This window comes from Chryseobacterium sp. UNC8MFCol (assembly GCF_000482305.1).
Lineage (GTDB): Bacteria > Bacteroidota > Bacteroidia > Flavobacteriales > Weeksellaceae > Chryseobacterium > Chryseobacterium indologenes.
This window is the reverse complement of record NZ_AXUZ01000018.1, coordinates 1-57,671: the sequence shown is the minus strand read 5'-3', so window position 1 is coordinate 57,671 and position 57,671 is coordinate 1. Positions and strand designations below refer to the sequence as shown.

General features: G+C 36.8%; 54 protein-coding genes (1 of these 54 running past the window's edge). 33 read left to right on the top strand and 21 right to left on the bottom strand.

Annotated elements, in window-relative coordinates:
• The 3 genes from M030_RS0112620 to M030_RS0112610 all read right to left on the bottom strand — a co-directional run.
• Positions 1-560, bottom strand: the 5' portion of a protein-coding gene (locus M030_RS0112620) for an ABC transporter permease (protein ID WP_027373834.1). It extends 268 nt beyond the left edge of the window; only the first 560 of its 828 coding nucleotides appear in the window; it begins with the start codon at positions 558-560; the stop codon falls past the left edge of the window.
• 1 nt (position 561) lies between these two features.
• The gene (locus M030_RS0112615) at positions 562-1,812 is read right to left on the bottom strand and encodes a glycine betaine/L-proline ABC transporter ATP-binding protein (RefSeq protein WP_027373833.1); all 1,251 of its coding nucleotides are present in this window, start codon (positions 1,810-1,812) and stop codon (positions 562-564) included.
• Positions 1,813-2,360: 548 nt separating this feature from the next.
• Positions 2,361-2,726, bottom strand: a complete 366-nt coding sequence (locus M030_RS0112610; RefSeq protein WP_027373832.1) for a DUF1304 domain-containing protein — start codon at positions 2,724-2,726, stop codon at positions 2,361-2,363.
• Positions 2,727-2,790: 64 nt separating this feature from the next.
• Between M030_RS0112610 and M030_RS0112605 the strand changes: the two genes are divergently transcribed.
• The 3 genes from M030_RS0112605 to M030_RS0112595 all read left to right on the top strand — a co-directional run bounded on the left by M030_RS0112605 (position 2,791) and on the right by M030_RS0112595 (position 4,309).
• A complete protein-coding gene (locus M030_RS0112605; RefSeq protein ID WP_027373831.1) occupies positions 2,791-3,363 on the top strand; it encodes a Crp/Fnr family transcriptional regulator in 573 nt (190 codons plus the stop codon).
• A 63-nt stretch (positions 3,364-3,426) separates the two neighbouring features.
• Complete coding sequence (locus tag M030_RS0112600) at positions 3,427-3,858, top strand: DoxX family protein (RefSeq protein WP_027373830.1); 432 nt, start codon at positions 3,427-3,429, stop codon at positions 3,856-3,858.
• A gap of 7 nt (positions 3,859-3,865) precedes the next feature.
• Positions 3,866-4,309: a carboxymuconolactone decarboxylase family protein gene (locus tag M030_RS0112595; RefSeq protein ID WP_027373829.1), complete on the top strand. Its 444-nt coding sequence runs from the start codon at positions 3,866-3,868 to the stop codon at positions 4,307-4,309.
• A 173-nt stretch (positions 4,310-4,482) separates the two neighbouring features.
• Here M030_RS0112595 and M030_RS0112590 read toward each other — a convergent pair whose 3' ends face one another.
• From M030_RS0112590 to M030_RS0112570, 5 genes are all read right to left on the bottom strand, one after another.
• Positions 4,483-4,971 (bottom strand): VOC family protein, encoded by a 489-nt coding sequence (locus M030_RS0112590; RefSeq protein WP_027373828.1) that lies wholly within the window; start codon positions 4,969-4,971, stop codon positions 4,483-4,485.
• Positions 4,972-5,069: 98 nt separating this feature from the next.
• The gene (locus tag M030_RS0112585) at positions 5,070-6,038 is read right to left on the bottom strand and encodes a cyclase family protein (protein ID WP_027373827.1); all 969 of its coding nucleotides are present in this window, start codon (positions 6,036-6,038) and stop codon (positions 5,070-5,072) included.
• Between the two features lie 266 nt (positions 6,039-6,304).
• A complete protein-coding gene (locus M030_RS0112580) occupies positions 6,305-7,288 on the bottom strand; it encodes an aldo/keto reductase (RefSeq protein ID WP_027373826.1) in 984 nt (327 codons plus the stop codon).
• Positions 7,289-7,459: 171 nt separating this feature from the next.
• A complete protein-coding gene (locus tag M030_RS0112575; protein WP_027373825.1) occupies positions 7,460-7,747 on the bottom strand; it encodes a putative quinol monooxygenase in 288 nt (95 codons plus the stop codon).
• Entirely contained in the window at positions 7,747-8,361 is a 615-nt protein-coding gene (locus M030_RS0112570) for an NAD(P)H-dependent oxidoreductase (protein WP_027373824.1), read from the bottom strand. The genes M030_RS0112575 and M030_RS0112570 overlap by 1 nt, the downstream gene beginning before the upstream one ends.
• A 286-nt stretch (positions 8,362-8,647) precedes the next feature.
• Here M030_RS0112570 and M030_RS0112565 point away from each other — a divergent pair, with 286 nt between their 5' ends.
• Together M030_RS0112565 and M030_RS0112560 are read left to right on the top strand one after the other, a co-directional pair.
• Entirely contained in the window at positions 8,648-9,394 is a 747-nt protein-coding gene (locus M030_RS0112565; protein WP_027373823.1) for a metallophosphoesterase family protein, read from the top strand.
• Between the two features lie 40 nt (positions 9,395-9,434).
• Complete coding sequence (locus M030_RS0112560) at positions 9,435-10,334, top strand: LysR family transcriptional regulator (RefSeq protein ID WP_027373822.1); 900 nt, start codon at positions 9,435-9,437, stop codon at positions 10,332-10,334.
• On the opposite strand, the gene M030_RS0112555 is transcribed toward M030_RS0112560, so the two are convergent.
• Complete coding sequence (locus tag M030_RS0112555) at positions 10,308-10,775, bottom strand: GNAT family N-acetyltransferase (RefSeq protein ID WP_027373821.1); 468 nt, start codon at positions 10,773-10,775, stop codon at positions 10,308-10,310. The genes M030_RS0112560 and M030_RS0112555 overlap by 27 nt on opposite strands.
• Positions 10,776-11,282: 507 nt before the next feature.
• On the opposite strand from M030_RS0112555, the gene M030_RS0112550 reads away from it, so the two are divergent.
• The 4 genes from M030_RS0112550 to M030_RS0112535 all read left to right on the top strand — a co-directional run bounded on the left by M030_RS0112550 (position 11,283) and on the right by M030_RS0112535 (position 14,344).
• Positions 11,283-12,158, top strand: a complete 876-nt coding sequence (locus M030_RS0112550; protein ID WP_027373820.1) for an aldo/keto reductase — start codon at positions 11,283-11,285, stop codon at positions 12,156-12,158.
• A 170-nt stretch (positions 12,159-12,328) separates the two neighbouring features.
• The gene (locus tag M030_RS0112545; RefSeq protein WP_027373819.1) at positions 12,329-13,390 is read left to right on the top strand and encodes an NAD(P)H-dependent flavin oxidoreductase; all 1,062 of its coding nucleotides are present in this window, start codon (positions 12,329-12,331) and stop codon (positions 13,388-13,390) included.
• 46 nt (positions 13,391-13,436) lie between these two features.
• The gene (locus tag M030_RS0112540; RefSeq protein ID WP_027373818.1) at positions 13,437-13,886 is read left to right on the top strand and encodes a lipocalin family protein; all 450 of its coding nucleotides are present in this window, start codon (positions 13,437-13,439) and stop codon (positions 13,884-13,886) included.
• 14 nt (positions 13,887-13,900) lie between these two features.
• Positions 13,901-14,344: a lipocalin family protein gene (locus M030_RS0112535; RefSeq protein ID WP_027373817.1), complete on the top strand. Its 444-nt coding sequence runs from the start codon at positions 13,901-13,903 to the stop codon at positions 14,342-14,344.
• A 48-nt stretch (positions 14,345-14,392) separates the two neighbouring features.
• On the opposite strand, the gene M030_RS0112530 is transcribed toward M030_RS0112535, so the two are convergent.
• The 8 genes from M030_RS0112530 to M030_RS0112495 all read right to left on the bottom strand — a co-directional run bounded on the left by M030_RS0112530 (position 14,393) and on the right by M030_RS0112495 (position 21,675).
• Positions 14,393-15,730, bottom strand: coding sequence for a UDP-N-acetylmuramate--L-alanine ligase (locus M030_RS0112530; RefSeq protein WP_027373816.1), 1,338 nt, complete (start codon positions 15,728-15,730; stop codon positions 14,393-14,395).
• A gap of 6 nt (positions 15,731-15,736) precedes the next feature.
• Positions 15,737-16,174 carry a hypothetical protein gene (locus tag M030_RS0112525; RefSeq protein ID WP_027373815.1) on the bottom strand — a complete coding sequence of 146 codons (438 nt, stop codon included), beginning with the start codon at positions 16,172-16,174 and terminating at the stop codon, positions 15,737-15,739.
• Positions 16,175-16,183: 9 nt separating this feature from the next.
• Complete coding sequence (locus tag M030_RS0112520) at positions 16,184-16,990, bottom strand: lysophospholipid acyltransferase family protein (protein ID WP_027373814.1); 807 nt, start codon at positions 16,988-16,990, stop codon at positions 16,184-16,186.
• Between the two features lie 27 nt (positions 16,991-17,017).
• Positions 17,018-17,647, bottom strand: a complete 630-nt coding sequence (locus tag M030_RS0112515; RefSeq protein WP_027373813.1) for an NUDIX hydrolase — start codon at positions 17,645-17,647, stop codon at positions 17,018-17,020.
• Between the two features lie 172 nt (positions 17,648-17,819).
• Positions 17,820-18,287: an OsmC family protein gene (locus tag M030_RS0112510; protein ID WP_027373812.1), complete on the bottom strand. Its 468-nt coding sequence runs from the start codon at positions 18,285-18,287 to the stop codon at positions 17,820-17,822.
• 221 nt (positions 18,288-18,508) lie between these two features.
• The gene (locus M030_RS0112505; RefSeq protein WP_027373811.1) at positions 18,509-20,068 is read right to left on the bottom strand and encodes a ribonuclease E/G; all 1,560 of its coding nucleotides are present in this window, start codon (positions 20,066-20,068) and stop codon (positions 18,509-18,511) included.
• A 369-nt stretch (positions 20,069-20,437) separates the two neighbouring features.
• A complete protein-coding gene (locus M030_RS0112500; RefSeq protein WP_002984212.1) occupies positions 20,438-20,728 on the bottom strand; it encodes an HU family DNA-binding protein in 291 nt (96 codons plus the stop codon).
• A 275-nt stretch (positions 20,729-21,003) separates the two neighbouring features.
• Positions 21,004-21,675, bottom strand: a complete 672-nt coding sequence (locus M030_RS0112495) for a response regulator transcription factor (protein ID WP_027373810.1) — start codon at positions 21,673-21,675, stop codon at positions 21,004-21,006.
• 204 nt (positions 21,676-21,879) lie between these two features.
• On the opposite strand from M030_RS0112495, the gene tssO reads away from it, so the two are divergent.
• The 20 genes from tssO (at position 21,880) to polA (ending at position 45,999) form a co-directional block, all read left to right on the top strand.
• Positions 21,880-22,389, top strand: coding sequence for a type VI secretion system TssO (gene tssO / locus M030_RS0112490; RefSeq protein WP_227533160.1), 510 nt, complete (start codon positions 21,880-21,882; stop codon positions 22,387-22,389).
• Positions 22,390-22,410: 21 nt separating this feature from the next.
• Positions 22,411-22,935, top strand: a complete 525-nt coding sequence (locus tag M030_RS0112485; RefSeq protein ID WP_027373808.1) for a type VI secretion system transmembrane protein TssO — start codon at positions 22,411-22,413, stop codon at positions 22,933-22,935.
• Positions 22,936-22,986: 51 nt separating this feature from the next.
• Positions 22,987-23,898: a PKD domain-containing protein gene (locus M030_RS0112480; protein WP_027373807.1), complete on the top strand. Its 912-nt coding sequence runs from the start codon at positions 22,987-22,989 to the stop codon at positions 23,896-23,898.
• Between the two features lie 47 nt (positions 23,899-23,945).
• Positions 23,946-26,351 (top strand): type VI secretion system protein TssR domain-containing protein, encoded by a 2,406-nt coding sequence (gene tssR, locus M030_RS0112475; RefSeq protein ID WP_027373806.1) that lies wholly within the window; start codon positions 23,946-23,948, stop codon positions 26,349-26,351.
• A 457-nt stretch (positions 26,352-26,808) separates the two neighbouring features.
• Positions 26,809-27,216: a type VI secretion system tube protein TssD gene (gene tssD, locus M030_RS0112470; RefSeq protein WP_027373805.1), complete on the top strand. Its 408-nt coding sequence runs from the start codon at positions 26,809-26,811 to the stop codon at positions 27,214-27,216.
• Between the two features lie 205 nt (positions 27,217-27,421).
• On the top strand, positions 27,422-28,093 hold the full coding sequence (locus tag M030_RS0112465) for a hypothetical protein (protein ID WP_027373804.1): 672 nt from the start codon (positions 27,422-27,424) through the stop codon (positions 28,091-28,093).
• Between the two features lie 270 nt (positions 28,094-28,363).
• Positions 28,364-30,859, top strand: a complete 2,496-nt coding sequence (locus tag M030_RS0112460; RefSeq protein WP_027373803.1) for an ATP-dependent Clp protease ATP-binding subunit — start codon at positions 28,364-28,366, stop codon at positions 30,857-30,859.
• Between the two features lie 67 nt (positions 30,860-30,926).
• Entirely contained in the window at positions 30,927-31,793 is an 867-nt protein-coding gene (locus M030_RS0112455) for a lytic transglycosylase domain-containing protein (RefSeq protein WP_027373802.1), read from the top strand.
• 475 nt (positions 31,794-32,268) lie between these two features.
• Complete coding sequence (tssD, locus tag M030_RS0112450) at positions 32,269-32,682, top strand: type VI secretion system tube protein TssD (protein WP_027373801.1); 414 nt, start codon at positions 32,269-32,271, stop codon at positions 32,680-32,682.
• Between the two features lie 205 nt (positions 32,683-32,887).
• Positions 32,888-35,080: a phage baseplate assembly protein V gene (locus M030_RS0112445; RefSeq protein ID WP_027373800.1), complete on the top strand. Its 2,193-nt coding sequence runs from the start codon at positions 32,888-32,890 to the stop codon at positions 35,078-35,080.
• Positions 35,081-35,116: 36 nt separating this feature from the next.
• Positions 35,117-35,971 carry a hypothetical protein gene (locus M030_RS0112440; RefSeq protein WP_027373799.1) on the top strand — a complete coding sequence of 285 codons (855 nt, stop codon included), beginning with the start codon at positions 35,117-35,119 and terminating at the stop codon, positions 35,969-35,971.
• Between the two features lie 13 nt (positions 35,972-35,984).
• Complete coding sequence (locus M030_RS0112435; protein WP_027373798.1) at positions 35,985-37,259, top strand: PAAR-like protein; 1,275 nt, start codon at positions 35,985-35,987, stop codon at positions 37,257-37,259.
• A gap of 31 nt (positions 37,260-37,290) precedes the next feature.
• Positions 37,291-38,178, top strand: coding sequence for an ankyrin repeat domain-containing protein (locus M030_RS0112430; RefSeq protein WP_227533159.1), 888 nt, complete (start codon positions 37,291-37,293; stop codon positions 38,176-38,178).
• Positions 38,179-38,249: 71 nt separating this feature from the next.
• Positions 38,250-38,552, top strand: a complete 303-nt coding sequence (locus tag M030_RS0112425; RefSeq protein WP_027373796.1) for an ankyrin repeat domain-containing protein — start codon at positions 38,250-38,252, stop codon at positions 38,550-38,552.
• 40 nt (positions 38,553-38,592) lie between these two features.
• Positions 38,593-39,033 (top strand): hypothetical protein, encoded by a 441-nt coding sequence (locus M030_RS0112420; RefSeq protein WP_027373795.1) that lies wholly within the window; start codon positions 38,593-38,595, stop codon positions 39,031-39,033.
• A gap of 45 nt (positions 39,034-39,078) precedes the next feature.
• On the top strand, positions 39,079-40,164 hold the full coding sequence (locus tag M030_RS0112415; protein ID WP_027373794.1) for a LysM peptidoglycan-binding domain-containing protein: 1,086 nt from the start codon (positions 39,079-39,081) through the stop codon (positions 40,162-40,164).
• On the top strand, positions 40,151-40,831 hold the full coding sequence (locus tag M030_RS0112410; RefSeq protein WP_027373793.1) for a hypothetical protein: 681 nt from the start codon (positions 40,151-40,153) through the stop codon (positions 40,829-40,831). Before M030_RS0112415 ends, M030_RS0112410 begins: the two co-directional genes overlap by 14 nt.
• Before the next feature lie 13 nt (positions 40,832-40,844).
• Positions 40,845-42,182, top strand: a complete 1,338-nt coding sequence (locus M030_RS0112405; RefSeq protein ID WP_027373792.1) for a hypothetical protein — start codon at positions 40,845-40,847, stop codon at positions 42,180-42,182.
• Positions 42,183-42,584: 402 nt separating this feature from the next.
• Positions 42,585-42,998, top strand: a complete 414-nt coding sequence (tssD, locus tag M030_RS0112400; RefSeq protein WP_027373791.1) for a type VI secretion system tube protein TssD — start codon at positions 42,585-42,587, stop codon at positions 42,996-42,998.
• A 166-nt stretch (positions 42,999-43,164) separates the two neighbouring features.
• On the top strand, positions 43,165-45,999 hold the full coding sequence (polA, locus tag M030_RS0112395) for a DNA polymerase I (protein WP_027373790.1): 2,835 nt from the start codon (positions 43,165-43,167) through the stop codon (positions 45,997-45,999).
• 101 nt (positions 46,000-46,100) lie between these two features.
• On the opposite strand, the gene M030_RS0112390 is transcribed toward polA, so the two are convergent.
• Together M030_RS0112390 and M030_RS0112380 are read right to left on the bottom strand one after the other, a co-directional pair.
• Positions 46,101-46,826 carry a hypothetical protein gene (locus M030_RS0112390; RefSeq protein WP_027373789.1) on the bottom strand — a complete coding sequence of 242 codons (726 nt, stop codon included), beginning with the start codon at positions 46,824-46,826 and terminating at the stop codon, positions 46,101-46,103.
• Between the two features lie 578 nt (positions 46,827-47,404).
• A complete protein-coding gene (locus M030_RS0112380; RefSeq protein WP_027373788.1) occupies positions 47,405-47,803 on the bottom strand; it encodes an immunity 22 family protein in 399 nt (132 codons plus the stop codon).
• 183 nt (positions 47,804-47,986) lie between these two features.
• Between M030_RS0112380 and M030_RS0112375 the strand changes: the two genes are divergently transcribed.
• Positions 47,987-48,634 carry an MgtC/SapB family protein gene (locus M030_RS0112375; RefSeq protein WP_027373787.1) on the top strand — a complete coding sequence of 216 codons (648 nt, stop codon included), beginning with the start codon at positions 47,987-47,989 and terminating at the stop codon, positions 48,632-48,634.
• Positions 48,635-48,663: 29 nt separating this feature from the next.
• Here the strand turns inward: M030_RS0112375 and M030_RS0112370 are convergent, their stop codons facing one another.
• On the bottom strand, positions 48,664-49,152 hold the full coding sequence (locus M030_RS0112370) for a copper resistance protein NlpE (RefSeq protein WP_027373786.1): 489 nt from the start codon (positions 49,150-49,152) through the stop codon (positions 48,664-48,666).
• A gap of 283 nt (positions 49,153-49,435) precedes the next feature.
• On the opposite strand from M030_RS0112370, the gene M030_RS0112360 reads away from it, so the two are divergent.
• From M030_RS0112360 to M030_RS0112350, 3 genes are all read left to right on the top strand, one after another.
• The gene (locus tag M030_RS0112360; protein ID WP_027373785.1) at positions 49,436-51,574 is read left to right on the top strand and encodes a S46 family peptidase; all 2,139 of its coding nucleotides are present in this window, start codon (positions 49,436-49,438) and stop codon (positions 51,572-51,574) included.
• A gap of 70 nt (positions 51,575-51,644) precedes the next feature.
• The gene (locus M030_RS24940; protein ID WP_027373784.1) at positions 51,645-52,643 is read left to right on the top strand and encodes a polysaccharide deacetylase family protein; all 999 of its coding nucleotides are present in this window, start codon (positions 51,645-51,647) and stop codon (positions 52,641-52,643) included.
• A complete protein-coding gene (locus M030_RS0112350) occupies positions 52,640-53,716 on the top strand; it encodes a GNAT family N-acetyltransferase (protein WP_027373783.1) in 1,077 nt (358 codons plus the stop codon). Before M030_RS24940 ends, M030_RS0112350 begins: the two co-directional genes overlap by 4 nt.
• A 50-nt stretch (positions 53,717-53,766) precedes the next feature.
• Here the strand turns inward: M030_RS0112350 and M030_RS0112345 are convergent, their stop codons facing one another.
• On the bottom strand, positions 53,767-56,634 hold the full coding sequence (locus tag M030_RS0112345; RefSeq protein WP_027373782.1) for a M16 family metallopeptidase: 2,868 nt from the start codon (positions 56,632-56,634) through the stop codon (positions 53,767-53,769).
• Between the last annotated feature and the right edge of the window lie 1,037 nt (positions 56,635-57,671).

The following is a 57,671-nucleotide window of genomic DNA, read 5'->3' as shown; positions in this document are numbered from 1 at the left end:
AAAGCTCTGGCAGCTTCCACGATATCTTTAGGAACAGATTCAATTCCTAATGTTGTTAATCGTACAGCCGGTGGCATGGCAAAAATAATCGTCGCAAAAGCACCCGGAACTTTCCCGATACTGAAGAACAGCACGGCAGGAATCAGGTAGACAAATGCGGGCATTGTCTGCATCAAATCAAGTAAAGGACGGATGATTTTTGCTGCTATTGTATTTTTTGCTGCCAAAATTCCAAGAGGGATGGAAATGACCAGAGCGGTAAGGGTTGATACAAAAATAAGAGCCAGGGTTTCCATGGTTTCTTTCCATAATCCCATTAAAAAGATTAAACTTAATCCTGCTAAAGTGACAACGGCAACTGCTTTTCCGGCTTTCCATAAGGCCAGTAAAGTAACAAATAGGATAATGACATAGAAAGGTGTGTTGATCAGCACCCATTCAATCCCCATGATAGAGGCATTTCCTACATGTTTTATAATATCAAATAAAGGTTTTCCGTTTTCTGTGAGCCAATTGATTGCAGTTTCTACATATTGACCTATATCTATAGTTTTATTCATCTTATTGATTGTTTGCGATTTCTTTTAATTCAATGATCTCTTCTTCGTTAAACTTGGTTGCTTCTATGACCAGAGATAACTGAGTCACAAGACCTAAAAATTTGTTGTTTTCATCTATTACAGCAATGGCGGATTTACTTCCGGAAATCAACGGGAGCATTTCTTCTACGGTAACTTCAGGATATACTGACGGAACATTACTGTTGATAATTGATTCCACGGTCGGTTCTTTCTTTTTGGCAATGCGGACGACATCATTAAGGGTTACAAAGCCCAGGAATTTATTTTGAAAATCGACGACTGGTAAATTTTCCAGTCCGGTTGTTCTCATTTTTCTTAAAGCTCCTTCAGGACCGTCTTTTCTGAAACGTACCACTGTTGCTTTGTCGAACATCAACGATCTTGCAGTGATGATGGTCTTACGGTCTACTTTTTCCACAAAGGCCTTTACATAGTCACTGGCAGGATTGGTCAGAATATCTTCAGCTGTTCCTATCTGTTCTATGACTCCGTCTTTCATAATCACGATACGATCCCCAATTTTAATGGCTTCGTCAAGGTCATGGGTAATGAAAACAATGGTTTTTTGCAGGGTATTTTGCAGTTCAAGCATTTGGTCCTGCATTTCAGATTTTATCAAAGGGTCCAGTGCCGAGAAAGCTTCATCCATAAGCAGAACTTCAGGATCGTTGGCCAAAGCTCTTGCTAATCCTACTCTTTGCTGCATTCCTCCTGAAAGTTGGGAAGGATACTGATTTTCAAAACCGTTTAATCCTACAATATCCAGTGCTTTTTGTGCTTTTTCATCGCGTGAGGCCTTGCTTTCTCCTCTGATTTCAAGTCCGAAGCCGGCATTATCTAAAATAGTGTGATGGGGCAATAATCCGAACTTCTGGAATACCATACTCATTTCCGTTCTTCTTACTTGCAGCAGTTCTTTATTATTTTTACCGGTGATATCATCGTCATTGATGTATACTTTTCCGGATGTAGGCTCATTAAGCCTGTTGAGACAGCGCAGCAGGGTAGATTTTCCGCTTCCTGACAATCCCATGATGACAAAGAATTCACCTTCATAGATTTCAAAACTTGCTTTGTTGATCCCAACGGTACAGCCTGTTTTTTCAAGAATTTCTTTTTTGGAAAAACCTTTGTCTAAAAGTTCCTGTGCTTTTTCTTTGTTTTTACCAAAAATAATCGTCAGATCTTCAACTTTAAGTTTTACTTTTCTACCGTTTTCATTTTTTTCCATATTCAGAATTTTTTTTTAATTAATAATTGATTTACAGTGTTGTATATCAGTTAATTATTAAACGTTTAACTTTTGTCGTTGTTCTCAGAATGATGATGGTGTAAAATAATCTGTTGAGCTTATCATGATGAAAGCTTATTACCAAAAAATAAATGCATAAAGTCCTGCCGGGCATAATGTTATTTTAAATATTTCAATAGATTATACTCTAGAAAAAGAGTGTCTCATGAAAAAGAAATTTAATCTCTTCCATGGATTTTACAGTTAAATTACTGATGAAGTAATTAAAGATATGTGTACTGAACAACTAGGATTCCTACATTGCATCAAAATGCAGGCCAGCATAAAAAGCTTGTGTATCAATTTTTTATGACGGTGCAAATTTACGAATTTTATATTAAATGGACTTTTCAGGGTCTAAGCAACTGGTTGTAAGTACGATCATGGCATAAGATAATCATTGGGAATTTTCCCTGCTCATCAAAGATAAGAGAGGATTTGCAGGACAAATATTTTCAGTAAACCTTTTACAATGTATAGCAGTAAAATTATTGCAATAAAACAGCAATAATTGCCAAAATAGCAGGGAGAGCCTGGACAAAAAATATTTTTTTAGTAGCAGACACCGCTCCATAGATTCCGGCAACGGCAACACATCCCAAAAAGAACAAGGCTACATTTGTTTGCCATTGAGGATCTTTAATCAGAAACGACCAGATCAATCCGGCGGCTAAAAAACCGTTATACAACCCCTGATTGGCAGCCAATCCTTTGGTAGGTCTGAACATTTCGGCAGGTAAAGCCGCCTTGAATACTTCTTTGCCCTTGGTTTCCCAGGCAAACATTTCCATCCAGAGAATGTAAAGGTGTTCGATTGCAACGACGGCGATCAGAATTTTAGCAACGACTTCCATGATTTTATATTTTGTCATTGTAAAACTAAAAAAATAAAGTTAAGTTTGGGTATCAATTCTACAGATGGATAATTTCAAGGCACATTTAAACAAGTTCATTGCGGTAACTGACGAAGAGTACAATTCAATTTTTTCATTCTTCGAAGTCGTAAAGGTGAATAAAAAACAAAACCTGATGCAGGAAGGTGAGGTTTGCAGGAATATGTATTTTGTGGTGGAAGGTTGCCTGAGAAAATATTTTATTAATGAAAAAGGAGTAGAACATACGACACAGTTTGCCATTGAAAACTGGTGGGTTACCGATACCTTCGCTTATGAGAGACAGTTGCAGACGGATTTTAATATTCAGTCTGTGGAAAAGTCTACCATTCTTGTTATTGATTTTAAAAGTCAGGAATCATTATTAAAGAAGCATCCTGTCATGGAAAAATATTTCAGAATCATATACCAAAGGGCTTATGCAGCTTCTGAAAGAAAACTCCGTTATCTGACGGAATATTCGAGAGAGGAACTGTATGTTCATTTCAGCACGCTGTATCCATGGTTTATTCAAAGAATTCCTCAATATCTTATCGCTTCTTTTCTGGGTTTCACACCGGAATATTTAAGTGAAATTAAAGCAAAATTACGTTCTTAAACCAGTTTAAGTTTTTTACGGATCAGAAGTCGGAGATTTGTCATGTGATTAAAAGCCAATACAATGACAGATACCAAAAATCAATTTCCACAGCTATTTTTAAGACTTGCTCTCGGACTCACCATGCTTTCAGCAGTGGCCGATCGCTTCGGATGGTGGAGTAAAGAAAATTCTGCCTGGGGAAATATGAGCAGCTTTGAAGACTATACAAGACAACTGACTTTTTTTCTTCCTGCATCTTTAAGCACTTTCTCAGCATACGCCGCTACATTTCTCGAAATACTACTTCCAGTGATGTTGATTCTTGGATTTAAAACCAAAATTGCCGCGTACGGAACCAGTATTTTATTATTGATTTTTGCCTTGTCAATGTCTGTTGCATTGGGCGTAAAAGCTCCGCTTAACTACTCTGTATGGGTAGGCAGTGCTGCATCACTCTTGCTGACAGTTCAGCAACACTATTCTTTAAGTATAGATCAATTAACCAAAAAATAATATAATAATGAGTGCAAGACTAAATATTGCAGCAGTGGAATCCGCAGCTTATAAAGCAATGATGGGATTGGAAGGGTATTTACAGACAACTTCTTTAACCCATATTCAAAAAGAATTAATTAAAATCAGGGCCTCGCAGATTAATAAATGTGCATTCTGCCTCGATATGCATACTAAGGATGCCATCAAGTACGGTGAAAACCCCCAAAGAATTTTTATTCTGAACGGATGGACTGAAGCCAAAGAGTTTTTTACAGAAGAAGAACAGGTACTTCTGGCAATGACTGAAGAAATTACTCTGATCAGTCATGCAGGTTTAACGGAAGAAACATACCAAAAGGCTGCAGCTGTTTTTTCTGAAAAACAGATTGCCGAAATTATCATGGCCATCGTAACCATCAATGCATGGAACAGAATTGCCGTGAGTACCCATATGCCGATAGCAAAGTAAGAAAACATACGATAGATCATGCCGCTTGATAAAAAAAAGAGTTTTTCAATAGTGAAAAACTCTTTTTTGGGCTGGTAAAACAGAAATTCCGTTGGATTAATTCTACAATAGATCTTAAGGGTCAATATTAAGTTTGTTTACGGAAATCAAACGTTTTGCCGGCTGTCATTATTTTACGGGTTTTTTCTTTTGAATGGACCTTCCGGAGCGATAATTTCAAGATTGGTTCCGTCCGGATCTCTGAAATAAGCAACTGCAGTTCCATATCCTGATTTTAGCCCGTCTGCTTCTTCAAATACGATAGGTTCTCCATCAGGTTCTACACCTATCTCCTTCAATCTTTGCATTGCTTCATCAATGCTGTCTACTTCGAAGCAAAGGTGCATCGCACTGATCTGATTGTTGGAATAAGATGCCTGTTCAGATTCCGGGATTACATATTCAAGAATATCAAGGTTAAGATTATCAAGGTGCAGATTGGCATATTTGATTTTGGTATCAGTGAGACCTTGTGTTTTTGCCATTCTTTCACCACCAATTTCGTCTACGTTGGAAACTTTGGTTCCGGTCAATGCTTCATAAAAAGCAATTGATTTCTCTAAATTTTTTACCGTGATTCCTACGTGGTTGGCACGTGTAAAACCTTTTGTTTTGTTTTCCATTGTTTTAAATTTTGTATTTGATATATAAAAAATCGTATGGTCAATTCTCAGAGTTGGAATATTAAATTACACATAATTGCTGAGAACTGAGAAAGAAATTAATAAATAGCAACAGGATTAACATTCACCTGAGTGGAACCTACATACAGCGGTTGCCCCAATACAAAAAGGAATTCCCATATCTTTTGTTTAACCAGCGGGCGGCTGTCGATCAATTCTAAATTGTAAATTCCTTTTTTAGCCAACATATATTGGTTGATCGGAAATTCTTCTTTGCTTTTTGGATTGGGATATACCTCAGAAGCCCAGGTGTCCCCACCAAAAGCAACAATTCCTTGGTCAGCCAGCCATTTGGCAGCATCCATTCCGATTCCCGGTTCAGTTTCCAGGAATTGTTTATTGTCTTTACCTATCAATTCAAGCCATCCTGTATTGAAAAGGATAACATCTCCTTTTCTTAAAGTAAGCCCTTGTTTCTTTAAAACAGCTTTAATATCATCTACGGTAAATTCTGTTCCACCGGGTACAATTGCTTGTCCGTAATGGGCTACCATATCAAGAACTACACCTCTGGTCACAAAAGGAGGTACTTTTTCAACACCCAGTTTTTTTACGCCTTCTACCGTTACAAAGTCTGTCGCTTTATTTCCGTTATAATACACATTATCAATACCGATATGCCCGATCCCGTTAAGCTGAGTTCCTACACCGGTCCATCCATTCACCAACTCGTCATTGAAGGTAAATTTATTAGGACCAATACTTTTTCCGCCCTGTTCTCCGGGTTGAATATTGTACAGGTTAAAACTTCTGTGTCTGAAAGCGGGAAGATTTTTATCAATAGGAACGGCAAGAGCCAACGTTTTGCCCTGTTTTACCAATCCTAAAGCTTGTTTTACCACTTCAGGAGTTAATAAATTGGCTGCTCCGATTTCATCCCGGGCTCCGTAAGCTGACGGATACCATGATTTATCTTCAGGATTTACAAGCGTTTGAGCTTTTAATGTAATACTGTTGATGGTCAATAGGGTTATTAACCCGAATATTTTGATCAGGTTCTTTTTCATTTTTTATGATATATAGGGTAAATAAGAAGGGAAGCTGGAAGAGGGGAGAGGGAGGTGATTAAAGTCTGCCAACAACTCGAATTTTATTGATCAGATTGTTGTGATGCTTTAAAGTAACAGACTGTAGGTTAACAATACACGCTAGTGTTTTCTTCAACTTCATATTTTCATCGTACAGTCTGATAATCAGTGGATTCAACAGACTGAAAGTCATCTTTAACCTGACAGTATTTCTATCCTCTTTCTTCCGGCTTCCAGCTTTTATATTAAATCTCGCTCAAAGCGGAATTGATGAAGTTCAATTCTTCCTGAGAAAGTTTGATGTCCATTGTTTTGGCATTGTCGATGGCTTGTTCTGCATTTCTTGCTCCCGCCAGTACAACGGTGATGGCTGGCTGTAATGTAGTCCATCTTAATACCAATTGAGAAAGGCTTGCCCCTTTTTCCTGAGCGATCGGTTCTATTTTTTCCAGGAAAGTTTTTACTTTATGTAAATCAAACTGAGAGAAATATCCGTTTCTGTGGTCGTTGTCTTTTAGTTTGTTGTCTTTAAAATATTTACCCGTTAGAAGACCTCTTTCCATGGGGCTATAGACAATGATTCCTGAATTGTTTTCTAAAGAATAAGGAACAAGGTCGTTTTCAATAGCTCGGTTCAGCATGCTGTAAGAAACCTGGTTGCTCGCTAATTTCAAAGTTCTGCTGGCCTCTTCCATTTGTGCCACATTATAATTACTTACTCCGGCTGCACGTACTTTTCCTTGCTGAATCAGTAATTCCATAGCTTCCATTGTTTCACTGATGGCAGTTGTGCTGTCCGGCCAGTGAAGTTGTAAAAGATCGATATAATCTGTTCCCAGTCTCTTTAAGCTTTCTTCAACTTCTTTGATGATGTTTTCTTTAGACGCAAATTTGTAAACAGGAATGACTTTTCCTTCATCTTCAGCGTCGAAGAAAAACTCTCCTTTTTCGTTATTGCTGCCGTCCCAAACCAAACCGAATTTAGTCAGTAACTGGATTTTTGAACGGTCTTTACCTTTAATCGCTTCACCAATCATTTCTTCACTTAACCCGAAACCATAGAAAGGTGCCGTATCGATTGAAGTTACCCCATGATCTAATGATGCGTGGATAGAATTGATAGAATCTTTCTTTTCATTACCTCCCCACATATTTCCGCCGATCGCAAAAGCGCCGTGTGTGATGGTTGATAATTCCAAATCTGTGTTTCCTAATTTTCTATATTCCATTTTTGCTTGTTTTTAAAATTTGTTATTGTATGTTGCTTTGTAAACCACGTCGTTAAGTCTTCTATTGTGACAGGTTTTCAAGATGTATGTGTACTTTTATCCGTCAAATCGGTTATTGAAATAACTTAAGTGTTCAAAAAACTTTTGTGGTTAAAAAACTATGATTTCCGTTTAAATAAGATGGGTGATGTAAATCTGAGGTGCTTCCTGAAGTTTTTCATCAACCAAAGCTCCGAAAGCTTTAATATAAGGCTGCTCATTATGTTGTGCCAATCCTTCTTCACTTTTCCAGATTTCATAGAACACAAAGTGATTTTTATCCTCAATTCCCTGGTGAAGGTTGTACATTTCACAAGCTTCCTCTTTTCTTGTCTCTTTTACCATATTCTGAAGAACTTCGAATACTTCTGAACGGTGTTCTTCTTTGGATTTAATAACTGCGGTTAGGTGAATTTTCATTATACTAATTCTGATTGTAATTCTTTTTCAAATACATTTCTCACATGGTCTCTGTAAAGCTTCATGTCACGCTCTACGTTGGCATTCTTTTCCACATCATGGAAGTGGAAACTATCCATTTTTTCTAACGATACGAAAGCGTTCATTCTGTGAAAACCAAATAGAGGTCCTTCGTCTACGCTTTTCTCGTTAAAGAATTCTCCCGGAAGCGTAAAAGCTGTTGCCGGAGCATTCCAGCTTGTCGTCAACATATATTTTCTACCGCCAAGCATTCCTCCTGTACCGTAGTTGATTTCAGGGTTTGCGGCATTTCTTCCGTCGCTCATATAAATACCTTTGGCGTGGCCTGCCGTGAAAACTTCATCAATATATTTTTTCAATCCGTTCGGAAGCTGGAACCACCAGATGGGCGTGTGGTAAATGATATAATCTGCCCAAACGAATTTTTGTACTTCTTCATGTTTGTCGTAATTTTCACTTACATTTGTAACCTTTACTTCGACATTATCAAATTCTTTAAGAACGGTTAACGTATTTTCTGCGATGGTCTGATTATATTTTCCTCCGGAATGTCCGAAGTTTTGTCCTCCGTTGATGATTAGTACTTTTTTCATTTTATTGATGATTGTTTAAATTTTACTCTGCAAAGTTACCATAGAGTATTGTATTATAAAAATAATATAAATTATAGTAAACTATTATAATATTTATATATTGAAATTGTAAGGAGAAAAATTGCTGATTATGAGTTTGATACTTCCTGTTTTAAGAGCAGTATTTCTAAAATTTGCATTACGTTTACATTGATCCATAAGATTTCTTTATCCTGCAAAATGTCATGCTATCCCTACACAAAAATTCATACCTGTCTCGTACATTTGATTAACAAATTGAGAGATAATGATACAGATAGCCATTTTTAGTGATGTGCATGGGAATCTTCCAGCTTTGGAAGTTGTGTTAAAAAATATGGAGCACAGAGGAATTCATCAGAAATTTTGTTTGGGAGACCTCGTTGATTTTGCACCATGGGGGAATGAAGTCATAGAGAAAATAAGAGATTTGAATATTCCGTGCCTGATGGGAAATCACGATGAAAGAATCGCATTTGATATTCCCGTACTGCCTTTATCCAAACATTCAGAAGAAGAGACCCGGGCCAGATTTATTGCTATTGACCATTCTAAAAAATACATCGCTGAAGAGAATAAAAAATTCCTTGCTGAGCTTCCTTTTCATCTGAGATTAAATTATAAAACAGGAAAAAAACATTGGAATATCCAGTTGGTTCACTCCAGCCTGGAAAGCAATGATACCTATTTATATGAATCAGAAAATGATGAAATGTTTAAGACAATGCTGGAAGAATCAAAGTCTGATGTAATGGTGATGGGGCACACGCATTTATCTTTTATAAAACAATTTAATACCAATACATGGGCAATCAACTGTGGTTCCGTAGGCCGTTCTAAGGAAAAAAACCGCCTGGCTTCCTATGTGATACTGACCTTAGACGAAGAAAAAATCACTCCGGAGATCGTACAATTACCCTATCCGGTGGAGGAAACTGCCCGTCAGATTCGGGAAAGCGGTATTCCGGATTACTATGCTGCCTTTTTAAAGAATGAAAATGTATTAATATTATAATTATTTTGTAAATTTGCATCAGAATATTAATAATTAAGTCATGGTTAATTTAGAATGGTATCGTACTTTTAAAGCGATCTATAAAACCGGGACATTGACTGGTGCAGCTGATGCCCTATTCATTTCACAGCCCGGAGTAAGCCTGCATTTAAGTTCACTTGAGGCCTATGTTGGGTATAAGCTGTTCGACCGAACCGGAAGAAAAATGATTCCGACGGAAAGAGGGAAAGTATTGTTTAATGCAGTAGCAGAACCGCTTACCAAACTGGAAGATGTAGAGAAAAATTTCCAGAAATCTACGGAAAAACTAACCCCCACGATCAGCGTGGGCATGTGTTTTGAAACTTTTCAGACGACTCTTGAGCAATATGTTTCATCATTGCCTTTCAACCTGATCATCAGTTTCGGGGAATATCCTGAAATGCTCGATCAGTTGGATAAAGGAATTCTCGATCTCATCATCACACCGAAAAAGGGATCTTCTCCCAATATAGAACATGAAGCATTCTCTTCTGAACAAATTATTCTGGTTGGTGGAAAAGACGTTGATACTGAAGCATTCAACAAAATGCTGAAAACAAAAGACGCCGAACAGATCGAGGAGTGGCTGAAGAATGAAAAATGGTATGGGACAACAGGAGATATGGAGCACCTTTTTCAATTCTGGACGCTTAATTTCGGGCATAAACCAAACTTCCGTCCCAATTATATTGTTCCGAACCTTAATTCCATCATTCGTTGTCTGAAAGGGGGAACGGGGCTTGCCGTTGTGCCGGATTTCCTGTGTAAAAATGAGATTGAAAGCGGAGAACTAAAGCTGATCTGGGATGGAAAGAAAAAGCTTGAAAATACCCTGTATTTCGGGTGTAGAAAAAAGACCAATTATCAGGCGGAAATAGACCACATCAAAGACCTATTCCGTAAGGTGATGGGCAAGTAACACCATATCACGCATCTGTAAACCGTTTTCGTAAATTGGAGCAGGATAATTTTCAATGAAAAAATCTTTACGGACTCCATTTTTTGTAAAACCGTTTTTCTCATAGAATCTGATCTGTTGGAAACCTGTATCTGAGGTTCCGACAGTCAGTATTTTATACTTGTTTTCCTTCGCAATTTCTTTTGCTCTGTCGATCAAAATGCTGCCAATGCCTTTGCTTCTGTAGGACTCAATAACAGCAATATTTTTAATTTCGAGCTCAATAGTACTGTTTTTGCATACAGCCATAACGGCAATATTTTCTGTTCCGTCATGTAGCAGATAAATATCACATTTGGAGATGTACTGATCAATAGCCTCTTTGGTTTCATCAGCCAATAGCAGCAATTCATAAGGAATATCCGACTCTTGGGCAATTTGATTAAAAGTATAGTGTTCCATCTACAAAATTATATGAATAATCGGATCACCGGAAGTATTGATAATTTGTTGTGACCCGATTGTAAGTTTTCACAAAAATAATGAAAATACACAAAAGGGTTTTAAATATATATATCTTTTTAAAGTGTATGAAAATGTAAAATTTTCTGTAATTCCAAACTGCTCATATTTTGCTGCAAATGTACGAACGAAATCTATGTGCCTATGCGGTTGGAAAAAATTAAACCCCATAGGTACATAGGTTTTTGAGATGCATAAGAGGATTTATTCGTGAATTTGTGGGATTACATAATTCAGTATTCAATTTTATCGCAGATAAAATCCTTCAGTCTTACATACAAACACATGAAACAGAAAAGTTGTCGCCTTTGCGATTTTCAACATCATAGCAAACACTCATTGCATAACATTTTTTAACAAAAAACAGTAAAATTGGTAAGCCATACTTCCGTTTTTTTATTGCAAATTTGTTTAATCACTTTATAGTAATCATCAAAATAAAGATTTATGCAAAAGAAAACCTATTCAGGGCAACCTGTAGTCACCTTACATAATGGAGTAGATATTCCTGCTTTGGGATTTGGAGTATGGCAGATGGAAAATTTGAAAGAATGTGAAGAGGCAGTTGTCAAAGCTATCCAAACCGGATATAGAATGATAGACACTGCTGCTATTTATCAGAATGAAACTGCTGTAGGAGCTGCGGTAAAAAACAGCGGAGTAAACAGAGATGACTTGTTTATCACATCAAAAGTATGGGTTCAGGATCATGGATATGAAAAAGCTAAAAAAGCATTTCAGAGAACATTGGACAGATTGCAGATGGATTATCTTGACATGTATCTTATTCACTGGCCTTATGGCGATTTTCTGGGAACCTGGAAGGCCTTAGAGGAATTGTACCAGGAAGGGAAAATTAAAGCAATCGGCGTGTGCAACTTTACTGTTGAGAAGCTGGAAGAATTAAAGGCAAACTCAACCATTCTGCCGGTTATCAATCAAATTGAGCTGCATCCCGTTTTTCAACAGAAAGAACTGCAGAAATATAACAAGGAAAACAATATTATAACGCAGCCGTGGAGCCCGCTTGGAAACGGAAATGCAGATTTATTAAACCATCCTGACCTGAAAGCAATCGCTGAAAAATATGGAAAAACAGTGGCGCAGGTGATTTTAAGATGGCATTTACAGGAAGGTTTCGTTGTGATTCCGAAATCGGTAACTCCTTCCAGAATAGAAGAAAACTTCAATGTATTTGATTTTGAACTGACAGAAGATGAGATGAATACCGTTCGCAGCCTGGATACGGGAAAAAGATTATTCTTTGATCCGAAAGATCCGGAATGGGAGCAAAAGATGTTGAATTCTGTAGCGGATATTTAATTAAAAAATGAGAAATATTCCCACAGATGGCACAGGTGACACAGATTGTAATCCGTGGAATTTGTGAGATCTGTGGGATTTTATTTGTCATCAATGTTGAGGAATATCATATTCCGTTGAAAGTGAGGTGTTTTTTATTTTTTGTACCTTTTTAATTAAAATAATTTCATATGTTTTGGCCGGATACAATCAGTAAAAAATTTGGGATAGCATATCCTATCATTCAGGCTCCCATGTTTGGCGTAAGTACAACACAGATGGTGGCCGCTGCCTCCCGGGCCGGTGCTTTGGGATCACTGGCATTGGCAGACCTCTCCGCGGATGAATCTGTCAAATTAATCAGAGAAACAAAGAAGCTTACTGATAAACCTTTTGCTGTCAATATTTTTGCTCATGATATTCCTGTCATTACAGAAGATTTGAAACAGAGGTTTATTGCTACAAAGATCTTTCTGGAAAAGCTGGGAAGAGAAAATAATATTGAGGTCAGCCTTCCCGAACTTGAAGATATCAAGGTGAACGGCTATCATGAACAAATTGATGTTCTTATTGAGGAAGGATGCAACATACTAAGCTTTACATTTGGAAATCTTGATGATAAAAGTATTCAGAAACTTAAAGAAAACGGAGTGATACTCATGGGAACCTGTACATCTGTAAAAGAGGCCCTTATTCTTGAAAATTCAGGAATTGATGTGATCTGTGTTCAAGGTACGGAGGCAGGCGGTCACAGAGGAACTTTTGATCCGGATCATGTTTTGCAGATTGGTGGTTTATCTTTGCTTGCACAGGTTTACGATCATGTAAAATTGCCTTTGGTTTATGCGGGAGGAATTTATAATGCAAAGATATTGCACGCCGTAAAGAATTTGGGAGCGAAGGGATTTCAGGTTGGTAACCTTTTATTGGCTTCCAGGGAAAGTGCTTTGGAACCTTTTGAAAAAGCAAGACTTAAAAAGGTGAGAGAGGAAGAGGTTGTTTTGACAAAAAGTTTCTCGGGACGGTATGCCAGAGGAGTAAAGAATACATTTATAGAAACAGTTGAAAATTCAGAATATATCTTACCATACCCTTATCAGAATAAATTGACCAATGGATTGCGTAAAGCTGCTAAATTACAACAGAATGCAGATTTTGTAGGATTATGGACAGGGCAGTCTATCCATGATTATAGTGAGCTTTCTACGGAGGAAATCCTGAGAAATCTCATTGTACAGACAGAGGCTGACTAAATTTAAATGCCTTATCTTTGGCGTTCAAATGTAATTTAAAATAACCATGAAAAAATTATTTCTATCGTTTGCTGTATTCTCAGCAATAGTATCGTGCAGTAGTGACAATGATAATGATGAGCAGAAAGCCTCAATTATCGGAAAATGGAAAGTTTCCAAAGCTGAAATTATCGCTCCCGGCACTAATAAGACAACGATTATTTTACCTGAAGGCTGCGAAGTGGAAAACACGCTGGAATTTGATGGGGTTAATCAGATTGCGATGACCTATGAACAGAAAAATGATGCCTGTGTTCCTAAGGCGAATAGCTTAAAATATAACTATGACAAGCCTTCTCATGTTTTGTATTATAATTTTGAGAACGGTGGTCAGTATAGTTATAAGGTGACCACTTTAACGCAGACAGACCTGATTATAGAAGATGATAAATATGTAGTGGATAGCAGCACTGGGGAAGCCAAAACATACAAAAGATATTACAAAAAAGTAAAATAGATCTCTGTATCGTCATGAAAAAAATATTTCTTTCATCTGCCATACTTTCAATACTGGCTTGTAGCAGTAGTAATGATGAGGTTCAGCCTGTTCAGGCATCCATGATTGGAAAATGGAAGCTGAATAAAGTTGAGGTGCATAATTCCAAAAGTAACCAAACAGTAACCCACGTTACTACCGGATGTGATAAGGAAAGCATCCATGAATTCAAAGAAAAGGAAATGACCTCCACTACCTTTGCTCCGGAAAACGGATCTTGTGTAAAAACAGATGTCGTAACCAGAAAATATACCTATGATCCTGTGACGAGGAAATTTTGGTACGAAGAGGAAAAAGACTATTTCTATATAGTCTCTCAGTTATCTCAGGCAGATATGATTTTTGAAGATACCATCCAGGATTTTGATGGAGACGGTGTCAATGATAGGGCAAAGTACTTTTTTACAAAAAGCAATTAAAATAAAAAACTCCTTTTGAACAAAAGGAGTTTTTTATGATCTTATCTTTTATTGGCTAAGGTCCAGTCCGCCAAAATTTCCTGAGCTCATCATCAGATAGACTCCATTTGTTTTATCCAACGTGTTCCAATAAGCATGAAGATCTTCAGCATTAGTGAAAACTTTCAGATTTTCATTTTTGAACTTTTCTTTAATAAATTCAGGAGAGATAGGTTCCATCCTTTTGATTTTTAAAGCATCTTCTGAATAGAAAACCACGGCTTCATCCAATCCGTCCATAGCGTGGTCATACTGCTCTAAAAAGGCAGGATTTAAGCTTGAATACGTATGGAGTTCCAGGAAACCGTATTTTTTATCGTTCCTGAACTGCTCAACAAATGCTTTCACTGCGGCTTTTACCTTACTCGGAGCGTGGGCAAAATCTTTGTACAGCGTTCCTTTATCCTCTCTTTCTACTTTTTCAAGACGTTTGGAAGCCCCTTTGAAACTCATAATCGCTTCGTAGAAATCTTCATCCATGATGCCTAATTGCTGGCAGATATGCCTTGCTCCTTCAAGATTCAGAAGGTTATGGGCGCCGAATACAGAAAGAGGAACATCTCCCATTTCAGTTTTTAAATATACCTTTCCATTGCTGATCTCATATTCAGGAGTTTTGTAAGGGATCTTTCTGAAATAATTCTCTGCATTTTCCACCACTTTTACCACTTCAGGATCTTCTTCATTATAAACTAAAACGCCGCCAGGAGTAATGCTTGCAACAAATTTTCTGAACTGTTCAATATAATCATCAAATGTTTTAAAAACATTGATATGATCCCATGCAATACCGCTCATCAAAGCGATATTCGGTTGATATAATAAAAACTTCGAACGTAAATCAATGGGGGAAGAAAGGTATTCATCGCCCTCCAGTACCATAAAATCATTATCCTGGGTCAGTTTTACCATACAGTCAAACCCTTCCAATTGCGCACCTACCATGAAGTCAACATCCTTCTGGTGGAAGTTTAGCACATGCAGTATCATTGAGGTGATGGTAGTTTTACCATGAGAACCTGCAATAACGACCCTGGTTTTGTTTTTGGACTGCTCGTATAAAAATTCAGGATAAGAATATATTTTTAATCCCAATTCTTTCGCTCTCGCCAGTTCAGGATTGTCCTGGTGAGCATGCATTCCCAGAATAACAGCATCAATATCGGGTGTGATTTTTTCCGGAAACCAGCCCATTTCCTGAGGTAATATTCCTTTTTTCTCCAACCTTGATTTTGAAGGCTCAAAAATGGCATCATCTGAACCGGTTACCAGATATCCTTTATCTTTTAATGCAATAGCAAGATTATGCATGGCGCTTCCGCCAATGGCAATGAAGTGGGTTTTCAATTGTATTTACTGTTTTTTAACATTAGTATTAATGATCTGCTGGAAAGCTTCGAGAATATTGTTCCAATTTGTCTGATAGTTTGGAATAATCAGACTGGCATCGGTTTTACTGCCTTCATTAGGGCCTTTCTTGATGTTGATTGACGTGGAAACATTATCATAAATTTTCTTACGATCTTCCTGTATTCTCCTGAAATTGTTCTGGGAAAGCACCTGATCCAGTTTCTTTAAATCTTCATTTGAAATCTTAAAATCCTCCTTATATTTCTTTCCCTGACCTTCAAAAGAGTAGTGTACATTATTTCCTTTTATCAGCAGGTTTTCATATACAGGAGCATAGCCTCCGCTTTTTGAATAGCTGATATCAAAATCCGAATATACCTTTTGGCTGTTGCACGAAACTAACACTATGACAGCGAATAAGATTCCTATTATTCTGTTCATAATTTTACTTTAATTATTTGAGTCCTTTTGTTCTAATTTTTTAGCTTTAAGTTCTTCATCATAACTGTGTAATACATTGAAATCTTCAGTCTGCTCAATGGCAGTCATGATTTTCAATAAAATTTCCGGTGCTTTTTCGTTATCGTAATCAATATCAAGAGGAGCTTTAAATTCCATGGTAGGTTTCACACCGGTAACCTTCACACGAAGTCCTTTTTTATCAAAAGCTCTTCGAAACCCGTTGATCTTGATAGGGATCACAATCGGGCGTTGGTTTTTTACCAGTTTGGCAGTTCCTCTTCGTCCCTGGGCAAAAGCAGATGTAGTACCCTGCGGAAAGGTTGCTACCCATCCGTTGTCCAGGGCTTTCATGATATTGTCTACTTCGCTCATGTCTACCATCCTGTTGACATTTTTACCCTCAGCTCTCCACGTCCTTTTTACCGTTACAGCTCCTGCAATTTTAAAAATTTTTGGCAAGATCCCTTTATTCATGGTCTCTTCAGCTGCAACATAGTAAAAATCGATCTTAGGATTCAGCAGATAGATCGGATTTTTAATAGTGTTTAAATATCCGTTGTTTACGGCACAAAAAGCATGATACATTGCTGCTACATCCGCAAAGTAGGTCTGATGGTTCGATACAAAAAGCACGTTGGAATCCGGAAGATCTACAAGGTGTTCTGTACCGGTTATTTTCAATTTATTAAATCCATTGAATCGTCTGTAGGACACCAGTCCTAAAATAAATATAATTAACCTTTTTAAAAAATAAGGTGTTCCGAATGCATCGGTGAAAATATTTTTCTTCGCCATCTCTCAATTAAACACGGTAGTGCAAAGTTACATTTTTTTCAGCAACTGGCTGAATTCACTTAATATCATTGCTGTGGCTCCCCAGATAATGTATCCGTTGAAATTAATGACAGGTACTTCCTTACCGCCGGCACTTGGAAGAGCCATAATTTCGGGGGTGTCTGACAGACTTAAAAAAGAGGTAATAGGAAATTCAATAACTTCCACGGCTTCGCTTTGCTGGAGCACAAACGCAGGATTCTTTGTTGTATACGAAATATAAGGGTACACGTAGAAATTGCTGGGCGGAATATAGATAGGGGACATTTCCCTGATGATTCTTACGTAATGTTTATCTATTCCGATTTCCTCTGAAGTTTCACGAACGGCTGTCTCTGCAAAATCTCTGTCCATTTCTTCGCGTTTTCCACCCGGTAACGAAATCTGTCCACTATGCCTGTCATGCTCATTGATCGTTCTTTGAATCAATGGGAAATACCATTCATTGTCTTTCAGGTATAAAACAATATTCACAGCTGCAAACTTGGGATTTTTTGTCAGCACTTCATCATAAGTGAAAACAGGACGATAAGGAGGTGAGAATACTCCGTGGGCGGGTTCTCCCGGAAGCTCTACACTTTTTATTTTTCTCAATAAATCTTTTCCAAAATTTTCCATAGCTCAAATTTAACAATATATATCGAAGAAATAAGGAGCTTAACATTTATTAACCTATCGGGGAATTGCGAATTACAGGATTAAAAGGAAAAAAAATGAAGACTTACCTATTTAAAAATAGATAAGATTCCGCAGATGTACAGAATTTGATCCGCGCAATGTATATCAAGATTTATTTAACCCATACAGTGGGAATATGTTTAACCTCGAAATTAACCGAATTGGCAATAAAGCAATATTCATTGGCTTTATGGTGTAACTGCTTTGCTTTTTCAATCATTGATTCTTCTGTTATAGTAACGGCGGGATGCAGGGTCACCTCTGTAAAATGACCGCTACCGTTAGTTGTTTCAGCCATTATTCCGGTTGCTTCATCAGTATAATCCGTTACAATAATTCCTGCTTCCGAACAAAAATGAAGATACCAAAGCATATGACAGGAAGATAGCGAGGAGAGGAACATTTCTTCAGGATTGTATTTTGTTTTATCTCCACGGAAAGAAGGGTCCGAAGATCCCTCAATGATCACTTTGTTTTCTACTGAAATGCTGTGGCTTCTTTCGTAATCTCTGTAGCCGCTGGTTCCCGTTCCTTTATTGCCGGTCCATTGAATTGTTGTTTTGTAATGGTGCGTTTTCATAGTTATAAAGATAAAAGATAAAAGATGAAAGATGAAAGATGAAAGATCTTGCGGTTAAATCTCAAAAATTGCTTGGCTGGATTAATAGGAGCGGGCTTTAGCCTGCTTTCGTTATACAATATATTCCATTGGCTTTAGCCAAAACCTGTATTTAAATTATATTTATTATTTAAATTCATAAAAAAAACCTCCAGCACAGGCTGAAGGTCTGAATTTTGTCCTTAATTAGAGAATTCTATCAATTCTTCTTTTTTGGAATTGTAGATTTTGTACTCTAAATATTTAAAAGAATCCCTTGGAACGATGGTTACCCATTTTTTGTATTTGATAAACCATTTCATCTGGATACTTTTGATGCCTTTGGTAAGGTAGGCTTCCACAAACGGGTGTACATGCAGGTAGATTTTTCCTTTTTCTTTCTGCAGTATGTTTCTCAGAGTTTCACCCATTTTTTCCACGATGACAATAGGAGCTACAATTTCTCCGTCTTTGTTCGGGTTTTCTTCTTTGGTTTCGATCTGTTTTTCCGGACGGTTTCTTTGTCTGGTGATCTGGATCAGTCCGAATTTACTTGGAGGAAGTATTTTGTGGCGTGCTTTGTCGCGCTTCATTTCCTCTTTCAGGTGTTCGTAGAGATCTCTTCGGTGTTCAGAGTTCGGCATGTCGATGAAATCGATTACGATAATTCCTCCCATATCGCGGAGGCGTAATTGTCTTGCGATCTCTGTGGCTGCCATTTTGTTCACTTTCAGTGCGTGTTCTTTATTGACAGCGGTTCCGGTGGTAATATTGTTTCCGGAGTTGACGTCGACGACGTGAAGTGCTTCTGTGTGCTCAATAACAAGATAAGCGCCTTTTGAACTTGGAATGTTGACGTGTTTTCCAAAGCTCTGCTTAAGCTGTTTTTCAACATTGTAGTATTCCAGGAGAGGAATATGAGAATCATAAAACTGGACAATATTTTTCTTTTCAGGAGCGATTACTTCAACGTAATTTTTCATTTCGTTTACCATTTGCTCGTCATCACACATGATATTCACGAAATCCTGGTTAAAATTGTCCCTTAAAATAGCTGAAGCTTTGTCTTCTTCGCTTAAAACTTTAGACGGAACTTTATTTCTCTGGATATTTTTAAAAGTGCTTTCCCATTTTTGAATCAGCTGATTCATGTCATTGTGAAGGTCGGCCACCTTTTTCCCTTCGGCAACGGTTCTGATAATAACTCCAAAACCTTCAGGTTTAATGCTGTCGATAAGGGTTCTCAGTCTTTCTTTTTCCTCAAAACTTTTGATTTTTTTGGAAATTGAAACTTTATTGTCGAATGGAATTAAAACCAGAAAACGTCCTGTTAAAGAAACCTGAGTCGAAATCCTTGGTCCTTTTGTAGAAATAGGTTCCTTGGTGATCTGCAAGAGAACAAGATCGTCCTTTGCAATTACTTTATCTACCGTTCCGTTTTTGTCTATTTCGGGTTGAATCTCGAAATTTTTTAAGCTTGAAGAGTTTTGTTTTTTAGAAATAGTATCCTTTAAAAACTTTCTGTAGGTAAGATATTGAGGGCCCAGATCCTGATAATGCAGAAAAGCATCCTTGTCATATCCGATATTTACGAATGCAGCATTCAGGTTTGGTGCCAGTTTTTTTACTTTTCCTATAAACAGATCTCCAACTATAAAATCGCTTTTGTCCTCTTGTTCATGAAGTTCACATAGTCTTCCGTCTTCCAGCAGCGCAATCTTTGTAAGATCATCTTCATGCGAAACTATTAGTTCTTTCTTCATTTTGTTATAAGATAAAATTGTTAAGATTATATAGGAATTTGACGTTCTTTCTCGATTAATTCATCTATTAAATATAAGGATTTAGAATGAAAATCATTATATTTTTATTAAAATAATATTTGAAACCGTCCCTTTTCCGCGGAATCTTATAGTTGCAAACAAAAATATAGTCGGTGAACTTTAAAAAATAAAACCACCAACTATATTATTATATTGTAAATCTCGAGAAGAGGAGATTATTTTTTCTTATGTCTGTTTGCTCTTCTTCTTTTCTTTCTTTTGTGAGTTGCAACCTTGTGTCTTTTTCTTTTCTTTCCGCTTGGCATAATTTTAATTTTTTAGTAACTAGTTAATATTCAGTTAATGTTCTTATTTTACTGCAACTTTCGTTTTTACTTTCTCTACAAAAGATTTTGAAGGTTTGAAAGCAGGAATGTTATGAGCAGGAATCTCGATCGCAGTGTTCTTAGAAATATTTCTTCCTGTTTTAGCAGCTCTTGTTTTAATGATAAAAGATCCAAAACCTCTCAGATAAACGTTATCCCCATTATACATAGAAGTTCTGATCTCCTGCATAAAAGCTTCTACAACTTTCTGTGTTTCATTCTTTTCTGTTCCCAACTTATTTGAGATGGTGTTTACCAATTCTGCCTTTGTCATTTCCTTATTTTAATTTTAAATTTTAGGTGTGCAAATTTAGTTAAAAAAATTGAATACTAGCAAATTAGTGACAAAATATTTTTATTCGCAGCGTTGGACTTATCCCATACATGCCTTGTCAGCATGGCCTCAAGATAATTTAATAATTTATTAATACAGTACAAAAACTATCCTCGGTTCTCATAAAACGTGTCTTTTAAGAATACCTTTAGTAGTGAGGTGTACGAGGATTACAGATCATGTTTTACCATTTTAAAAACCTGTTATTGGTCTTTTTACATGCTGGAATTATAGTATCCGTTCTCTACACAAAAACGAATCAGGTGAAGCTTCGTTTTCAGTCCCAGTTTTTCTGTAAGCCTGTTGATATAAGTATCAATTGTTCTTGCACTCAGATTGAGCTTTTCCGCTATTTCTTTATTACTGAAGCCTTCATAGCAGAATCTCATCAGCTGTATCTCGGCAGGTGAAAGCTCTTCCTGGCCTTTCTTCTGTCTGTCCATATATTCCTGTACAGCCAGAGGTTGTTGTTCCCATTCTTTAGAATACGCCTTGTAGTCGAATTCTTCCGAAGCAATACTTCCTTTGATAATATCCTTGATAATATTACTTTTTTTCTGGCAATAATATATATTAGGAATCTTTGAAAGAATTTCAGCCATGTCTTCCTGGTAAGTGCCGGAATAAGTGATAATGGGAGTTTCCGTATTGTTTTTTCTGATGTATTTGATGGCTTCAATTCCACTCAATACCGGCATGAAAAGTTCTATAATGAACACATCTTCCTGTCTTCTATAGATTCTGTTGACAAGCTCGTGCCCATTATTACAATCATTCAGAAGCATATAGAAAGGGTTTTCCATAAGTGTTTTGATCATTATTTTTTTAAAATAAAAATCGCTGTCAGCAATAGAAAAACGCACGGTATTAGATAATATTTTACTCATTTTTAATATCGATTTGGCTAATGATATTCAAAATTCAGAGGCCTAATTTATGAAAAACTTATCAAAGAGAAAATTAATATTAATTTAATTAGTGTTTTCACGAATGACAGCATAGGGAAAATACGGGTTGTGCATAAAATTTTTTTTTTATATTTTCACAGGCCAAACAAATCGCAAATTATGTCTTCGAATAGGGAAAAAAAATTGAACAAATCAGATGTCAGAACGGGCATCTGGAAGTTTATTCTGTCGTTTGTTGCTTTGTCGGTTGTCTCGTTTGCCTGTTTATATCTTTTCTTTAAAAGTTATGATATACAACGGGAAGGAATCAGCAGAGAAGCCGAAGCCTATAAGGAACTTATGGGCCGCAGTGATGTGCTCAGGGAGCATGTGGATAATATTTATGAACGTATGACTCAACTTGATGCCAATAAAGTGGAGAATGAGGTATTTCTGAGAACTAATATTATGGATAACGTAGGAGATGCTAAAAATATTATGGGAAAAGACAGTACCGGAAATTTTAAGCATTACGCCATGCTTATGAAACAGATCGGTCCTATGATTGCCTTAAAAACAAAAATCAGTGGAGTAGAGTACAAAAAGAAAACAGTTCTTAGGGATCTGGACGAGTGTATGGGAAAGATCAACAGAGCGAATAACCAGCTCAGAAAAGATCCGACCAGAAACTTTACCGGAGGCAGAAGAAGATAAAAGTAAATAAAAAACCAAGATATGCAAGGACAAATCACATTATCTAAAAAAGAAAGGCATTATCAGTTTTTATATTTAATACTGATGCTTTTAACTGCCATGATTTTTTTGGGAGTTATCTTTTTGAAAGGATTTGAATCCCCGTTTTCTGATGAAGATATAAGAGGTATTCAAAACCTTGAACAAAAAGCAGAATTTGAACAACATCAGAAAATTATTCTGCCCATCATGGATAGTACCTATACCATGATCACCAAACTTACCGATGAAACCCCACAGCCCTTTGTGGAAAATAATATTTTTAACAATATCAACGATCTGAACGGGTATTTCAAAAACAATGAAATTGCTGATATCAGAAAAGATGCTTATCCCCAGATTGCAAGATTCTATAAAATGTATTTTGATGACAAAAAGGTAATCTCAACAACTACTGAGGACATTAAAAAATTTGAAAAACAGGTTGAAGAATGCAGAATAGGCTTTAAAGATAAACAAAACAAGCTTTATGATCGTGAAAATGCATTGAAAGCACGGACACAGTAAATGAGGAATGAAAACAGGAACTATATATAAAACACATCACAATTATTAACTATGAATTATTTTCAAAAGAACAAAAAGAACATTATTATTGGTGTTATCGCTACCTTGCTCATTGCAGCGCTCGTTGCATTGTGGCTACAGAAAAAGGTGATTCACTCAGCTGATGATATTGTAGGAGTGGTTTATCCGTCTTCATTGTCGGTAGGAGATACCCTCTTGTTTGAGGATAAAACCCAGTTTGCCAAAACCAAAAGATGGAACTTTGGTGACGGTACAACTTCTGACAAAAACAGTGGTATCCACTTTTATAATAAACCGGGATACTACCAGGTAAGTCTGATCGTCGACAACAAGTACACGAAATCTTTCCCGGTCATGGTAAATGCCAGAAGTTTTCAGAAGAAAACAGATACGGCTAAAATCACTACAACCATCGAAGCTCCTGCTCAGGCAATGCAAAATGAAAACGTACAGTTTAGGGCAGTTTCTGAAGCCAAACAGTTCAACTGGAAATTTGGAGAGACAGGAAATACAGATGCCAAAGAAAAATTTGCCATTTATTCTTATAAAAAGCCCGGAGACTATGTCGTTACTTTATATACTGAAGAAACCCAGGATCCTATTTATCACCGTATCAAAATCCTTCCTGCCTATAATTCCTTAGAAGAAGAAGAGGTATCGGTAGAAGATTCTTATGCAAAAGTGGATAACGACTTTAAATACCATCTGCAGCAGATTGCCAACGGAAACAGTTTCAACATGCATTACAATTACTTACTGAAAACGTATCTGTGTAATAATGAAAACACAGTAGTAAAAGTAAATGAAAGTAAAGTAAACAACTTCTACATGTACTGTGCAGGTCTTCAGTTTGATAAAAATACTGTGATTCAGACCGTAAAAGTAAATCTTGATGATTTACAGAACTGTGTAACAAAGGTAGACATAAACCAAAGCAAATAATACCGTCCATCGATTTGGATGCGCCAATCATAAAAAGATAAAATAGGATGAAAAATAAATTTCCTCTAGCAGCATATTATATAGGATTATCAGTGTTATTGACGAGTTGCCAGGTCAAACTTCCGTCAAAAAAGACTCCTGAACCATCTCAATATGGCCAGGTTGATGCCTCGCCCGTGGTCAACGGTTTTCCTAAAAAATCCGTTCCATGGATCGTTATTTCAGACAGATCAAGAAATACCGCCTTTTTAGATAAAAATGACGAAAAGTCTTATAAAGAAGTGAAGTTCCTGGAACCTTTGATGGTTCTGAAACACAGAGACGGGATGGTAAAGGTTGCGGAATACGTACCCGATGCTTTAATGAAAAAGGTTTCTTCAAAATCTATTAAAACATATGGATGGATTCCTGAATCTGATCTTCTTCTGTGGAACAATTCATTAAAAAGCGAGAATACAGGGTATCCTGTGAGAGTTGCCGTAGTACCGAATAATAGTGAAGTAATCAGAAGCGCTGAACGATATTATAAAAACGACTCAATCATGGTGTTTAATTCACCGAGTCTTATCGAAGAAGCAAATGTTAAGATCCCTAACGGGCAGATGGTCTACGTTTATAAACAGGCTGAAAATAATAAAAGATTTTTAGTAGGTAAAAAGCCTTCTGTTGATATTGACAGTATCGGAAAAAGCCTTTATGGCTGGGTAAGTTCCAATGTGATTTCCGCATGGGGAGAACGTTCGGCGATCAAACTTAAAAATCCTACAGGAATCACAGAAAGTGAGCTGGGAATCCATGAAGGATATCCTGGCGGATCAGCATCTGATGCAGTCAATAAAACAGCTATTCTTCTTACGGATGTTAACAAAAGAACGCCTTTGGAGAACATTTATCCGGTTAATCTTCCGTTAGAACAGGCCCCGACTCCGGACAGAAAAACAAAATATTTTACCAATATCCTGGATTATAGTAAGAATTTTGTTTTCAATGTCTTAGGTGAAGAGATCTATTTTGACCGTTACAGAGAAATCACAGAGAAAGATAAGAATATTAATATAGTTTTTGCATTGGATATAAGTGCTCAGAATGCTCCTTATGCTCCTATTGTAAAATCATTGCTGCAGGACCTTCAGCTTAGGTTCGAGAAACCTTCTTACTTCAGTAATGTTAAATATGGGGTTGTTTTATACAAAAATAATCCTTGCGGAAATAATGTTTCCATTTCCAACCTAAGTGCAGATTACAGTAAAATAACATCATTTATTGATCAGAAATCCAATGAAATGAATTGTGCCAGCAATAACGGCTATCAGCCGGTAGGGGAGGCGCTTTCTGCAGCAGGAAATCTTCTTTCCAATGTTCCTGATGAAACCAATATTGTAGTGACGGTAGGAACCTCTGCAAGTCAGAGTGGTAATATGTACAGCGTGATCAGCTCTCTTACTCAGGCTCAGGCAAGGTTGATTATGTTCCAGACTAATGCAAGATCTTCAGATAATTATAACGATTTTGTATTGATGGCTGAAAATGTAGTGACCAATACCGCTAAAAATATTGCTGAACTTAAAAAGCAAAAGATCATTAACCAATATGATGTTCTTACTAAAAACAACTTTAGCTTAATAGAAGGTGATGAAGGATTCTTCTCTTTGGATTATCCTAAACAAAGTATGTCTCAGGGATTTGTGATCTTCCCTAAAAAAGGAGATGTAGCAACACCGGGATTCCTGAAAAAGTCTGTCGACAGCCTTATTGCTCAGGTTACTTTAGATAATCAGAATATTGATAAATCACTTAATAAATATTTCCATTCTTCTGTAGGGGCGGGAAGAACAGATGTAGATTTAAAATATAAATATCTGTTCCCGGGACTTACCAACCCTGTTTCTGCAGGAATTGCCGCTCAGCTGATCAATTATGGAAGCCCATTCCTTGTTAAAGGATATATTCCTAAAGAATTGAAAGATTTTCCACCGGCAACGGAAAAAGGAATTCTTATCTCCGAAACGGAATATGATAACCTAAAAGCATTCTATACAGAAGTATATAGAAATACCAATGCGGATAAACCTGATTTTAACCAGTCAAGAGCTATTAAAGAATATGTGAAACTGCTTAAAAAATACAACCCTACCATCAAGTTCCTGGATAAAGGAGAGCTTTATGAGCAGCCTATGGCTTATGCGGTAGGTATGAGTACAGGGTTTGACCTTTCAGAAGAAGAGCTGATGGCCAAGTATAAACTTAAAGGCTGGAGAAAATCTAAGATTGTTGCCAGCGAGACCGTAAGAAACTACTTCCGTCATTACAAAGACCTGTCAGACAGGATGCTTGCCAACAGAAATAATCCTGCCGTAAAAATACAGCAAAACGGACAGACATTCTACTGGCTTAATGAATATTTTACGCCAACAAGGCTTCCAACCGAACAACCGGAATATACAAAGCATTAAGTCTTTAGTTGTATAATATCAAAAAGCAGGGGTGATCACACTTCTGCTTTTTTATTGTCCCCAGCAAATATAAAAGCTGTTGAACAATACGTTGAAATCTCATTTTTGATTTTCCAACCTCATTATAAACCCTATCTTTCATTTTCAACTCTCCAACTTTCCATTCTCCATTTTCAATTTTCAGCTTTCAATTTTCCACTTTTCTCCTGTTTTTATTCCCGTTCATGTGGAAAATAACTCCTTCGACCGCTGTTTTTGAGTTAAGCCAAATGCTTTAATAGTGAGGCTTAAGAAATAGTAGTAATTCTAAAGTCGTAGAATTACGACAAGAAATCGTAGAATTACGACAATTTTTCAGATTTACGGCAGAAAGTTTTTTTTAGAAAAAAAGACGGTATATATTTGCTACACAATCACCACATCACAAAATATTACTAACGATTAAAATTTACACATTATGGCAGAAAGAAATTCAAGAGGAATCTTAAAATTCAATAATGGGGAAGGGCAGAAACTGTTAAAAATGAACTACAGTGTATCAAGATCTACAGACGTTTCAGGACGTGTAGCATCAGACCCTTCTAACGCATTAATCAAGGTGACAGTAGAAGCTACTGAAAAATCAGACATCCTTGAAAGCCTACTGAACGGAAAATATAAGCCTACTGTAGGTGAAATCACTTTCAACAAATCTCACGAAGAAGGTACATTGATTACTTTGAACTGGCAAAACGGATATGTTATCCAACACCAGGTGGAGTTTGATGCTGTAGACAGCAACAGTATGCTGATCAGCTTTGTAGTAAGTGCTGAAACAATTGACTACGGTACTTCTCAATACAACGGACTTTGGCCGTCAAGCTAAAATTGATACCCATTATCAACAATTCATACGAAGACTGTCCTTTATCAGACAGTCTTTTTTTGGCCTGCTGAAATACAGTCAATACTAATTTTAGTAACAGTAGACCAATAGATGCCAACGAAAAGAGAATCTTGAATTATTTATTTTTATACTATATTGCCAAAAAAACGAAAACCATTCAACCCGATTAAACAAAAAACTATTAATGACCAATATTACTACTCATTTAAAGTATTTCTCAAGGCTATCTGCCACATTCATTGTTAATGTACTTAAGATATATGGACTTGGAGTTCTTTCAACGGTCATCACTTTGGTGCTAGGAATTTATATCCTGTCAGAACACTTAGGCCCTTCATTGGGTCATACGGGCGTATTGGCATTTTTAATAACAACGGTTAAAGCTAAACCGGTATCAGCAAGTATATTCTATCTGCTGATGGTTGTTGCTCCTTTTCTTACCATTGTTTTTGCCTCCAAATATGCAATGTCTGTTGTGATCAGCAGATTGCTTCAGGACCATTCAAAAACCATCGTAGTTCCTTTTATAGATAAGGTGATAGGAACCTTTAAAGCCAGACAGCCGTCCGTTATCCGGAACAGTGCAGATTTTGCCATTGCAAAAATCAAGTTGCTGAATGAGTTTAAAAACAGTTCAGAAAACAAAATACTCACACGTATCTTAGGCTACGCCCTCAATAAAATAAAGTTTGACGAATTAAATCTTGGAGCAGATCATGAAGACTTTTCGGAAATCATTAAGAACCAGCTGATCGAAAAACTGAATGAGCTGGCAGAGCCTTCAGGCCTGATATTTTACCTGTATATTGGCTTACAGTGGCTTAGTCTCGCTTTGCTCTATTTTCTGAATATGTAGAATGCATTTCCTGTAAATTAGTATGGACAATAGTGATTAGCTAAAATTTACAGAATCAGGAATGCATGTGAAAATGAAAAAAGCCAGTCGGTACTTAGCCCAATAAAGAATTAACTATCTTTATCTTATTTAGAATAAAATAATTAATTTTAGAGACCCAAAAAGCAACTTTTAAATCCTCTGAGGATAAAACAGTATAGATAACATCAAATAATCTGAAATAAAGGTAAGACAGAACGCACAAATATATTAATATAAGAAAAATTATAAATGGGAGTACTAGTAACCAACGAAACAGTAAAGCAGCTATTTCATATTGCTCAGTCGATAGCGAAGGAAAACTACAACGCTACTTACGGCGGACCACATATTTTACAGGCTTTAATGCATAAAGATATCGGTCTTAATGAATTTTTAAAAAGCATAGATAAAGATCCCGGCTATTTCTATGAATGGGCGGATGTCCGTATTGAAGAATATGCTAAAACAGCTCATCTTCCTGACGAAGTAAGCCAGGATGAAGCCATAGATACTTTGATAGAAGAAGCAGACGATATCAGATTAAAATTAGGACTGGATGAGATCACACCAATCTGTATCCTGACCGCAATAGTAAAACCTCAGATCGTATTTTCACTGCAGCAGCTGAAATCTCTTCCCTTAAGAGAACACGAAATTTTCAATTTATATAGAAAAGACAGTCCGTTTGCTGTTTCAGAAGACAATGACTTTTCCTCTTTATTTTCCAATGGATCGGATTTTACAGATTCTTCTTTTCCGTCCATTAAAAGCTATTGCGTAGACAGAACTGCACAGGCAAGAAAGGGAGATCTTGAAAATATTATCGGAAGGGATAAAGAACTCAGGATGCTCGTGGAAATCCTTTGCCGCAGAAGCAAGCCGAATGTCATTATTATCGGTGAACCAGGAGTAGGAAAGACCGCGTTGGTAGAAGGCTTTGCTATTGAAATTACAAAAGGAAATGTTCCTGATATGCTGAAAAATGGTACCCTTTTGGAGCTGGACACCGGAGCATTACTGGCAGGAACTTCATATAAAGGAGAAATTGAAGATCGTCTGAAAAAGGTCATCAATGAATGTAAGAAAATTGAAAAAGCGATACTCTTCATTGATGAAATTCATACTCTTTTAGACCCTAAAGGAAGTATCGGAAATGTAGCCAATCTTTTGAAACCGGAGCTCGCAAGAGGAGAAATTACCGTCATTGGAGCTACTACCCAGGAAGAATACAGAAAAATTATAGAACCGGAACAGGCTTTCAACCGTCGTTTTGAGGTGCTCACGGTGAACGAGCCGGATGAAAAGACCTGTGTGAAAATGATTGATGTACTTCTTGAAGGGTATAAAAAACACCACGGCATCGAAGTTGAAAAAACAGCCCTGCCGGAATGTGTACGTCTGGCAAAAAGATATGCAAAAGGTAAAAAATTGCCGGATGCAGCTATTGACCTGTTAGACAGAACAATGGCAGCCATCAAAATGCTTGATGAACTTTCTGAAAAGGAACTTGATAGCTGGAAAGAAAGCTATGATGCCATCTTAAAGGAAGAGTATGCCGACAATAAAGATAAAGCAGACGAATTGATCTGGACATACAACCTGTTAAGAGACAAAATAAGCCCTATTTTATGGGGTTCACTCAGTGAGCAACCTGCTATCGACAATTCCATGCCGGTTGACCAGATTCAGAAGATTATTGAAGATACCTATGCAGAGCTTTTACAACATGCTGCCAAGAAAAGAGAAAAAGTAGATCGCCTTGAGCTGGCTGCTGTAATGGCCGCCAAAACCAATATTCCGATCGGAAAAATTCAGGCCCAGGAAAAAGAAAAACTCCTGAATATGGAATCTTTACTTTTAAACAGGGTTGTAGGCCAGGATCACGCCTTAAAAATTCTTTCCGATGCCATCGTGGAGAACCGTAGCGGACTGAACAAACCTGGGCAGCCTATCGGGTCATTCTTCCTGCTGGGACCTACGGGAACCGGTAAAACTGAGCTGGCAAAATCAATGGCTGAATTACTTTTCAATGATGAAAAGGCAATGGTGCGTTTTGATATGTCGGAATTTAAAGAAGAACATTCGGCCGCATTATTGTATGGTGCGCCTCCGGGATATGTAGGATACGAAGAAGGAGGAATGCTGGTCAACAAAATAAGACAGCAGCCTTATACCGTTGTTTTATTTGATGAGATTGAAAAAGCTCACCACTCTGTTTTTGATGTATTCCTTCAGATCATGGATGAAGGTAAAGTACATGATAAATTAGGAAAAGAAGGAGACTTCAGTAATGCCCTGATTTTATTTACGTCCAACATCGGAAGTGAAGAAATTGTAAAACAGTTTGAAGAAGGTAAAATACCGGAATCATCTTCCCTGATGCAGATCATGTCTAATTCCGGAAGATTCAGACCCGAGTTTTTAGCAAGAATTACAGAGATTATTCCTTTTGCCCCAATCACAGAATCTATTGCAGAAAGAATCTTTAATATTCAGTTAAAATCCCTTCATACCTCACTGACAAGATTAGGAATCGCCTTAAAGATCAGTGATGAGGCAGTGAAAAACCTGGCGTTGGGCGGATTCAGCAGTAAATACGGTGCAAGGCAAATTTCCGGAGTGATCCGTGCCCAGCTGGCAAGACCTATTTCTAAAATGATTGTCAGAGAAGAAGTGAAATCCGGACAAACAATCCACGTAGATTGGAATAAGGAAGAGGAAAAACTAAGCTGGAAGGTAGATTAAACTAAAAGTAAAAAGCAAAAGGGCACAATGTATATAGCAGCCCTTTTGCTTGATAAATAATTGTAAAATGAAAACTATTATCAGAAATATCTTTACAGGTGTAATGCTGTTGGGAACTGTAGTTTTGGTGAACGGACAGTTTCTCGCAGCTTCTGATACCTCAGAAAGCAGCGTGAAAAGATATCAGGGAATCATCAATTCCAATAAAGATCTTGTTGAATTTATTGAGCAGCTGCTTCTTCAGAAGGGGCTTCCAAAGCATTTAAGAAACCTTGCCCTGATTGAATCTCACTTTAATAAAAATATTACCTCAGGAGCGGGTGCTGTAGGGATATGGCAGCTGATGACTGCACATGCCAACCAATACGGACTTACGGAGCAAAATCGTACCGATGTTTATAAAAGCACGAAAACAGCGGTTGTCTCATTAGCAAACCTTTATAAAAAATATAACAACTGGGTAACTGTAGTTGCTGCATACAACTGTGGAGAAGGTAATATTGCAAAAGCAATGCAGGCCGCCGGATCCTCACAATATCATGAGTTCTCGCAATATCTTCCGGCAGAAACAATTAATCACGTGAAGAAATACTTAAATGCTTGCTATGCCACAGGAGAACTGCAGAGTGTTTTAAACAATTACAACTCTTCAAGAATTAATAAGGTTTTCTTTGAAGACGGCAACAGGAAAATGACCGCCGCTGCGCTTTCGAAAACAGAAATCAATGCCGGTTTTAACCTTAATATTGTGGCAGATGAACTCAAAGTAGGAGTTGATGAAATTCTGGCCTGGAATCCGGGAATTGTAGAAGAACTCCAGAGAAAAGGAGAAAGTCCTTTTTATCTTCCCACTGATCTTATGCCGGACTTCCTTTTGAGAAAAAATAAAATACTGACGAAATCTATAAAAGCAGGAGCAGGTCTACAACAGTAGATGGAAACTGAAAATATAAATCGTCAAGAATAGATGATAATGATAGCTAACGGTAGATCCTGTTAGCTATTTTTTATGAAAAGAAGCAGAATTGCTATTCTTCACGGGAAAATATCAGATCAAAGCATAGTCAACAAAACAAAGCCGTCGTATTTTTTCCCATTATATCGTTACTTTTCTGACCATTTCGATACGTTAAAAAATACTAAAATTGTATTAAAATATCTTAATATCTCTCGTTGGTGTGGAAAATAACTCTTTTTGTTTAAAATATTATTTGTATTTAAGTATTTGTTTGTCAGTTGTTTAAATGTTATTTTTAAATCAAATGTCGTAGAATTACGACAAGAAGTCGTAGAACTACTACAATTTTTCAGATTTAGGTTTAAAAGTTTTTTTAAGAAAAGAAGAGCTTCTATATTTGCTAGACAATCACCGAATCACAAAATATTATTAACGATTAAAATTTACAATCATGGCAGAAAGAAATTCAAGAGGAATCTTAAAATTCAACGGAGGAGAAGGGCAGAAACTGTTAAAAATGAAATACAGCGTATCCAGATCTACAGACGTTTCAGGACGTGTAGCATCAGATCCTTCTAATGCATTAATCAAAGTTACCGTAGAAGCTACTGAAAAATCAGATATCCTTGAAAGCTTATTAAACGGTAAGTACAAGCCAACAAAAGGAGAAATCGTATTCAACAAATCCCACGAAGAAGGAACATTGATCACCTTGAACTGGGAAAACGGATACGTAATTCAACACGAAGTAGACTTTGACGCAATAGATAGCAACAGCATGCTGATCAGCTTTGTGATCAGTGCTGAAACAATTGATTACGGAAGCTCCCAATATATGGGATTATGGCCTTCAGCAGGTAAATAAGCCTATTCATCATCTTAGTAAAAATAAAATTGGTACAGAACAGTGCACTCTTCAGAGTATGCTGTTCTGTTTTTCCCATTTAACAGAATATCAGCCTCCCAAGTAATTTTTCCAGAGAGAAAATGACCGTGGCAGTTAGTAATTCATAATCCTATATCTTTTATGCTGTAATCAGCAGTTTATTTAACTTTAAATACAAGACATTATGTTTCAGGATGACAAAACAACTAAAGTAGATACCCCGAAAAAAGAGATAAAAAAAGGCACTGACCAGTTGAAAGATACTGTACAGGAAAATGTTGCCAAAAAAGCAGAGGGAAAATTGACTACAACGGGCGAAAAAGTTAAGAAAGTAGCAAAAGTAGGACAGCAAAGCTTAAGTGCTGCACAGGGAGCAGATATGTTTATGAACCAAACATTTGTTCCCAACGATCCTTCTATTGTCGACAATAAAGTTTGGGCAAAGCAACCCACTTCAAAAATACACAATGTTGAAGCTATTGCTGAAAGCGTTATTGCGGGTATTAATCGTGTAGTGAAGCTGGATGTAATTATTGAAGGAAAAATTATCAAACATTTTAAGCATTTCAGACTGACTCAAAGCGCTGCTAAGCACCATCAATTTAGTTTGACACTGGCACATGATACCTTAGGAAATGCAGAAAACCATAATCTAGGAGAAGCCCAGAGTTTTCTTGGGAAAAGAATTACCGTAGTTTTTAAATATAAAGATATTGAAAAAGGTGCCGAACGCAACTTTGTAGGTGTTGTTACAGAGGTCGGTTTCAGCCAGGAAAAGGGAAGCCTGGGAAATATTGTTCTTAAAGGATATAGCCCAACGGTGCTTCTGGATGCCGCTCCCCATATTCAGAGTTTTGGAGGTGCCCAACCGGTGAGTCTCAACAGTATTGCAGATCAGGTAATACGCGAAGGACTGGGCCAGAGTAAATTCGATTTCAGAATTGATGCTCAACACGGAAATATTTCCTACAGCTCCCAATATGAAGAAACTCACTATAATTATCTTGCCAGAATGGCTGAAGCTTATGGTGAACAGTTTTATTATGATGGTGAAGTACTGCATTTTGGTAAACTTCCACCACAGGAAAAACCAATTAAACTTACCTACGGAAGCAGTGTGAGTGATATTGCGGTTAAAATGAAGGCTCAACATGTCAATCCTACATTTTATGGCTACAACAGCAGTAAAAATGAAAAATTGACAACAGGAAATTCAAAAATCAATCATGCATCGGACATTGCAAGACGTGCTTACGAAATATCAGAAAAAACCTTTACCACCCCTTCTCTAAGGGTTGCTCCCATAAAAGCCACTTCTTTTATGGATATTGATGCGTCCCAGAAAGGAACGGCAGGAAGTAAAGCTTCAGAAGTATTCGTTACTTCCGGAACCACTACTGTCCCTTTTCTCTATCCGGGATGTACCGCAGATATCGAAATGCGGAAAACGGGAAGTAATGAAACTTCTTATTTTACAAAACTGATGATCATCGAAGTGACTCATGAGGTAGATGGGAGAGGATATTATGATGGTAGATTTGAAGCCATTGCAGCAGATACAGGATTTATTCCACGTCCGGAATTTGAGGTTCCAAGGGCTGAAGCTCAGTTTGCCAAAGTAATTTCCAATACAGATCCTTTGAACCAAGGAAGAGTAAAAATACAATTTGATTGGCAAAACGGTCCTGATTCTTCAGAATTTATCCGTGTCATGACCCCGGATGCGGGAAGCAGTGATAAAGTCAATAAAAATAGAGGCTTTATGGCTATTCCTGAGGTTGGAGATCAGGTTATTGTAAATTTCGTACATCAGCATCCGGATCGTCCTTTTGTTATGGGAGGAATGTTCCATGGAGGAATTGGAGCCGGAGGAGGAGCCGATAATAATATAAAAAGTTTAAGCAGCAGAAGCGGAAATAAATTAGAATTAAATGATGGTGAAGGTTCCGTATTTCTAACAGATCAGGGAGGTGCCAATATGAAATTCGATGGTGCAGGGAATGCTCATACCAATGCTAATAACAATAAAATAGTAAATGTCGGAAACCATAATACCGTAAATGCAGGAAGTAGCAGTGCTATCAATGTAGGTGGAAAAGAAGGAGAACCGGCAAATTCTTATTTAAAAATGGATGCTTCCGGAAATATCTGTTTAGAAGGAAAAACAAAGATTGAACTGAAAGTCGGAAAAAATACGATTACCATAACCCAGACAGGTATTACCATTTCTGCGGCAGACGGTATGCTGGATATGAATTCATTACAAAATGCATTGCTGGTTACCCAGGATAACCTGAGCATTCATAGTAAATCCCTGACATCCATTAATTCGGGCGGAGACATGACTATTACCGGTAGTACTGTAGATATCAATTAATAAAGGATCAGTATAATTTTAAAAGAAGATTAGAATATGGCTTTTGAACTTGATCACGAAGAAAAAGACGATTTATCAGGATTTAAATACGCATGGTATAAAAATGCTGAATATCTTATCAATATTAAATCGTATCTTACTTTAGGAAGTGGGAAAGCCAATCAAACGGAAATAGAACAAAGCTGGAATGTTTTGCCCGGAGAATACAATCATATTACGATCGACTCTTCTCCTCAAAGATATATCCAGTCTGACGGGCAGATGCGGGCCTTTTATGAAATCCTTGAAGAAATAAACAAGGCAACCAATGTATTGCAGCTATCATTGGATACCGATAAAAGTATCCTTGAAGTCACTAATAAAGACGAAATTTCAGGTAAATGGAATGAAATAAAAAGAGATTTACATTTTTTTGAATTGGTGAAAGAAAGCTATGAAGCCTTTATTCACCTTTATGATAAGGAGTTTAATAATATAGATCAAAATATTAAGCTGAATTTATTATACCAGATTATGTTTTATCCCTTACCTGTATTCAGAGGCGGAGGTTTTATTGATCAAATGCCGGTAAGAAATACTTTGTCGACACTTTTTCCGGGAGAAAAAATAAGTTATGATTCTCAGTACAGGATTTCTAAAAAAGAGAATGGAGGATATCTTGTAAAGCTGGAAGCGAAGAATAAAGGTGATCATTCACATTTTAAAAGTATATATCAGGATCAATATCAGAAGACACTTGGTGGCTCCTTAGCCTATAAATATTTTCTTGAAGGAGAGTATATGTATAATGAAGACTCCGTATTGTCAGAGATAATGTTTCACGTAAAAGAGGAGCTTAATGAAAACATGCTTTATGTCTGCAGGTACCATATAAGACTCAATAAACAATAACATCAGTATCATTATGAGCGAATTATATATAGCACAGGGAACCCCGCTTATCTGCAGTAAAGGCAGAAGACTCATAGGAATTGGAGTGAGCTCACAGTCTACAGTACATCTGAAGAGTGGAGCAAAGCTGATGGCTACAGAAGATGATCGTTTTAAGGATAACTTTATATGTCCTCAAATGATGATGGCCGGAGCTTTAGCCGGAGTTGCTGTTGCAGCAGCTTTTTCCGGAGGGCTTTTTGTTTTGGCAGCAGCTGCCTGGGCAGGAAGTGCACTTATTGATGATTGCCTCAATATCTGTTCCTTTCTTTGCAAAGGTAGTGATTGGAAAAATACTCACCCGAAAGTAAAAATTGAAAATAAAAAACCTTTATTGCAAAACTCCAGTTTACATTGTTTTCTGGGAGGTGAGGTTACATTTCATTTACCAATTGCCCAGCTGAAGGAAGCTTCTACCGCCAGCAAAATGGCCAAAGATTCGTATAATGATGAATACAAAGACAAAAAGGGACATGATATCAAAATAGATGGGTATACCCGCATTGATACCAGTGATCAAAGCCAACTAGATAAGTTATTTGGTTCTGGAAAGCTTACTCCAGAGGATTTTAATACCAACAAAGACGATGGCTTTTATTCTTCCCTATATTATAAAGATACAGGTGATAAAAATACAAGTGAGTATTTTGTAGCTTTCAGAGGTTCTGAACCGAAAGGGATGCAGTTTTATCATGACTGGTTTATTGAGGATGGGGGACAGGCTTTTGGTTTTGATACTCCACAAATAGAAAAAACAAGAGCACTTGCTGAAAAAATGGATGGGGCTACAAATAAAAAAGTAAAATTTACCGGACATTCACTCGGAGGAGGAAACAGTGCCATGGCTTCCTATTATACAGGGCGTCCTGGCTATACCTTTAATGCAAGAGGCGTTCATAAAAATACCTTAAATTACCTCGATAAGAAAGGAGCGGTAAAATCAACTTCAAATATTTTTAACTATAGTACAAGCAATGATATTCTTAACGGATTACAAAATAACAGAGAAGGGCTGCTTTCGACATTAGCCATATCAAGAATTCCGGGACTGAACAAGCTTGCAATTTTTGGAGGTCTTACAGGAGCTGTTCCACGTGCTTTAGGCCAACAGCATGAAATCTTCGGCTATATTGAAGACAATGAGGGGTTGGGAATTAAAACTATAGGTAGCGGGCATAGCGCCTATGATGATGCATTTCAGGCGATGTTGGGTACAATCAATACAGATGTTATAGCTAATAATATATAATATGAAATCAACTATTTTAATAATATTTTCCATGATGACAATTTTTTCATGTTCAGATTTTGGGCTAAGATCCCGTAAAAAAGAGAATAGAGCTGAATATCCTCCTGCAAAGATGTTTAAAGGAGACGGTTTACTGGCTGCACAAAAAATGTTTGATGGAGATCTTAGCGGGATGGAGCAGGTTATCAAAGAAAAGAAAATAGATATCAATACATTGCAGGAAGAAACAGGATATACATTACTCATGTATGCTTCTATTATTGAAAATCTGAATGCGATGGAAAAACTTTTGGAATTAGGAGCAGATCCCAATATTATAGTTCCAAATGAAGGTCTGGAATCACCTTTAAACCATGCTGTGGCACTCAACAATTATGAAATGCTTCAATTGCTTTTTAAATATAAAGCCAATCCGAATCCTGAATTGGGACATTCTCCATTATCAAAAGCCATGCTGCTGGGAGGGACTGACACTACTGAAAAGAAAATGATTGATTACCTACTTCAAAATGGAGCAGATATCAATAACATCTCTTTTAACGGAAGTAATATCATGGAGGATGCAATAAGAGATGATCTGAATACAGCAGAGTATTTTCTCAGCAAAGGAGGACAGCCTAAAATTAAGAACACCAATCTTTGTCCGATGGCCAATTATATTGAATATAAAGAAAACCAAAAAAATGAAGGTAATCTGCCAGACTCTCCTTACTATCAAAAGCTGTTTGGAATCAAAAAACAATTAATTGATAAATATAAAGTAACCTTTCCTTACCGGAATGATACAATAGCAGAGGCTAAGCTAAGAATCCAACTCTATGAAAAGCTAAATCCTAAAGATAAAATATCTGTTAATTTTAATAAAAATTATGGTGAAAGCCGTTACCAAGATGATTTAGCTATTGTGAAAGGACGATAAAAGCAAGGTGAAGTAATTACAGAAAAAGGAACATTAAGATGAGAAAATCAACTATTTTAATAATATTTTCCATGATGATACTTTTTTCCTGTTCAGATTTTGGGTTAAGATCCCATAAAAAACAGAATAGAGAACAATATCCTCCTCAAAAATTATTTGAAGGAATTCAGCTTCAGGCTGCACAAAAAATATTTGATGAAGACAATTCTGGATTAGAAAACATGATTAATACTCAGCCTGAAATAATTAATCAGCTAAGTGAAAAGAAGGGGTATACCTTGTTTCTTTATGCTACTATGCTCGAAAATATAAAAGGAATGGAAGTTTTGTTACAAAAAGGAGCCGACCCCAATATTTACCCCAGATCTTTTTAGTTCTCCGGTTTCGCAGGCAGTAGGTACTAATAATTATGAAATGTTAAATGTATTATTGAAATACAAAGCAAAACTTAATCCGGCAATTGGGGTTAGCCCTCTGAGTGACGCAATGTTATTGGGAGGCGAAGGCACAGAAAGAAAAATGATAGACTACTTGTTGGAACATGGTGCAAATATTAATCATGTATCGTATGATGGAGGTAATATAATGGAAAATGCTGCCAGAGATGATTTGAAATTAGCTATTTATTTTTTAGAAAAAGGTGGACAACCTAAAATAAAAGGAACAGAATTATGTCCTATGGCCAGATATATTCAGTTTGAGGAAGAAAATCAAAGAAAGCATAATAAAACGGAAAATTTAAATGAAATATTAGCATTTAAGAAACAATTAATTGAAAAATATAACGTTCAGTTTAATAAAAACTATGGTGAAAATCTTTTTCAGGAAGATTTGAAAAGAGAGAAAGGTACATGACGTAAGATATAATAAAATCCATCAACCAGAGGTTAATCAACAATAATGAATTTCATACAATATAAAATACAAAAAAAAGATACCTTACAAACTATCGCAGAAAAACAACAAATTTCAGTAAAGGAGCTTGTGGATTTTCATAATCAACATTCCGGTATGACGGGCGTTATTATAGGAAATGCGTTGCCGATTCATCTGGAGCATATTATTGTCAGTAAAGAGCATATAAAAAAGCAAAAAGTAAAAAGCATAAAAGAAGGCGATAAGGTTATTTTTAATCAAAAAGCAAGATATCGTTGTGTACAGGTTAATACAACCAGTATTAATGGTGAGATAGCCCAGTTTGTAGAACAAAAATTTCAATATCTTCTTAAGATGGATACCGTTAATCAACTGGGATCTGTGAAAAGGGAAGATTACTTAAAAAAGATGACCCCTTCCGTGATGTTGGATGTGCTTGATTTCATTGCAGAAACTGATCATATAAAACATAATACCCTTTTTACATTGGATGAGAAAGGGAAAATAAATACCATCCTCAACAGGAGAGAGTTAAATGAAAATTGGATGGCATATAAAAAGCAAAAACTCCACCATAACCCATTTATCATAGAACTCGCCAAAACGAATGCAGATGCGGTTCAGGAGCTTATTAAGTTAGGAGATGCCCAGTTTTCTCAGAAAGCTTCTAATGAAGAAGAATATAGAAAAGACTTTTTTTATTTTACTTGTTTTAATCAATATATTCTCAATGATCATTTGGAGACCAGTCATTTTGATTTTCTCTCCACAGTGGTGCCGCCTAATGTAGTGCCTCTTAGCTTGAGATATGATAAGGTTTCTGAACAAAACGATAAACTTACCATCAGAATGATTGCCGAATATCAGTTAACCAAAGAATTGGAAGAAAAGATTATCAGCCAATATAATGTTTTACATCGACCAAGCATAGGTTTTAGTTACACTCAATATAAATTGATTTTCCGCTCTACCATTGAAATAGATACCCAAACCAGGTTGGTGAAAACAGCCACTGTAAAGATGAAAGAATCAATTGCTGATAATATCGAAAACGAATGCAATTATACTATAAAACAACTTGAAAACTATACCCCGGATGAAGGAAACTAGGAATTTTCAATTTGATGGTGTTGATGCCAAAACCGAATGGAAAATAGGATTGATACTGGCAGTCCCCGCATTAGCTGTATTCTTTCTTGTAATGTATGTGTCAGAATTTTACTTACCTAAAACCTATTTTTTATACCCTGTTTTACTAGCTTCAGTTTTAACAATAGTAATAAGTATCCTGATATTAAAATTACTAAGTGGAACTATAAAAGAAAAAAAATGGAATATTAATATTGATGACAAGGTGCTTGAAATCACCTATAAAAATATAAAAAAAGCGATCCCGTTAACGGATATCAGATCCATTAAAAATCTGGGAAATGTAGGTTTCAGATATCTTACAATAATAACACATCAGGAAACAATTAAAATAAGAGTTGGGAATACAGGTTTTGTGCCGTTTTCAACTCAAAAGGATCTTGAAATCTTTGACGATTTTGTAGAATATCTCAGACCTTTTTTAGATGAAAATTTTAATAAAAAAGAACTTAAGAATAAAATCAATACTCAGGTATTTCCCAACTATGGAGTATATGTCGTGAAATCTGAAGAGATTAAATACAGTATTATAAACAGATTGAAACCCTGGCAAATCATGATTATCTTCCTTGGCGGTGGCTTTTTACTGTTGATTTTACTATTTACACAACTTGAAAAATATTGGTAAAAAAATATAGGTTATGGCAGTTTATTTACCTGAAAAAGTATATGCAGTATGTACTAATCAAATGAATCCCGATCCAAGGCAGCTTTTATTGAGTGATTTAAGAGAATCATTTGCACGAACCGTGAAGTTCGGAGCCGAAGATAAAGTTTTTCTCGTCAAAATTGATAAAAAACTGAGTGAGGATTTTAAATGTAAGTCCAACTGGAGCACCGGTGCAGGAATGGTAGCATTAGGAGCCGGTGTAGGAGTCGGACTTGGAATTGCGGCTGTATGTTTAACAGTACCCGTGGCAGGCTGGATTGTGGGAGGAGCTATCGCCGTTGGTGCAGTTATCTGGGGACTTTTTAAAATGGCTCAAAGGCCGTCATGCAGTGAGATGATTGGATTTGAGGAAAGCCAATGGACTTTACATCATACAACCGTAAAATTTGATAGTCGTAAAGTAGAAGTTAAAGATCTTCATTTAGCACTGACTAAAAACTCTATGCTAACCTGCAAAGAAGGGGGAGTCGTACTTCCTTTCATCAATAAAGCAGATGCCATGAAAGCGGCAGATACTATTGCAGGTAACAATAAAACTGAATTCTGGACCAACGTTGCAGGAGGATTTTTAACCGGAGCCTTACTTGGTTTCGGAATGGGGGTGGCATTACCTGCAGGTGCAAGTTTAACATGGGTGCAAGGTACCATACATGCTGTAACTCAGGGATTAATATTTGGTGCATGGATTCCTATTGGCCAATTCGTCATTACTCCGCTGGCTGGTAAATTCGGTACGGGGGTAAATTCAGCACAGGCCAATGGAGATAGCTATAAAGATGTTAAAGGTGCTCAGCAAAGTACTGATGATCCAATAATTCCTACTGATAACTGGGATCTTTGGAGCCCGATAAAAGATGGTCGTGATATCAGAAAGAAACTAGCTGAAAATAAAGCTTCAAAGGCTGATCTTGAAAAATTCGATAAAGGGATTGCTGAGGCTAAAAAACAAGGAACCTATTCATTAAAAAATAATCCGGACTTGAGAGAGATGTTTGAAAGAATGAAGGCTGGAGAGTTTGGGAAGGAACTTAAGGAGCAGGTGAGCAACAAGAGCGGCAATTTTAGAGGAAAGGTTAATGAAAAAAATGCAAATAAATCTGCTCAAGCCCATTCAGAAAAGGCAAACCTTTCCATTAGTGAGAATAACAAAGCAAATATAAGAAGCGGAGCCACTTCAACTGCAGGAATTTTAACCTTAATTGCTCCTTTTGTAGCCAGCTATTTTTCCGAAAGAGCAATAAGACTGGCAGCAGAAGGCTTCACAAATGATGTTACCAAAGGAGCTACTGTAAAGGCAACAGATGCTTAATATATCAATACCAGTACTATTATATAGATAAAAAAGAAATCACTTTCAGAATGTTCAGTAATGTTCTCATGAACAGCTTTAACCGTATCTGCAAAGTTTAAAGCTGTACAAATTATTGATAAAATTATAATCTTGTTTAAACACTTTTTTCATATTATATTTCCCAAATTCGTGTAATAGTTAAAATTTTACTCTAATTTTTCATTTGGGGTTAAAGTGTTTATTTATAATGATTTATCATTTCACACAACACTATTGTCGTAGAATTACGACAAGAAATCGTAGAACTACTACAATTTTTCAGATTTACGTTCAAAAGCTTTTTTTTCAAATTCAATGACTCTATCTTTGTTATATAATTATCGAACAACAATTTATTACTAACGATTAAAATTTACAATCATGGCAGAAAGAAATTCAAGAGGAATCTTAAAATTCAACGGAGGAGAAGGGCAGAAACTGTTAAAAATGAACTACAGTGTATCAAGATCTACAGACGTTTCAGGACGTGTAGCATCAGACCCTTCTAACGCATTAATCAAAGTGACAGTAGAAGCTACTGAAAAATCAGACATTCTTGAAAGCTTACTAAACGGTAAATACAAGCCGACAAAAGGAGAAATTACATTCAACAAATCTCACGAAGAAGGAACATTGATCACTTTGAACTGGGAAAACGGATACGTAATTCAACACGAAGTAGACTTCGACGCTGTGGATAGCAACAGCATGCTGATCAGCTTTGTGGTAAGTGCTGAAACAATTGACTATGGAACTTCTCAGTATATGGGATTATGGCCTTCTTCAGGTAAATAAGCCAAGTCAAACTAAAAATAGAGCAGTATGCCCGGAAGGGTATACTGCTTTTTTATGACAAAACATCAGGAAATTTTAAAACGCTCCCGTCCCTCGATACTCAAACTCGGTCCTCAGACTGCCTACTTTTATTCCTATTTTATTATCTTTGTTCATTATTGAAAATATGGACGCAACACAAGATAAAAGGCTGTTTCTCATCGATGCTTATGCGATGATTTTCAGAGGATATTACGCACTGATAAGAAATCCGAGACTAACGAGCAAAGGATTAGATACTTCTGCTATTTTTGGGTTTACCAACTCTTTGATCGAATTGATCAGAAGAGAAAAACCGACTCATCTGGCAGTCGTTTTTGATGTGGGGCAGGCAAGTGTAAGAACTGAAGATTTTGCAGATTATAAAGCCAACAGAAGTGAAACTCCTGAAGCCATTAAAATTGCCATTCCATACATTCATAAAATCCTGCAAGCAATGCATATTCCCATTCTGGGAGTAGAAGGTTATGAGGCAGATGACGTCATCGGTACCATTGCCTGTAAAGCAGAAAAAGAAGGATATACCACATTTATGGTAACTCCTGATAAAGACTTTGCACAGCTGGTTACAGATAAAATCAAGATTTATAAACCTGGATTAAAAGGGGGAGATATAGAAATTCTGGGGGTAGATGAGGTAAAGGCAAAATATGAAATTGAAGACCCAAAACAGGTGATAGACTTCCTGGCTATGATGGGGGATGCAGTCGATAATATCCCCGGATTGGAAGGTGTAGGAGAAAAAACAGCCATGAAATTCCTGAAAGAATTCGGAAATATTGAAACCTTACTGGCCAATACCGATAAACTGAAAGGAAAACTGAAAGAAAAAGTAGAAGCTTCTGCAGAACGCGGTATTTTGTCTAAAAAACTCGCGACAATTATCTGTGATGCTCCTATAGAATTTCATCAGGAGCAGTACGATCTTGAAACTCCTGACTTTGAAAAAGTAAAAGAAGTCTTTGACGAAATAGAATTCAGAAGACTCTACGAAAATCTGTACAGGGCTTTTGCACCAGCACCAACGGAAACAATTGTGGTAAGTGAAGTGGAAGTAAAACAAACTCCTGCCGGTACGGAAGTGAAAGGGCAGGTGATGCAGCTCGATCTTTTTGCTAATTTTGAAGAACTTGATCAGGCTACTTCTACAAAATCGTCGATTGAACATAACGATCATCTTTACCAGTTTATTAACAATCCAAAAGCTCAGAAAAAATTAGTAGCCAATCTCCTGCAACAAAAAGTAGTTTGTTTTGATACCGAAACAACCTCATTAAACGAATTGGAAGCAGAGCTGGTAGGAATGAGTTTTTCGTATAAAAAAGGTCTTGCCTATTATATTCCTTTGTCTGAAGACAGGGCTGAGGTATTGCAGACCCTTGAAATTTTCAGACCGTTTTTTGAAAAAGAAGATCTGCTGAAAATTGCCCATAATTTAAAGTTTGATTATAAAGTCTTAAAGCAATACGATATTACCGTTAAAGGAGCCATGTTTGATACCATGATTGCCCATTATTTGCTGAATCCGGACGGAAGACACGGCATGGATTACCTTTCAGAGATATATCTGAACTACAAACCGGTATCCATCGAGACCATTATTGGTAAAAAAGGGAAAAAGCAGGGTAGCTTCAGAGATGCAGATCTTAGAACACAAACTGACTATGCAGCAGAAGATGCCGATATCACTTTCCAGTTATACGAGCTGTTTGCACCCCAACTGAAAAAAGAAAACCTTGAAGAGCTTTTCTATACTATTGAAATGCCTTTGATGGAAGTTCTTGCGAAAATGGAACTGGCCGGAATTTCCCTTGACGAAAAATGGCTGGCACAGGAAAGTATTGATCTGGAAAACGATCTTAAACAATTGGAAGCCACCATTTTTGAACTTTCAGGAGAAGAATTTAATATGAATTCACCTAAACAGTTAGGCGAAATTCTGTTTGAAAAAATGCAGCTTGACCCGAAAGCAAAGAAAACAAAAACAGGACAATATGCCACTTCGGAAGATGTGCTTCAGAAACTGTCTTCAAAACATGAAATCATCAAGCATATCCTGGAGTACAGAACCTACCAGAAATTAAAATCAACCTATGTGGATGCTTTGCCTTCACAGATTGATAAAAAGGATAACAGGGTACATACCAACTTCTCACAGACCACCGCGGCAACAGGCCGTTTGGCTAGTGTAAATCCTAACCTGCAGAATATTCCGATCAGAACATTGAGAGGTCAGCAGATTCGTGGAGCGTTCGTTTCAGGAGAAGGAAACAAAATCATTTCTGCCGATTACTCACAAATTGAACTTCGTCTTATCGCTGAAATTTCCGGTGAAGAAAATATGATTAAAGCTTTCCAGGATGGAGAAGATATTCACGCTTCCACTGCTGCTAAATTATTTAAAATTCCGTTGGAAGAAGTATCCAAAACACAGAGAAGCCAGGCCAAGACTGTAAACTTCGGGATCATCTACGGACAGGGAGCTTTTGCCCTGGCAGAACAAACCGGATTATCCCGTACCGAAGCCAAACAAATGATCGAAGCCTATTTTGAAACCTATCCGAAACTGAAAGAATATATGGCTGAGCAGGTAAGCAAGGCCCGTCAGTTAGGTTATGTGGAAACCATTTTAGGAAGAAAAAGACATTTAAAGGATATCAATTCCAATAATTTTGTGGTAAGAGGTCATGCTGAAAGAAATGCTGTAAACGCCCCTGTCCAGGGAAGTGCTGCAGATGTAGTGAAATTAGCTATGATTAAAATCGACAGAGAACTGGAAGAACAACAGCTGAAGACTAAAATGTTACTTCAGGTACATGATGAATTGGTCTTTGAATCTCCGGTTGACGAAATTGAAACGGCTTCAGCTTTGATCAGAAAAGAAATGGAAAGTGCTTTGGAAACACAGGTTCCTTTATTGGTTGAAATTGGAGTGGGGAATAACTGGTTAGAAGCCCATTAGTAAAACGATACCATACTTAATAACAAAAAACTTCCGCTATTGTAAGCGGAAGTTTTTTTATTGGGTTTACTTATAAATTTTTGAAGCTTTACTGACCTGTTTCAATCAATGGATATAGAATGATAAACCTTTCTTATAATATCTTCGGGAGAAGCTTTTTCAAATAAATAGCTTTCTTTTTTCACCTTAAAAGTCTTGGTGGTAGAAGGCGTATTTTCTTCCATCGTATTGACGGTTTCCTGTGTAAGCTTACCTTTTAAAGGTTCATAATTTAAAGCAGAGTGAGACCCTGCACCCATATTATAAGTCTCGATGTAGGTGAGAATAAGTTTTCCGTTGATATATTTGAATGTACTGAATTGATTTCCGTTGGGGCCGATATCATATAAATTAATGTGTAAATTGCCTTGGTCAATACTGATGTCTTCAGTGTCATGCATCTTATAGCCTGCTTCGTTGTACTCGTCAGGAAATACTTTTTCAGAAGCTATATCCAATCGGTAAGTTTTATCATTATTTTTTAAGAGAATAAGCACTTTTCTTTTAGCCAGGGTATCGGATTTCTTTCGTAGCACTAAAACTTTATCGGTAAGCTCATCATGATTGAGATCACCTTCGGCTTCATATTGAATTTCCTCATCTTTAGTGATAAAATCTAATGGTTCTTTCCCGGTTTTAAAAGTTTCCTGTTGAGATTCTCTGTTTTGTAAAGAGTCATTTTTTGCTTCTTTAGAGATGTGGTTTTGAGGATGGGTTGCTTTTTTATCCTTATCACAGGAATTGATCACAAAAAAAGATAAGATTAGAATAGAAATGATTTTTTTCAAGGGTTATTTATTTAGTATAAATCTAGCTTTTATTTCGTTATAATGGAGCAATAAAATACACATGCTTCCTGATAGAATGGCCGGAAAAAGAGATAAAGACAAAGTGTAATACATTTCCGATTTAAAATCATAGCTACTCCAGGAAGATTCCCGGTCGACAAAAATAGAATAGTTTAAGAAGAACCAGGTCACGATCAGTAATAAAAACTCAATACTGACCTTGATAGCAGCGCTTTTTATGAAAGAAAGTACCGAAAAAATAATGGATAGGAGCATGCCTGAAAAAAATGATATCCATACTGCATCTTCAAAAAAACTGCATTCAAGGCAGCCGCTTGACATATGACCGGAAAGCCGGCCCATAGACCAATAGATTTCAGCACATGTTATAACGAAAATAATAATCGTGCTGAGGAAAAATTTCTTTGTAAAGTGAAAGAGTTTTTGGTATTCTGGTTTTTTATTCAAGGTATTGTTTTCTATGGCTTAATTTAGAGGTCTAGCGTGTTATGTAAGAAAAATACCCTGCTGTCATTGAAATCATGCAACAAGGTATTTTTAGGTGTATTTGATGATGATTAGACGTTGAATTCGATCTCACCGATATAGTACAGTTTATTTTCCTCACCGTCTACAGAAACGGGGTTAGGAATAACAAACCTGCTGGCAAAAATAATAGCGTTCACAGGAGTATCCAGGCTAAGCTCATTAAGTTTCTGCTCCAGAACAGGAAGCCATTCATCAGCATAAGAATATTCTGAAAATTTTTCATAAAGTCCCAGTCTTTCATCTTCAAATCCGTATTCTATAAAATCATCGTCAAACCATTTGATATTTTGTGACTCGGCAAATTTTGAGACATACTGGTCCTCGGTTTCTTCTTCCATATAATAACTTTCATCCTCTTCTACAAAGTCATAAAAGTCCTCTTCATTTTTAAAATATCCTAACCAGAAGTGTGAAATTTCTTTATCCATGGGGAAATATATTGATTGTTTTAATTTTTTCTTGATTAACTTTCTACACCGATGTGTATTCAGACTGTAATATTACGAAAGTTTTCACGTAAATAAAATCTTCCTGTCATGAACAAAGCATGATCATGCAGACAGGAGATCAATTTTTTTATCGTAAATTTAGTCTGGGTTAAATAAAAAACTATGGAGTTTCTTCAGGATCATTACGTTGTTAAAAACGAACTTTTTTTGATATTTATTTCTGTTATTCTGGGCTTGCTGATTGGTGCAGAGCGCGAATACCGTAATAAATCTGCCGGTCTTCGGACTTTTATTTTAGTTTGTTTCGGTTCGTGCCTTTTTACCATTCTCTCCCTTAAAATCGGAATTGCAAATCCTGACCGCCTGGCTGCCAATATCATTACCGGAATTGGTTTTTTGGGAGCTGGAGTTATCTTTAAAGGAGAAAACAAAATTGAAGGTATTACAACCGCAACTACTATCTGGGCGACAGCATCTATAGGAATGGCTGTAGGTTCGGGGTATGTATATTTTTCCCTTTTAGGAACTGCTCTGGTATTGATTATTCTGAGTGCTCTTACCTATTTGCAGAGTTTTATAGACAATTATCATAAAATCCGGGAATACAGAATCTCATTCACATCTTCAGCCGATGTAAAGCATTGTGAAGAAATTTTCAAAAAATACCATTTAGCGTTTATAATGATCAAACAACAATACACTCAGGGGAACCTGACGGTTATCTGGAGGCTTACCGGCAAAACAGAACATCATGAAGAACTGATGAAGAATCTGGTTGATGATCCTAAAATCATAGCCTATCAATTTTGACAAAAAAATAAAGGCCGAAGCCTTTATTCTTATTTTTTCTTGAAAATATATAAATCCTTGTTAGGACCTGTAATTTCTTTTCCTTCCATATCAAGTTGGTAAAGGGCATTTTCCCCTACTTTATATTTGTAGTTGGCTGTTTTACCCTTCAAAGTGATGATACTTCCTGTCGCATCCCATGAAAAAGATCCTTTATCCTGGGTTTTAGAATTTCTGTCAAGGTATTCCTCGCTAATGCTGAAAGTCTTATCCTTATTAAGCGTTAAGGAAGTTTTGATTCCCGGGCAATCTGCACAAGGAACCACTGCTTCGTAGGTACCGTCCCAGTCAAGAGCATTTTCGGAAGTGTCACCTATCGCACTGGTGACTGGCTGGGCTGTACTGTCTGGTGCTGGCTGAATAGCCGGTACTATGGAATCCGTTGTAGCCACGGTTGTTTCGGTAGTTTTTTCTTTTTTAGAACAAGAAGCCAGAAGTAAAGCAGCTCCGATTCCTACAATAAACATGGTGTTTTTCATCGTAATAATTAATTTAAATATGTTTTTAATCTAACTACCAGAAATCAAATATTACGCCAAGGAGCCTGAAAGTTTAAAACTCGGGAAAACCGGATCGAAGTCATGAAAAAGTAGCAATATTCCTACATGAAAAAATACAGAGAAATGAAATGAATGTCTTTCATCAACAAGCTCCGAAATAAATTCTTCATTTTCCATTTTCAGATTTTCATTTTCAACTTTAGATCGCTTTTATAAAGCCTATTCTTATTTTTCTTCGTAAATTCGGGCAAAATTTTTGATTATGACAAAAAAGATACTTTTATCCGTATTTCTTTTGCCGGCTGCAATGGCATTTGCACAACAATATGGAGGAATGTGGATTCCTACAGAACTGAATGAAAAAGAAATGAAGGATATGGGAATGAAAATCTCTGCCAAAGATATTTTCAATACCCAGAAACCAAGCATTAAAGATGCTGTAGTACAGTTTAACGGTGGATGTACAGCGGAAATAATCTCCCCAAAAGGACTTTTATTAACCAACCATCACTGTGGTTTCGGACAGATCCAGGCACATTCTACAGTGCAGAATGACCTTCTGTCAAACGGTTTTTGGGCTAAAAATACAAGTGGAGAACTTCCGAATCCGGGCGTAAAAGTAGATTTTATTGTAGACATAAAAGAAGTGACTGATCCTGTTTTGGAAGGAACGGATAACCTTACAGAACCTGAACTGACTAAAAAAATCAACAATAATATCGAGGTTTATAAGAATTCTCAGAAAATTGAATCTTATCAATCGATTCTGGTAAAGCCAATGTACTATGGAAACAAGTATTATGCATATACCATCGAAACATATAAAGACATTCGTCTTGTAGGAGCTCCGCCTCAAAGTATCGGAAAATTCGGAAGTGATACAGACAACTGGGTTTGGCCAAGACATACCGGAGATTTTTCAATGTTCAGAATCTATGCGGGTAAAGACAACAAACCGGCAGAATATTCAAAAGACAATGTACCGTACGTACCAAAACATTATTTACCGGTCTCTATAAAAGATAAAAACGAAAACGATTTTACTTTTGTATTTGGATTCCCTGGGAAAACTACAGAATACCTTCCTGCTGTAGCAGTGGAGAAAATCATGAAGGATATCGACCCTGCGAGAATTGCTGTACGTGATGTAGCTTTAAAAACATTAGATGAAAAAATGCGTGCAGATAACGAAACACGTATCAAATATGCTTCTAAATATGCTTCAGTAGCCAATTACTGGAAAAAATGGATCGGTGAAGTAGAAGGATTGAAAAAGTCCAATGCAGTCGAGAAAAAAGTGATGTACGAAGGATCTTTAGTTGCAAAAAATTCACAGATCAAAACTACATTGGATCAGCTGAATAAGCTTTACAATGATCAGGCTCCCTATGCATTAAACAATGCCTACTACACAGAAGTGGTAAAAAATGCTGAAACATTAAAGCTGGCAGGTGACTATTATGACTTCATTGCTTCCGTAGAAGCCGGAAGAATGGATGAAAAGGAACTTTCAAAATTAAAAAAGAAATTAACTTCTTTCTATAAAGATTACAGCGCAGAGCTTGATGCCAAAGTAACTGCAAAATTACTGGCATTATATGCTAATAAAACAGCTCCACAGTTTTTACCGGCAGGTTTCAACAAGTATAAAGATGAAAATGCCAATATTCCTGTTGTAGAAGATATGTCTAAAAATTCGATCATCACAGGAAGAACTGCTGTAAATGGTGCTGCAGTAACTGCTGATATCGATAAAGCATTTTCTAATCAGGATAAATTGATCAAGACGTTAAAGAAAGATCCTGTTTTCCAGTTGTATGTTTCCATGAAAGACACCTATATGAAAGCTGCTGACCCACAGTATACTTCAATGCAGGCAAAAATCGATGCACTTCAGAAGAAATTTATGGCACAGCAAATGGAAACTGATAAAGACAGAAAGTTCTTTCCGGATGCCAACTCAACCCTTCGTGTGACATACGGAAAGGTGAAAGGTTCAAGCCCGAGAGATGCTGTTTCTTACGGTTACCAGACACACCTGGCTGGAGTTATGGAAAAATATATTCCGGGAGATTACGAGTTTGACGTTCCCAAAAAACTTATCGATCTTTATAATAAAAAAGACTACGGGATCTATAAAGATAAAACCGGTGATGTTCCCGTAGGATTTACCGCTACCAACCATACAACAGGAGGAAATTCAGGAAGCCCGGCGCTTGATGCTAACGGTAACCTTGTAGGCCTAAACTTCGACAGACAATGGGAAGGAACGATGAGTGATATTAATTATGATCCGCGTTTCAGCAGAAACATTATGGTAGATACCAAATATATTCTTTTCGTCATCGAAAAATTTGCCGACTCAAAATGGCTGGTTGATGAAATGAAGATTGTAAAATAAATATTAAAATTTATACCTTTAAGAATCTATTTAAATTTATTTTGAATAGATTCTTTTTTATTTTAATAGGATGAAAGACAGACTCATCAATTTAATGGCAGCTATTGAACATGATAATATCGGGAAAACTTTTCCGCTGGATTATTGTCTGCCCCTTTATCATACTGTTTCTGATGCAGATCTTCCCCATATCAAACATATCATTCAATATAAGAATACGGCACAGTTTGAGCAGGATCTGGATTATTTTTCGAAATACTTTCAATGGGTAGACTGGAACGAATTCAAACACCATGGTAACAGGAATTTCAGTTCAAAGAAAAAAATTGCCTTACTTACCTTCGATGATGGGTTCCGGGAGTTTTATGATGTGGTGGCCCCTGTTTTAGAACGTAAAGGAATTTATGCCTGTAACTTTATAAATCCGGCTTTCATAGATAACCGGGATATGATGTTCCGATGCAAAGCCAGCATTCTTGTTGATAGGATACAAAATATGAAAAACCCGGATCCGGAAGTATATCATCTGCTATCCCTTAAAAATCATTCAAAGGAAGCATTACAGCAACGTATTTTGAATGTAAAGTACAGAGAAAAAGATATGCTGGATAGGCTTGGAACAAAACTGGATATTGATTTTAAAAAATACTCAGCAGAAAATAAACCTTATCTGAGTACGGAAGAATTAAAAAAATTGACCCGCAAAGGTTTCGGCATATCGTCCCATAGCTGGGATCATCCCAAATACGGGGATTTGTCATTGGAACAACAGATGGAAACCACCGACAAGACTTTCGCTTATTTAAAAGAAAATGGGTTTCTTTATGAGACATTTGCATTTCCTTTTACTGATTTTCAGGTGAAAAAAAAATTTTTTGACGAGCTCTTTAAAAATGAAGAAATATACTGTAGCTTTGGATGTGCCGGGGTAAAGCTCGACACCGTACAAAATAATTTTCAAAGGATTCCCATGGAAATGGGGGAGAGTGGAGCAAAAATTTTGAAGAAGGAAATAGCTTATTTCAAAATGAAAAAGCTGATCCGTAAAAATACGATAGAAAGAAAATGATGCAACTGAAAACATTCAACAGAAAAGAACTGGAAGACTTTATATCATCCGGTGATTTCGAGCAATATGATTTTCTTCCCATTACCAGACATCGTGCGGTATCCCAGATTAATAATCCAAAAGCATCAGACGACCAGACTTTACTCATTCTGGCTTTTGATGATGAGAAACTCATAGGATATGTTGGATGTTTTCCAGATTATTTTATCGTTGATGGTAAAACAGTCCGTTACGCCTGGCTCAGCACACTCTACGCCAACCCCGCATTCAGGAAAAAAAGACCGGCAAAGGCTCTTCTGAAAAGGGTTTTTGAAGAATATGAAGGACGGATTGTAATCACCGAGTTTACAAGAGAAGCAGAAGCATTGTATAATATTGCGGGAGCTTTTGACTATGTTTTTCCGAAAGAAGGAAAGCGGTATTACTTCAGAACAGACGCCGCAACTATAATTCCTGAGAAAAATCCTGGGACCCAAAAATACAAACCTTTCTTTAAGGTCCTGGATGCTTTTGCCAATTTTTTCATCTCCGCAAAGAACGTACTGATTAAAAAGCCTGACTTTCATTATGAAATTCTTAGTTCGGCCGATCAGGAAAGCGTAGATTTTATCAATGAATTCCCCAGCCACCGTACCGCCGAAGAAATTAATGTTTTTATAGAAAACCCATGGGTATTGGAAGGAGATAAAGACGACAGATATCTCTTCTCAAGCTATGCCAGGACTTTTAGGTTTTTCTGGGTAAAAATTTTTGATGAAAATAATAAACTTACCACATGTTTTCTGCTTCAGCTCCGTGATGGATATCTAAAAATACCGTACCTGTTTACCCAAACAGATCAAAGCAGAATCATCCGTTTCTTAAACTATTTTATTGTGAAAAATAAAGTGAAAGCTCTGACAAGCTATCACACAGAACTCAACGAAGCGATAAAAGGTTCTAAAACATTTCCTACAATTCATGAACGCAGTTTTAAGAGGGAGTATCTCTTTCATCAACAATTGCTCAGGGATCTTCCGAAGGATTTTAATCCCTACTACCAGGACGGGGATGGAGACTGTATGATGACATAATCACTGTAGAAGGTAAAAAAAATCCGCCCAATGTTGAGCGGATTGTATGTTTAGTGTCCGAAGATATCTTTTAAACTTACCTCTGTGAATGTTCCCATTTTATTCACAGCGTCCATATTCAGGTTTTCTTTTTTACCAATAATGGCGGTATTAAAATGTACTGACTGAATGTCTTTCTGATAGAATTCTTTAAGATCCTCAAATTTCAGATCTTGAATCTGCTCGTAGATATCTTTTCGGAAATCATGATCAATATTCAGTTTCTTCAGTCTTAAAGTATTGAAAAATATATTGTTTCGCGTTACCCTCGTTGAGGCAATCTGCTTTAAGGCAGCATTTTTGGCATTTTCAAACTGGATAGTCACTTCAGGAATCTCATTCATCAGTTCGTTCAAAGTATCTACGGCAATCATCAGCTTGTCCGGCTGGGTGCCGATATAAGTGGTAATATAATCCGGATGCTTTAATTCTGAATTGGCAGCATAAGAAACATAGGCAGAATAAGCAAGACTCTTACTCTCACGGATCTCCTGGAAGACAATGGAAGATAATCCTCTGCCGAAATATTCATTGAAAACATTGATTTTTCCAAAGTCTGAAGGATTCACCAGATGTCCTTTCCCTATTTTGCTCATTTCCATTTGAACCATATCATAGTTGATAAAATAAACATTCCCTCCTGTGTCAGGTTCAGGGTATTGTTTGGGTTCCGGAATTTGAAGACTTTCATTCTCAGTGTATTTACCAATATATCCTTTAAATCCTTCAAAATCTTTTCCATAGAAAAAGATCTGATAAGGATAACTGAAAAGGTTTTTCATCCGGTCGGTAAATACTTCAGCTTTACTGTTTTCAAGTTCTTCTTTAGATATAACATCCGTAAAACGGGAGTAACTTCCTAACTTTGTATAATTCGTCAGGGCGGTCATGATACGGTTTTTATCTTTTTTAATAGCTTGTCTGTTTTCCAGGACGGTTCCTACAAATTGTCTGTAAACCTCCTGATCAGGCTGTACATTATGCATCCAGCTTTGCAGGAGCTCAATACCTTTTTCAATATTTTCTTCCAATCCGCTTAATGTGATAAGAAGCTGGTCGTTGGTCGTTTTAAAATCATTGCTGATCCCGATCTTGAAAAACTCTTTTTTCAACTCTTCAGGCGAAAGACGATCAGTACCCAGATATTGAAGCAGCTGGGTTGAGATTCCTAAATCTCTGTCATGATCGCTTCCGAAAGGGAAAATGAAATGCACCTGGGCAATATCATTATATTTATTTTTAACAAAGCTTATCTTTTTACCCTTGATCGTATCCGTAGCAATCTCCTTTTGATAGTCAATGAATTCAGGTTTTATATCCTCAGTTTTTTCCGTTACTATTTCACTTAAAAACGCTGACTGGGCCTCACGGTTGATTTTCACAGGAGTAATACCGGGATTTTCAACCCTTACAAGTTTATCATTAACGCCTTTCTCTTTATTGACAACGACGTAATTTTCCTTAAAAAATTCGTTGGCAAAAGCAATGACATCATCTTTGGTAAAACTTGCATATTCATCCATTTCGTTCAGTTCCTGTTCCCAGGTTCTTCCTTTGATATACGTATCGTAAAGATTAGTAGCAAGGCCATCAGCCGTTTCAAGTCCTTTCATCCGTTGAAGCTTAAAATCATTGATGATCGCAGGGAGCATCCAATCCGGAAAATCCCCTTTTTTGATCAGTTCAATTTCTTCAAGAACCATTTCTCTGGCTTCCTCCAGGCTTTGTGTTTCTTTTGGAACAGCTACAATAGAAAAATACCCGTATTGCTTTAGCCCGACGGAAAAGGCCTGTGCCCAAAGCATTTTTTGTGTCTGGTTGATGTGAAGATCCAATAAACCGGCTTCACCTCTGTTGCTGAGAATATTGGCAACAACGTCTGCAAGCATCGCTTCACGGGTACCATAGCTGTCAGTCCTCCATGCCAGTTGAACACGTGGAGTAGTAGGGCTTTTTACCGTTCTTTCTACAATCTCTGTCATTGGTGATTCAATGACCGGTGTTTTAGCTGGAAGTTCTTTATAGGGTAAAGCCCCGAAATATTGATCTATTAATAAGATGGTTTCTTCAAAATCAAGATCACCTACCAATACCATTGCATAGTTATTAGGAACATAATATTCGTTAAAATACTTGTGAATAGCCTTCATTGATGGGTTTTTCAAGTGCTCCGGTTTCCCTAATGTTGTTTGTTGCCCGTTGGGGTGAGTCGGGAAAAGAGCGGCCATCAGTTCATAATTCACAAGTCTTGTGTCATTATCCTGCGCCCTGTTGAATTCTTCATATACCGATTCCAGTTCAGTGTGGAAAAGACGGAGTACAATTTCAGAAAATCTTTCTTTTTCTATTTTTAACCATTTTTCAAGCTCATTATTCGGAATATTGTTTTTATAAACCGTTTCGTCAAACCATGTATGGGCATTGGTTCCGCTTGCCCCCAAAGATGAAATTGTTTTATCATATTCGTTCGCAATGGCATACTGGCTGGCTTCCTGGGAAACTTCATCTATTTTTTTATAGATTTCTTTCTTTTTTTCAGGGTTTTGCTCTGCCTTATGCTGCTCATATAGCTCGGAGATCTGATCCAGAAGTTCACTTTCTTTCTTCCAGTTTTGAGTCCCGATTTTAGAAGTTCCCTTAAACATCATATGCTCAAGATAATGAGCAAGTCCGGTGTTATCTGCCGGGTCATTATTACTTCCCGTTCTTACAGGAATGAAGGTTTGTATCCTTGGAGCATCAGAATTCTGGGCAAGAAAAACTTTGAGACCATTTTTCAATGTATAGATTCTTACCTTATTTTCATCTTGGGTTACTGTAATATATTCGTATTGATTAGTATCTGTATGAACTGTTTCTTTGTATTTTCTGTCTATCATATAAACTCATTTCATCCCATATAAAATCCGGAATGCTTTACAAATGTAAGCAATCATAAAAAAAGTTCCTTGTTTTTTATCATTATTACATCTATTATCCCGGTTGAAAACTTAAATCAGTACATTTAAAAGATATCCATCTCCCAATCGAAAAAGAGTAGTTGTTCTTAATATGTTCAATCTTTTAACCTTTCAGCTTTAACCTCACTCATGCTCCTGTCATCGCATAGTACAGCCAAAATCATGTATACTATCATATTCTATATAGTAAAACCATACATATATAATAATATAATTCGTCATCATCTTTGCAGTTCATTTTAGTGGTAAAAATGTTATTCCATAGGAGCGGGCTTTAGCCTGCTTAATAAATAAGTCCTTTTCCGAGGCTTTAGCCCAAACGTAAAACCTTTCCAAGACCATCCTCACGAAACTTATCGCCCCATACAGCCCTGCTCTCGCTATACTATATAATAAAGTATAACCATCTGCGCCAACCGGCAAGAATAACGTGATATTTTATCCATTTCCTCTTTATCCCTTTTCCTTCTTATATATATGTACCCAAAATTTCCCCTTCCAACCCCATTTTCCCTGCTATTTTCGAGCCCTTCCGCATTCCGGCGTCTCCCTTCAAACATTTGTTTAAAATTTTTCTCCCTGCCTTCCAGTCGTTTACCCTCCAATATTACAATAAAGTAAAATTTATGTTACATAAACTTGCGGGGTATTGAGGAAGTCTCTATCTTTGCCCCACTGAAAAACGAAAGATATTCAGTAAGCGCAGAAGGGCTTTAAATAAGCAAAAACAAAATACTCTTAAAAAGAAACAGACGAAAAAAACTTCAAAACTTTTTACAAAAAAAGTTGCCGGTTAAAAAAGAGTTTGTATCTTTGCAGTCCCAATTAGAGGGAGCGCAGGAGTAGAGTGATTAAGGTGATGAGAAGGGTTTAGGGTTACACAATAAACTTTAAATTTTCTTCAAAAAACATTTGGTCAATTCAAAATAAAGTTTTACTTTTGCACTCGCAAATAC

Coding starts and splice junctions, on each gene's coding strand:
- M030_RS0112605 (WP_027373831.1), top strand. CDS start 2,791: ATGGATAATTTCAAGGCACATTTAAACAAGTTCATTGCGGTAACTGAC.
- M030_RS0112445 (WP_027373800.1), top strand. CDS start 32,888: ATGTTTCAGGATGACAAAACAACTAAAGTAGATACCCCGAAAAAAGAG.
- polA (WP_027373790.1), top strand. CDS start 43,165: ATGGACGCAACACAAGATAAAAGGCTGTTTCTCATCGATGCTTATGCG.
- tssD (WP_027373805.1), top strand. CDS start 26,809: ATGGCAGAAAGAAATTCAAGAGGAATCTTAAAATTCAATAATGGGGAA.
- M030_RS0112415 (WP_027373794.1), top strand. CDS start 39,079: ATGAATTTCATACAATATAAAATACAAAAAAAAGATACCTTACAAACT.
- M030_RS0112590 (WP_027373828.1), bottom strand. CDS start 4,971: ATGGAAAACAAAACAAAAGGTTTTACACGTGCCAACCACGTAGGAATC.
- tssR (WP_027373806.1), top strand. CDS start 23,946: ATGAAAAATAAATTTCCTCTAGCAGCATATTATATAGGATTATCAGTG.
- M030_RS0112540 (WP_027373818.1), top strand. CDS start 13,437: ATGAAAAAATTATTTCTATCGTTTGCTGTATTCTCAGCAATAGTATCG.
- M030_RS0112375 (WP_027373787.1), top strand. CDS start 47,987: ATGGAGTTTCTTCAGGATCATTACGTTGTTAAAAACGAACTTTTTTTG.
- M030_RS0112595 (WP_027373829.1), top strand. CDS start 3,866: ATGAGTGCAAGACTAAATATTGCAGCAGTGGAATCCGCAGCTTATAAA.
- M030_RS0112440 (WP_027373799.1), top strand. CDS start 35,117: ATGGCTTTTGAACTTGATCACGAAGAAAAAGACGATTTATCAGGATTT.
- M030_RS0112410 (WP_027373793.1), top strand. CDS start 40,151: ATGAAGGAAACTAGGAATTTTCAATTTGATGGTGTTGATGCCAAAACC.
- tssD (WP_027373801.1), top strand. CDS start 32,269: ATGGCAGAAAGAAATTCAAGAGGAATCTTAAAATTCAACGGAGGAGAA.
- M030_RS0112425 (WP_027373796.1), top strand. CDS start 38,250: ATGATGATACTTTTTTCCTGTTCAGATTTTGGGTTAAGATCCCATAAA.
- M030_RS0112370 (WP_027373786.1), bottom strand. CDS start 49,152: ATGAAAAACACCATGTTTATTGTAGGAATCGGAGCTGCTTTACTTCTG.
- M030_RS0112580 (WP_027373826.1), bottom strand. CDS start 7,288: ATGGAATATAGAAAATTAGGAAACACAGATTTGGAATTATCAACCATC.
- M030_RS0112500 (WP_002984212.1), bottom strand. CDS start 20,728: ATGACAAAGGCAGAATTGGTAAACACCATCTCAAATAAGTTGGGAACA.
- M030_RS0112565 (WP_027373823.1), top strand. CDS start 8,648: ATGATACAGATAGCCATTTTTAGTGATGTGCATGGGAATCTTCCAGCT.
- M030_RS0112430 (WP_227533159.1), top strand. CDS start 37,291: ATGATGACAATTTTTTCATGTTCAGATTTTGGGCTAAGATCCCGTAAA.
- M030_RS0112345 (WP_027373782.1), bottom strand. CDS start 56,634: ATGATAGACAGAAAATACAAAGAAACAGTTCATACAGATACTAATCAA.
- M030_RS0112545 (WP_027373819.1), top strand. CDS start 12,329: ATGTTTTGGCCGGATACAATCAGTAAAAAATTTGGGATAGCATATCCT.
- M030_RS0112495 (WP_027373810.1), bottom strand. CDS start 21,675: ATGAGTAAAATATTATCTAATACCGTGCGTTTTTCTATTGCTGACAGC.
- M030_RS0112610 (WP_027373832.1), bottom strand. CDS start 2,726: ATGGAAGTCGTTGCTAAAATTCTGATCGCCGTCGTTGCAATCGAACAC.
- tssD (WP_027373791.1), top strand. CDS start 42,585: ATGGCAGAAAGAAATTCAAGAGGAATCTTAAAATTCAACGGAGGAGAA.
- M030_RS0112405 (WP_027373792.1), top strand. CDS start 40,845: ATGGCAGTTTATTTACCTGAAAAAGTATATGCAGTATGTACTAATCAA.
- M030_RS0112550 (WP_027373820.1), top strand. CDS start 11,283: ATGCAAAAGAAAACCTATTCAGGGCAACCTGTAGTCACCTTACATAAT.
- M030_RS0112380 (WP_027373788.1), bottom strand. CDS start 47,803: ATGGATAAAGAAATTTCACACTTCTGGTTAGGATATTTTAAAAATGAA.
- M030_RS0112480 (WP_027373807.1), top strand. CDS start 22,987: ATGAATTATTTTCAAAAGAACAAAAAGAACATTATTATTGGTGTTATC.
- M030_RS0112435 (WP_027373798.1), top strand. CDS start 35,985: ATGAGCGAATTATATATAGCACAGGGAACCCCGCTTATCTGCAGTAAA.
- M030_RS0112525 (WP_027373815.1), bottom strand. CDS start 16,174: ATGAACAGAATAATAGGAATCTTATTCGCTGTCATAGTGTTAGTTTCG.
- M030_RS0112600 (WP_027373830.1), top strand. CDS start 3,427: ATGACAGATACCAAAAATCAATTTCCACAGCTATTTTTAAGACTTGCT.
- M030_RS0112560 (WP_027373822.1), top strand. CDS start 9,435: ATGGTTAATTTAGAATGGTATCGTACTTTTAAAGCGATCTATAAAACC.
- M030_RS0112505 (WP_027373811.1), bottom strand. CDS start 20,068: ATGAAGAAAGAACTAATAGTTTCGCATGAAGATGATCTTACAAAGATT.
- M030_RS0112420 (WP_027373795.1), top strand. CDS start 38,593: ATGTTAAATGTATTATTGAAATACAAAGCAAAACTTAATCCGGCAATT.
- M030_RS0112520 (WP_027373814.1), bottom strand. CDS start 16,990: ATGGCGAAGAAAAATATTTTCACCGATGCATTCGGAACACCTTATTTT.
- M030_RS0112535 (WP_027373817.1), top strand. CDS start 13,901: ATGAAAAAAATATTTCTTTCATCTGCCATACTTTCAATACTGGCTTGT.
- M030_RS0112455 (WP_027373802.1), top strand. CDS start 30,927: ATGAAAACTATTATCAGAAATATCTTTACAGGTGTAATGCTGTTGGGA.
- M030_RS0112585 (WP_027373827.1), bottom strand. CDS start 6,038: ATGAAAAAGAACCTGATCAAAATATTCGGGTTAATAACCCTATTGACC.
- M030_RS0112555 (WP_027373821.1), bottom strand. CDS start 10,775: ATGGAACACTATACTTTTAATCAAATTGCCCAAGAGTCGGATATTCCT.
- M030_RS0112510 (WP_027373812.1), bottom strand. CDS start 18,287: ATGAAAACGCACCATTACAAAACAACAATTCAATGGACCGGCAATAAA.
- M030_RS0112615 (WP_027373833.1), bottom strand. CDS start 1,812: ATGGAAAAAAATGAAAACGGTAGAAAAGTAAAACTTAAAGTTGAAGAT.
- M030_RS0112570 (WP_027373824.1), bottom strand. CDS start 8,361: ATGAAAAAAGTACTAATCATCAACGGAGGACAAAACTTCGGACATTCC.
- M030_RS0112575 (WP_027373825.1), bottom strand. CDS start 7,747: ATGAAAATTCACCTAACCGCAGTTATTAAATCCAAAGAAGAACACCGT.
- M030_RS0112515 (WP_027373813.1), bottom strand. CDS start 17,647: ATGGAAAATTTTGGAAAAGATTTATTGAGAAAAATAAAAAGTGTAGAG.
- M030_RS0112350 (WP_027373783.1), top strand. CDS start 52,640: ATGATGCAACTGAAAACATTCAACAGAAAAGAACTGGAAGACTTTATA.
- M030_RS0112485 (WP_027373808.1), top strand. CDS start 22,411: ATGCAAGGACAAATCACATTATCTAAAAAAGAAAGGCATTATCAGTTT.
- M030_RS24940 (WP_027373784.1), top strand. CDS start 51,645: ATGAAAGACAGACTCATCAATTTAATGGCAGCTATTGAACATGATAAT.
- M030_RS0112360 (WP_027373785.1), top strand. CDS start 49,436: ATGACAAAAAAGATACTTTTATCCGTATTTCTTTTGCCGGCTGCAATG.
- M030_RS0112465 (WP_027373804.1), top strand. CDS start 27,422: ATGACCAATATTACTACTCATTTAAAGTATTTCTCAAGGCTATCTGCC.
- M030_RS0112460 (WP_027373803.1), top strand. CDS start 28,364: ATGGGAGTACTAGTAACCAACGAAACAGTAAAGCAGCTATTTCATATT.